The 50,301-nt window shown below is 40.3% G+C and carries 38 protein-coding genes, 1 tRNA gene, 1 other RNA gene and 1 pseudogene; 14 read left to right on the top strand and 27 right to left on the bottom strand.

Annotated features, from left to right (window positions below; genetic code table 11):
- The 3 genes and pseudogenes from D3222_RS17255 to rimJ all read right to left on the bottom strand — a co-directional run.
- Nucleotides 1–127: pseudogene (locus D3222_RS17255) on the bottom strand (IS630 family transposase); the annotation flags it as partial.
- A gap of 634 nt (nucleotides 128–761) precedes the next feature.
- Entirely contained in the window at nucleotides 762–1,196 is a 435-nt protein-coding gene (locus D3222_RS17260; RefSeq protein WP_118987256.1) for a DUF29 domain-containing protein, read from the bottom strand.
- Between the two features lie 432 nt (nucleotides 1,197–1,628).
- The gene (gene rimJ, locus D3222_RS17265) at nucleotides 1,629–2,213 is read right to left on the bottom strand and encodes a ribosomal protein S5-alanine N-acetyltransferase (RefSeq protein ID WP_118987257.1); all 585 of its coding nucleotides are present in this window, start codon (nucleotides 2,211–2,213) and stop codon (nucleotides 1,629–1,631) included.
- A gap of 312 nt (nucleotides 2,214–2,525) precedes the next feature.
- Between rimJ and mdtH the strand changes: the two genes are divergently transcribed.
- Together mdtH and D3222_RS17275 are read left to right on the top strand one after the other, a co-directional pair.
- Entirely contained in the window at nucleotides 2,526–3,731 is a 1,206-nt protein-coding gene (mdtH, locus tag D3222_RS17270) for a multidrug efflux MFS transporter MdtH (protein WP_118987258.1), read from the top strand.
- 37 nt (nucleotides 3,732–3,768) lie between these two features.
- On the top strand, nucleotides 3,769–4,332 hold the full coding sequence (locus D3222_RS17275) for a lipoprotein (protein WP_118987259.1): 564 nt from the start codon (nucleotides 3,769–3,771) through the stop codon (nucleotides 4,330–4,332).
- Nucleotides 4,333–4,397: 65 nt separating this feature from the next.
- Here the strand turns inward: D3222_RS17275 and D3222_RS17280 are convergent, their stop codons facing one another.
- Together D3222_RS17280 and ghrA are read right to left on the bottom strand one after the other, a co-directional pair.
- Nucleotides 4,398–4,937, bottom strand: a complete 540-nt coding sequence (locus tag D3222_RS17280; protein WP_118987260.1) for a TorD/DmsD family molecular chaperone — start codon at nucleotides 4,935–4,937, stop codon at nucleotides 4,398–4,400.
- A gap of 72 nt (nucleotides 4,938–5,009) precedes the next feature.
- The gene (gene ghrA / locus D3222_RS17285; protein WP_118987261.1) at nucleotides 5,010–5,951 is read right to left on the bottom strand and encodes a glyoxylate/hydroxypyruvate reductase GhrA; all 942 of its coding nucleotides are present in this window, start codon (nucleotides 5,949–5,951) and stop codon (nucleotides 5,010–5,012) included.
- 326 nt (nucleotides 5,952–6,277) lie between these two features.
- Here ghrA and D3222_RS17290 point away from each other — a divergent pair.
- From D3222_RS17290 to D3222_RS17310, 5 genes are all read left to right on the top strand, one after another.
- A tRNA-Ser gene (locus tag D3222_RS17290) sits at nucleotides 6,278–6,367 on the top strand.
- Between the two features lie 47 nt (nucleotides 6,368–6,414).
- A non-coding RNA gene (locus D3222_RS17295) (RtT sRNA) lies at nucleotides 6,415–6,538 on the top strand.
- A 248-nt stretch (nucleotides 6,539–6,786) separates the two neighbouring features.
- The gene (locus D3222_RS17300) at nucleotides 6,787–7,065 is read left to right on the top strand and encodes a type II toxin-antitoxin system RelE/ParE family toxin (RefSeq protein WP_049581801.1); all 279 of its coding nucleotides are present in this window, start codon (nucleotides 6,787–6,789) and stop codon (nucleotides 7,063–7,065) included.
- Entirely contained in the window at nucleotides 7,065–7,367 is a 303-nt protein-coding gene (locus tag D3222_RS17305) for a HigA family addiction module antitoxin (RefSeq protein ID WP_011146340.1), read from the top strand. The genes D3222_RS17300 and D3222_RS17305 overlap by 1 nt, the downstream gene beginning before the upstream one ends.
- A gap of 166 nt (nucleotides 7,368–7,533) precedes the next feature.
- Nucleotides 7,534–7,791 carry an AbrB/MazE/SpoVT family DNA-binding domain-containing protein gene (locus D3222_RS17310; protein WP_118987262.1) on the top strand — a complete coding sequence of 86 codons (258 nt, stop codon included), beginning with the start codon at nucleotides 7,534–7,536 and terminating at the stop codon, nucleotides 7,789–7,791.
- Nucleotides 7,792–8,261: 470 nt separating this feature from the next.
- Here the strand turns inward: D3222_RS17310 and D3222_RS17320 are convergent, their stop codons facing one another.
- The 8 genes from D3222_RS17320 to D3222_RS17360 all read right to left on the bottom strand — a co-directional run bounded on the left by D3222_RS17320 (nucleotide 8,262) and on the right by D3222_RS17360 (nucleotide 18,305).
- Nucleotides 8,262–8,843: a hypothetical protein gene (locus D3222_RS17320; protein ID WP_118987263.1), complete on the bottom strand. Its 582-nt coding sequence runs from the start codon at nucleotides 8,841–8,843 to the stop codon at nucleotides 8,262–8,264.
- Between the two features lie 161 nt (nucleotides 8,844–9,004).
- Nucleotides 9,005–10,189, bottom strand: a complete 1,185-nt coding sequence (gene luxE / locus D3222_RS17325) for a long-chain-fatty-acid--protein ligase LuxE (protein ID WP_232832560.1) — start codon at nucleotides 10,187–10,189, stop codon at nucleotides 9,005–9,007.
- A gap of 106 nt (nucleotides 10,190–10,295) precedes the next feature.
- On the bottom strand, nucleotides 10,296–11,279 hold the full coding sequence (gene luxB / locus D3222_RS17335) for a luciferase subunit beta (RefSeq protein WP_118987266.1): 984 nt from the start codon (nucleotides 11,277–11,279) through the stop codon (nucleotides 10,296–10,298).
- 14 nt (nucleotides 11,280–11,293) lie between these two features.
- Complete coding sequence (luxA, locus tag D3222_RS17340) at nucleotides 11,294–12,376, bottom strand: luciferase subunit alpha (protein WP_118987267.1); 1,083 nt, start codon at nucleotides 12,374–12,376, stop codon at nucleotides 11,294–11,296.
- 34 nt (nucleotides 12,377–12,410) lie between these two features.
- Entirely contained in the window at nucleotides 12,411–13,334 is a 924-nt protein-coding gene (locus D3222_RS17345; RefSeq protein ID WP_118987268.1) for an acyl transferase, read from the bottom strand.
- A gap of 12 nt (nucleotides 13,335–13,346) precedes the next feature.
- The gene (gene luxC, locus D3222_RS17350) at nucleotides 13,347–14,789 is read right to left on the bottom strand and encodes a long-chain-fatty-acyl-CoA reductase LuxC (RefSeq protein ID WP_118987269.1); all 1,443 of its coding nucleotides are present in this window, start codon (nucleotides 14,787–14,789) and stop codon (nucleotides 13,347–13,349) included.
- 951 nt (nucleotides 14,790–15,740) lie between these two features.
- Complete coding sequence (locus D3222_RS17355; RefSeq protein ID WP_198672849.1) at nucleotides 15,741–17,396, bottom strand: carbamoyltransferase family protein; 1,656 nt, start codon at nucleotides 17,394–17,396, stop codon at nucleotides 15,741–15,743.
- A 216-nt stretch (nucleotides 17,397–17,612) separates the two neighbouring features.
- Nucleotides 17,613–18,305: an SDR family NAD(P)-dependent oxidoreductase gene (locus D3222_RS17360; RefSeq protein ID WP_118987270.1), complete on the bottom strand. Its 693-nt coding sequence runs from the start codon at nucleotides 18,303–18,305 to the stop codon at nucleotides 17,613–17,615.
- Between the two features lie 1,021 nt (nucleotides 18,306–19,326).
- On the opposite strand from D3222_RS17360, the gene dauA reads away from it, so the two are divergent.
- Nucleotides 19,327–21,042 carry a C4-dicarboxylic acid transporter DauA gene (dauA, locus tag D3222_RS17365; protein ID WP_118987271.1) on the top strand — a complete coding sequence of 572 codons (1,716 nt, stop codon included), beginning with the start codon at nucleotides 19,327–19,329 and terminating at the stop codon, nucleotides 21,040–21,042.
- A 106-nt stretch (nucleotides 21,043–21,148) separates the two neighbouring features.
- Here dauA and kdsA read toward each other — a convergent pair whose 3' ends face one another.
- The 5 genes from kdsA to hemA all read right to left on the bottom strand — a co-directional run bounded on the left by kdsA (nucleotide 21,149) and on the right by hemA (nucleotide 26,117).
- Nucleotides 21,149–22,003, bottom strand: coding sequence for a 3-deoxy-8-phosphooctulonate synthase (kdsA, locus tag D3222_RS17370; RefSeq protein ID WP_118987272.1), 855 nt, complete (start codon nucleotides 22,001–22,003; stop codon nucleotides 21,149–21,151).
- 95 nt (nucleotides 22,004–22,098) lie between these two features.
- Nucleotides 22,099–22,908 carry an invasion regulator SirB1 gene (gene sirB1 / locus D3222_RS17375; protein WP_118987273.1) on the bottom strand — a complete coding sequence of 270 codons (810 nt, stop codon included), beginning with the start codon at nucleotides 22,906–22,908 and terminating at the stop codon, nucleotides 22,099–22,101.
- Nucleotides 22,892–23,740: a peptide chain release factor N(5)-glutamine methyltransferase gene (gene prmC / locus D3222_RS17380; RefSeq protein WP_118987274.1), complete on the bottom strand. Its 849-nt coding sequence runs from the start codon at nucleotides 23,738–23,740 to the stop codon at nucleotides 22,892–22,894. Before prmC ends, sirB1 begins: the two co-directional genes overlap by 17 nt.
- On the bottom strand, nucleotides 23,740–24,822 hold the full coding sequence (gene prfA, locus D3222_RS17385) for a peptide chain release factor 1 (protein WP_118987275.1): 1,083 nt from the start codon (nucleotides 24,820–24,822) through the stop codon (nucleotides 23,740–23,742). The genes prmC and prfA overlap by 1 nt, the downstream gene beginning before the upstream one ends.
- Nucleotides 24,823–24,854: 32 nt before the next feature.
- On the bottom strand, nucleotides 24,855–26,117 hold the full coding sequence (hemA, locus tag D3222_RS17390; RefSeq protein ID WP_118987276.1) for a glutamyl-tRNA reductase: 1,263 nt from the start codon (nucleotides 26,115–26,117) through the stop codon (nucleotides 24,855–24,857).
- Between the two features lie 251 nt (nucleotides 26,118–26,368).
- On the opposite strand from hemA, the gene lolB reads away from it, so the two are divergent.
- The 3 genes from lolB to prs all read left to right on the top strand — a co-directional run bounded on the left by lolB (nucleotide 26,369) and on the right by prs (nucleotide 28,878).
- Nucleotides 26,369–26,992, top strand: a complete 624-nt coding sequence (lolB, locus tag D3222_RS17395) for a lipoprotein insertase outer membrane protein LolB (protein ID WP_118987277.1) — start codon at nucleotides 26,369–26,371, stop codon at nucleotides 26,990–26,992.
- Nucleotides 26,992–27,867 (top strand): 4-(cytidine 5'-diphospho)-2-C-methyl-D-erythritol kinase, encoded by an 876-nt coding sequence (ispE, locus tag D3222_RS17400; RefSeq protein ID WP_118987278.1) that lies wholly within the window; start codon nucleotides 26,992–26,994, stop codon nucleotides 27,865–27,867. The genes lolB and ispE overlap by 1 nt, the downstream gene beginning before the upstream one ends.
- A gap of 63 nt (nucleotides 27,868–27,930) precedes the next feature.
- Nucleotides 27,931–28,878 carry a ribose-phosphate diphosphokinase gene (prs, locus tag D3222_RS17405; protein ID WP_011146321.1) on the top strand — a complete coding sequence of 316 codons (948 nt, stop codon included), beginning with the start codon at nucleotides 27,931–27,933 and terminating at the stop codon, nucleotides 28,876–28,878.
- Nucleotides 28,879–29,007: 129 nt separating this feature from the next.
- Here prs and ychH read toward each other — a convergent pair whose 3' ends face one another.
- The 9 genes from ychH to D3222_RS17460 all read right to left on the bottom strand — a co-directional run bounded on the left by ychH (nucleotide 29,008) and on the right by D3222_RS17460 (nucleotide 46,582).
- Nucleotides 29,008–29,283, bottom strand: coding sequence for a stress-induced protein YchH (ychH, locus tag D3222_RS17410; RefSeq protein WP_036778679.1), 276 nt, complete (start codon nucleotides 29,281–29,283; stop codon nucleotides 29,008–29,010).
- A gap of 575 nt (nucleotides 29,284–29,858) precedes the next feature.
- Nucleotides 29,859–30,818, bottom strand: a complete 960-nt coding sequence (locus D3222_RS17415) for an Ig-like domain-containing protein (RefSeq protein WP_118987280.1) — start codon at nucleotides 30,816–30,818, stop codon at nucleotides 29,859–29,861.
- A gap of 243 nt (nucleotides 30,819–31,061) precedes the next feature.
- Nucleotides 31,062–32,387: a hypothetical protein gene (locus D3222_RS17425; protein ID WP_118987282.1), complete on the bottom strand. Its 1,326-nt coding sequence runs from the start codon at nucleotides 32,385–32,387 to the stop codon at nucleotides 31,062–31,064.
- Entirely contained in the window at nucleotides 32,384–33,070 is a 687-nt protein-coding gene (locus D3222_RS17430) for a hypothetical protein (RefSeq protein ID WP_118987283.1), read from the bottom strand. Before D3222_RS17430 ends, D3222_RS17425 begins: the two co-directional genes overlap by 4 nt.
- A gap of 124 nt (nucleotides 33,071–33,194) precedes the next feature.
- Entirely contained in the window at nucleotides 33,195–34,715 is a 1,521-nt protein-coding gene (locus tag D3222_RS17435) for a hypothetical protein (protein WP_118987284.1), read from the bottom strand.
- Between the two features lie 436 nt (nucleotides 34,716–35,151).
- Complete coding sequence (locus D3222_RS17440) at nucleotides 35,152–36,654, bottom strand: hypothetical protein (protein ID WP_118987285.1); 1,503 nt, start codon at nucleotides 36,652–36,654, stop codon at nucleotides 35,152–35,154.
- A gap of 438 nt (nucleotides 36,655–37,092) precedes the next feature.
- The gene (locus tag D3222_RS17445; RefSeq protein ID WP_118987286.1) at nucleotides 37,093–38,595 is read right to left on the bottom strand and encodes a hypothetical protein; all 1,503 of its coding nucleotides are present in this window, start codon (nucleotides 38,593–38,595) and stop codon (nucleotides 37,093–37,095) included.
- A 759-nt stretch (nucleotides 38,596–39,354) separates the two neighbouring features.
- Nucleotides 39,355–44,409, bottom strand: coding sequence for an inverse autotransporter beta domain-containing protein (locus D3222_RS17455; RefSeq protein ID WP_118987288.1), 5,055 nt, complete (start codon nucleotides 44,407–44,409; stop codon nucleotides 39,355–39,357).
- A gap of 490 nt (nucleotides 44,410–44,899) precedes the next feature.
- Nucleotides 44,900–46,582: a phage tail protein gene (locus D3222_RS17460; protein ID WP_118987289.1), complete on the bottom strand. Its 1,683-nt coding sequence runs from the start codon at nucleotides 46,580–46,582 to the stop codon at nucleotides 44,900–44,902.
- A gap of 365 nt (nucleotides 46,583–46,947) precedes the next feature.
- Here D3222_RS17460 and pth point away from each other — a divergent pair, with 365 nt between their 5' ends.
- From pth to D3222_RS17475, 3 genes are all read left to right on the top strand, one after another.
- Nucleotides 46,948–47,538, top strand: a complete 591-nt coding sequence (gene pth / locus D3222_RS17465; protein WP_118987290.1) for an aminoacyl-tRNA hydrolase — start codon at nucleotides 46,948–46,950, stop codon at nucleotides 47,536–47,538.
- A 135-nt stretch (nucleotides 47,539–47,673) separates the two neighbouring features.
- Nucleotides 47,674–48,765, top strand: a complete 1,092-nt coding sequence (gene ychF, locus D3222_RS17470; protein ID WP_118987291.1) for a redox-regulated ATPase YchF — start codon at nucleotides 47,674–47,676, stop codon at nucleotides 48,763–48,765.
- Nucleotides 48,766–49,429: 664 nt separating this feature from the next.
- Nucleotides 49,430–50,236, top strand: coding sequence for a hypothetical protein (locus tag D3222_RS17475; protein ID WP_118987292.1), 807 nt, complete (start codon nucleotides 49,430–49,432; stop codon nucleotides 50,234–50,236).
- The last annotated feature ends 65 nt before the right edge of the window (nucleotides 50,237–50,301 follow it).

The following is a 50,301-nucleotide window of genomic DNA, read 5'->3' on the forward strand; positions in this document are numbered from 1 at the left end:
TCACAGAACTCCACCCTTCAGAAGCCAGAAGGATAGCTTTTATTCTGTCTCGTACTTGACCATCGCGAGTGGTGTCGTGAAGACGCTCAAGTTTGATTTTTTGTTCTGATGTAATAAATATTTTCATAGCGAGGATAATGATCTCCATTTCGGATAAAATCAAGCATCTTCAATGATTACGGGTATATATTGATAAAACAATAAAAAAACCTTTTTTAAGATAAATAATATTTCTTTATAATCAACAGATTATTATTCAACACAAAATTATGTACAGACTCAAATTATATAAGTATCTATTTTCACTCACTCTTTATTTATCTATTTTTTTCAATTCAATTGCTATTATCCAGGAAATATAAAATCGAAGTTGGCATTTATTAAATTACTAAATCAGAATAATACCTATTTTTATAGATTAAGGAAACTATTCAAATTATTTTCATGACAATTAGGAAATAATAATAAAATGTCCAATGAATTATTTAAAGGAATACGGATATATTTACTTACGAAGTAACGATATTGCACTTATTATGTGAATCTACCACTCATTATAATTCCAAAAATAATAAGCTCTTAACTGTTATTTACCATAAGAAAAAGCAAAATTTGGCGCTTGTCTTAACTGATAACGTTACAGATTCAGAATTCTCTCTAGTAGCACCTTGCAACTAACCTTACTACAAAAAGCTCGAATAGCCACTTTAAAAAGCGCACCAACCGAAGTCAATGCGCCGAATAAGTCAACTTATTGAAGTTTATTCAGGATAGAACTCTTGAGAAAAGATCTGATTTATATTCCAGATACATTCATCCGGGAACATATCCAGTCCTGTTTCATCGACAGCGGAAGAAACTGCATCAGCCCAAACTTTCGCAAACCAGTTTTCATCAGCAATTGTGCTTTTCAAGCTAGGTGTCTCTTTTATATGCAATGCCAGTGCTTTTCTCTGTTCCCTGATAGTTCGTTGCCAACTTGAACCACGACGCTCAGGTTGATATTGCCATTTTAAAAGATGGGACAACAAAACTGCCATGCGACTTGCTAGTTCACGTTTTTCACTCTTGCCCACGTCCTCAATTTCCTCGGCAATATTAACTATATCGATCTCAGAGAATTTACCTGCACGCAATAATGCTGCTTGCTCATTCGCCCAAGCGACCACATCAGTTTCGTAACGGGTATGACTCATGGTTGCCTCCGTTAATATAAAGCTGCCTGTACGGCAGTGAACTTCCATCAGACTTTTCTAAAATCACATCTTGATTTCTAAGCTGCCTGTACGGCAGTGAACTAACAGTTAAGTGTATTGTTAGTCAGCGTTCTTTTCTAAGCTGCCTGTACGGCAGTGAACTTGTATTCGACAATTTTCTAAGCTGCCTATACGGCAGTGAACTTTGTTACATATTAACTTTAACCTGCTGACAGTTAAAGCATATATTAATAAAACAATGAAAAAACCCTTTTTTCAAGATAAATAATATTTTATTAAAAATCAATAAATTAAAATCAGTCCTTAAAAAAGGGTCAAAAATAAGGTGTGGAGAAAGCAGATTTTTAACGGTGATTTAATTCATCATTACTAACTTGCTTTACTTTATTTGGTGACAGTACAGCGTAATAATCAACTTTTTCCACTCCATTTTTCATCTGTCAATGCGGTTAATACGTGATCCTGCCAGACTCCATTGATCATCAGGTATTTCTTGGCATAGCCTTCACGCTCAAAACCCAATCGTTCCAACAACTTCCCACTACGATAATTATCCGGCATATAATTAGCCATAATCCGATGCATCCCCTGTTGGCGTTGCATATAACGGATAGCGGGCTGTAAAGCTTCATACATCAACCCTTTTCCCTGCCACTTTTCACCAAGCGAATATCCCAAATAACAGGCATGAAAAGCACCATGCAGAATATTACTGAAATTAGCAACACCAATAACTTCACTCTCATTTGGATCAAGCAGCAGAAAATGAAAAGCCGCACTCTGTCTTTGCATTTCTATGATTAAATTCAATCGGTTTATCCAACCGGAAGGCTGGCAATGACTTTTATCTCTGGTCGGCTCCCAAGGTTTAAGAAACTCGTGATTTTCTGAATAGTACTCAGCCAAACGATAAGCATCCCTCTCGTACACCAAACGCACCACCATTCGTTCCGTGATCAAACGAACTTTCGGTAAAGTGGAACGATAACCAAACATTATTTCTCCCTAACTATATTAATTTATCCGTTAAGAATTTAAGCTATTTATCTGTAAAAAACAGCTTCCAGTCATTACTTTACGACAAAAAAATATTATCCATAATTCACTATCCTAATGTTCAAATTAAGTACAGAATATAAAGGAACTATACCTAATAGATTTCGAGTTGCAGCGAGGCGGCAAGTGAACGAATCCCCAGGAGCATAGATAACTATGTGACTGGGGTGAGTGAAAGCAGCCAACAAAGCAGCAGCTTGAAAGATGAAGGGTATATATTGTCCTCTCTTCTTACTACTCCAATGGTGAGCAATGTCACTGGTTTCACAAGCACGTAGCCTGGGTAAGTACTTCCTGTTATTCGATAACTTGCTGGTCGTTCTGGGTTTCTTCGTCGTATTTCCTTTAATATCAATACATTTTGTTGAGCAACTGGGTTGGGCCGCGCTGGTTGTCGGTTTTGCGCTTGGTTTACGTCAGTTTGTACAACAGGGTTTAGGCATTTTCGGTGGCGCAATTGCAGACCGTTTTGGCGCGAAGCCGATGATCGTCACCGGCATGCTATTACGCGCCCTTGGCTTTGCTTTAATCGCCTTAGCCACCGAACCGTGGATATTGTGGCTTGCCTGCATATTATCCGCACTGGGGGGGACCTTATTTGATCCTCCCCGGACCGCACTGGTCATCAAACTAACCCGACCGCACGAGCGTGGCCGTTTCTTCTCGCTGCTGTTGATGCAGGACAGCGCCGGTGCGGTTATCGGCGCACTGATTGGTAGCTGGCTGCTGCAATATGATTTCCAACTTGTCTGCTGGACAGGTGCCGGTGTTTTCGTTCTGGCCGCCATCTGGAATGCCTTATTCCTCCCTGCCTATCGGATTTCTACTACTCGCACTCCCATCTGGGAAGGGATGGAGCGCGTTATTAAAGATCGTCGCTTCTTCACCTATGTATTGACGTTGACCGGCTACTTCATGCTATCTGTCCAGGTGATGTTGATGTTCCCGATTATCGTCAATGAAATCGCCGGAACACCCGCTGCGGTAAAATGGATGTACGCAATTGAAGCAACCCTATCGCTCACTTTACTGTATCCAATCGCCCGTTGGAGCGAAAAACGATTCCGGCTAGAACAGCGTCTAATGGCTGGGCTTTTCCTGATGAGCCTGAGTATGTTCCCAGTCGGTTTGATTGGTGAAATAAATACTTTGTTTGGCCTTATCTGCCTGTTCTACCTCGGTACCATCACCGCTGAACCTGCCCGTGAGACATTAAGTGCTTCATTAGCTGATCCACGTGCGCGTGGTAGTTATATGGGATTCAGCCGCCTTGGTCTGGCATTGGGTGGCGCCTTGGGTTATACCGGCGGTGGCTGGTTATATGATACCGGCCATACGCTGAATATTCCGCAATTGCCCTGGTTTCTGCTTGGGATTATTGGCTTGATAACGCTGTATGCCCTACACCGTCAATTTAACCAACGTAAAATTGAATCTGCCATGCTGAGTGGCAATTAATGAGGTAAAATCTGCCCTCCAAAATAAAGGAGTCGATATGAGAAAATTTTTCTTGGGGGCAGTATTGCTGCTAGCGGGGTTAATCAGTGGCTGCGATCAGTTCAAAGATATCAGTATCAGCGAAGAGTTAATTAATGGTTATCTAGCAAAACACGTCCATTACCAGAAACAGATCGAATTACATGGTATTGCCAATGCGGATATTGAATTGACAGAACTATCCAGCCAAATTGGTCGAACAGAACCAAACAAAATAGCGTTAACTGGCCGTGCAAATGTAAATATTACCTCCCTGCTTGGCCCGGCGAAAGCCGACATGAAACTCACCCTGAAAGCACAACCTGTTTTTGATCAGGAAAAAGGCGCTATTTTTCTGAAAGAGTTGGCAATCGTCGATTACCAAATCACACCGGAAAAAATGGAAAAACCGATTAACACATTAGTCCCTTATCTGAATAAATCACTCAGCGCTTTCTTTGATATTCATCCTGTTTATGTAATAAAGGCAGATCACAGTAAAACTGAAGCCGCAGCTAAAACATTAGCAAAAAAGTTAGCAGTGAAACCTGGCAAATTAGTTATTATGCTAACCGATAAATAATTTTCATCAAGATATAGCAAAAAGGCAAATAATTCGAAATTATTTGCCTTTTTATCATTTAAAAATTAAGAATCCAGTTCTTCTCTTAACGCCTGTAACGCTTCACGGGTAATCATTGCTAATGTCCGGTAGAAACCGGTTATTGCATGGGCTTCCACTTTCCCCAAAAATTGCCCACACCACGGCAGCAAATATTCATCAAACAGCACAATTTGCCCCTGAACCTCATCTTCTGCTGCCTGATCTTCCAGCCATGAAGCACCTAATAGCAGAGAACCAAACTGATCGACTGGCCCATCTGACAATGGCATTCCTCGTTCAGTCAGAAATTGACGAATATCGTTTTCACTCTCCCCGGTATAGTCAGAACGGCGGCCTGGGACACTAGCATTATCTCCATAAAACAGTGTCATATAATCAGCTTGCATTGCGGATAGGTCGCAGTTTTGTTGCAAACGATCCAACAACACATCTTGCTCCAATGGCCATGATTGCTTCAATTTACCTTCTACAATCATCGTCAGAAGTGGTTTCAGAATCGGGTCTTGCGGTTGACGATTAAATAAAGTCCCTAAAATACGGCAGACTATTGAAAATTCATTCATCTCAGTTTCCAAATAAATAGCAATTTTGCCATTATTGTCTCCAATAGCAGCCCCTACTGTAAAGAGATGTTATTAATATCCTAGTTTTATATCCACAACGCTGGTTGGTAATTCCCCTTTTTCAATTCGTCGAATATTTTCACTAATCGTATCCATAGCAATATCAGGAATAGTAATAGCCGCAATATGTGGCGTCACCGTTATACGGGGGTGAGTCCAAAACGGGTGCATCTCTGGTAATGGTTCCTCAACAAACACATCCAATGAAGCCCCGGCGATATAACCTTTATCAATCGCCACCAACAGATCATGTTCTACTAAATGGGCACCTCGCGCGATATTAATCAGATATGACTTTGGTTTTAGCTGGCTAAACAGCGATAAATTCAGAATACCACGGGTTTTTGGTGTATCAGGCAGCAAATTGATCAAAACTTTACTCGCGGAAAGAAAATCGCCCAATTGATCTTCACCGTGAAAACTAACTACATTATTAACCTGTTTTGGCGTACGGCTCCAACAACGCACAATAAAGCCCGATTCAACTAACGTCTGTGCAACACTGCGCCCCAGAACACCGGCGCCCAACACGCCCACAACAAAATCTTTGCGATCATGAGGTTCGAGTTGTTTCCACATCCTCAGCCCTTGTTGCAGCTTATACTGATCCATGCGCCGCAAATAATGTAAAACCGTTGCTACTACATACTCCTGCATTTGCAGCCCCATACCAGCATCTTCAAGCCGCATTAACGGCACACCTGTGGGTAACATCCCTGGTTTTTGCTGTTCCTGCTTTAAAATCGCCTCTACTCCTGCTCCTAAAATAAAAATCCCCTTCAATCCAGAACGATGCGCCAACATCTCATAGGGGGGAGCCCAAACCATTGCATAATCCGCATGCCTATTATCGCCGCGTTTCCATTGGCGGATATTGATATTAGGCAATCGTTGCCGCATACCTTGAATCCACTGAGCAGCATCAAAAAAGGGGTGGTAAAAGATAATCTCCATGACTATTTATCCTCATCTTATTTTTTCATACAGGGTTATCTGATTGACAGTAGGTTGCAAGACCCTTTGTTGATCATCATTACGAAAATTTTGAGAATGTTAAGTAGTTAACGAATTCATTTTTTTCTTATCAAAGGACTTGTACATTTTCTATTTCAGCAGCATCAGGTGGATATCAATTCACCGAATTGACTCTTATTTGGCTAACCAATCAAAAAACCAAAGAAAAATATCAGAAGAGTGTTGACGCTTATAACGCTTTTCCCTATAGTAGCGCCCCGTTGCAGCGATGATATTAAACAAAGTTGCTGGAATGAAAAAAAGACGGTGAGGTGTCCGAGAGGCTGAAGGAGCACGCCTGGAAAGTGTGTATACGTGAAAACGTATCGAGGGTTCGAATCCCTCCCTCACCGCCAGAATTGAAAAGAAGCTCAGGTTAAATACCTGGGCTTTTTACTTGTATATATCCCCGATGCAGGGAGGGTCGAGAACCCTCGAACAGGGTTCGACAAAACGGCCTGCCGTTTTGGACCGCCAAAGGCGGCCCGCAGGGTGAGCGCAGCGAATCAATCCCTCCCTCACCGCCAGATTCGAAAGAAAGCTCAGGTTTACCACCTGGGCTTTTTTACTTGTATATACCCCCGATGCAGGGAGGGTCGAGAACCCTCGAACAGGGTTCGACAAAACGGCCTGCCGTTTTGGACCGCCAAAGGCGGCCCGCAGGGTGAGCGCAGCGAATCCCTCCCTCTCCGTCACACCTTAGTTCAAATAATGTTGCGTAACAAGGAACACTTTGCTATAAGATTTCTTGTAGCGCAACACGGAGCGATAAGGAATGATAAAGAGTTTCAAGCATAAAGGACTGCGCCAATTTTTTGAAAAAGGTGTTTCTGTTGGAATTAACCCTCAACATGCAAACAAACTCCGCCAACGACTCGCTGTTATTAACGAAGCTGAGGATATAGGGGAAATCAATCTTCCCGGATACAATCTACATCCTTTAACGGGAAACAGACAAGGACAGTGGGCAATTACCATTTCAGGAAATTGGCGTGTAACATTCGAATTTATCGATGGTGATGCGTACATCGTTAACTACGAGGATTATCACTAATGAAAATGTTTAACCCGCCTCACCCAGGCGAAATTATTGCTGACTCTTTGGAAGAACTAGGTTTAGGAATTCGTGATCTAGCACGAGCATTGAATGTTGCTCCATCTACAGCTCAACGTCTAGTGTCGTGTAAAGCAGCAGTCACACCAGAGATGGCAATAAAACTATCAAAAGTACTTGGTAGCTCTCCACGGTTGTGGCTAAAACTGCAAGAAACTTATAGCCTTGATAAAGCAGAAAAGACAGTTGATATTTCCAAACTGACTCCGTTATTTAAACCTGTCCATTTATCTCATACCTAAAAATCAACAACCTGAGTTCAGGTTTACTGAACTGCACCCCAAATGTTAGACACCAAGTCATACATAGGGGTGCAATTTTTTGGATGTTCATTAGAACTCAAATTAGCCTCTATTCACTATCATAGGGCTGGATGGATTAACCTCTAACTTATGGAGAGAATAAATCATGTCTCAGGCGACGATTAAAAAGTGGGGAAATAGCCCATTAGTAAGGCTGCCCATAGCTGTTATGAAAATGGCGCCTTTAAGTGCTGATGATACCGTCAATATTTCTGTAGAAGATGGAAAAATAGTTATTATTCCTGTCAAAGCAAAAGAATATAACCTTGACGCGTTATTAGCTGGCGTAAAAGATGAAAATATTCATGCGCATAATAATCTTAGATCTATGAAAAAGAAAAACTATCCTCTCACTCTCTTTTAATACCAATAAGCCAATTTGAATCAAGAATTATGCAACTCATTGGCTTAGCTCGCAACTCAATAATTTATTTATCATTAGCTATTCATTTTGAAGAGCGCAGGAGCCCAAAAAATGGTATCTACATGCCAATAGAAGTACCATTAAAGCAAAGTTTGTGATTGTTCCAAGAGCATTTATAATGCCAAGGTGAAACTGATTATAAATGGGGCATTAATGCCCCTAACCTGCTTCCTGTAAATTAGCATACCACAAAGTTATGTCTGCTCTTCGCCCAAAGCCAACTATCTGATTTGATCGTGTACTGCCAGAGCATATTGTCAGGTTAAGTCCAAGCTAATACATTTTATATTTATAAGAAAATTATCTTTACGCCAATATTTATCAAAATATTTTTCAAAACTCATACTTTCAACATATTTTATTAATTCTTGGTAGATATAAAAAACCACCCGAAGGTGGCTATTGTCGTCTCAAACATCTTCATCCAGTTTTTCACGATCTAATTCCAGTAATTCTTGGAATTCCTTTAATCCCTTTAATTCCTGGACGTTTTTTTCGAAATCTGGGAGCGTATAAACATCTGGACTCGTATAAATAAGTTGACTGGTTTCTATGCCTTCTTTACCACATATTACATGTATATCAACTAATACCGTATTATTATCATAACCTATAGACATAGTTCCATTGTATTTTAGCGCGTTACCAAATGCTTCTTGTGATGGATACGATGATTCATCTCCGTACTTTTTCGTTAACGATTTGCTTACTGGCTTCACGAGGCGGCCAATACTAATCTCTAATCTTTTAAATTCTCCATTTAAAAAAAATGCCATTGCTTCACGCTTTTTGTTAGCAAACGAAAAGTCAGAACATGAATAAAGTGATACTTCTTCTATTTGAGAATCTCCCTCAAATTTTTCAAAATCACATAATCTCTTCGAAAGAAACTCTTCTTCTGTCATGCCAAACTTTGCATCTTTATACCCATCAACTGCCATTGCACCAAAGCTAATCATTCCCAATGCAAGCATAACTGCCAATTTTTTCATATTATCTCCTTTTGCTTTGAGCCAATGAGAACAGTGTTAAACCAACCCCACAAACTTCTATCAAGCACCCAAATGTGGATGTTTTGGAGAATTTTGTAAAGTGTAGATGTCATTCAGATTTATATAACACAAGCATTCCACTTACAATTGGGCAAAGGACATTAACTACCAAATGCTTCGGTTAAACTTAAAGCACACCCTTTCTGTGCCCTCGTATTGACGCGACGTAAAATCTCAACGAGTACACCAGGATACTTACCATATTCTCTGCTAATTATCCCGACATCATCGGTAACAATAAATGCTGGATAACTGGTTGCTGACGCATCCATATAACTCATCAACCCCGGCGTTCCATCAGGTACAGGTTTCAACGTTTCAGGATCAAGTGCTCGCGCATACACCCACGGCGGAACATGTTTACGCTGCATTTCATCTTCAAAGAAACACGTGTTGAGTTCAACTTGATTAAATATATCTCGGATCTGACCAATATCACTGAGGTTGAAAGTGTCAAATAAAAGATGATTGAAGTCATCACGTTTCAGGGATTCTTTTTCGTGATTTTTCCAGCCGCCACCCGTTATGATATAAAGGCTTTTATCCCCATAAAATGAGATATTTTTATCTTTCATATAATGGCAGAGCAAATAAATAAAGTATGGCGAACCGATAAGACAAATATCTTTCCCTTGATTTTTTATTCGTTCAAGGCTATTCAATGTCTTAACAAAATCTATTCGTTCTTCTGTTACGGTAAATGTCGTGGGATATAACAATTCCACCAAGCTCATAACATATTTAAACCAAATGTTATGAGCATTAAATCTATCTGGTCCCAAGTTGACCAACTCCATTTGATGATCAAACCAGCTACCAACATATTTCATACCATAACTCACAGAGCCTAAGAGTCTCTCAATACTTAGTCTGTCACGCGCCACCTCACTTTTTAAACCATTCGTACCGCTACTGGTAAACCAACTTTCAATCTCGTTCTCCTGAGAAGTTAATAAGCGAGTAAACTTAAAAACTGATGTTGGGAATACAGGTATGTCATCAATTTCCGTAATATTGTCATCTACTTTGTGTGCCTGACAATAGTGACGGTATTCTTGACAATGTTTATAGTGATTACGAAATGCATCAAGCACAAGTTTCTTTCTGATTTTTTCCTGTTCATCGTAAGACCAAGCTAATGGATCGCTCGAAAAAATCAAATCATCAATTTCTGAACTTGCTGTGATTTCTTGTTTATCAACACATGAAGTCATACCTGTTTTACCCCTCAAAATAATATTAGAGAGTATGGCAGCACTGCCGTCATACTCTTTTATACCCTTCATCTTTCAAGCTGCTGCTTTGTTGGCTGCTTTCACTCACCCCAGTCACATCGTTATCTATGCTCCTGGGGATTCGTTCACTTGCCGCCGCGCTGCAACTCGAAATCTATTAGGTATATTCCATGTGGTACTTCTTAATATTATCATTAACAATATTAATTACATTTTTTTGGTGCATCAAGTCATTCATTGGTTCAAAGGATAGCAATACACTTTTTGCATCGCATTTTTCAATTGCCCGCTTAGCCGCAGTTATACATTCCGTATAATCTCCGACAGCATTTTCTGAAATTATCTGTTCAAGTTTATTTTCAAAATTTTCATTAGGGTGCATTTCAAGAACATAATCACTTATAAATGCACGCGTCTCTTGTTTGGCTTTCTTACTATCTTCGTTATAGTTAACTAATATCATTAACTGATGGTCTATCGCTGACAGATCAACGCCATATTTATCAGCAATGGCTTTATACCTTTCAGCATATTCATGTCTAACATCATTGGAGTCATCCCACTTAAAGATGAGAGGAATGCCTTTTTTAGCAGCCCATTCTACAATACGATGGCTTGTTGCCGTGACATATTTCCGAGGCCCACCTGGCGTATAAGCATGAGGGTTTACAGATATTTTGGGAAAACTATAAAAGTCGCTATCTGGATTACAATAGCCCGTTGTTAAAGCATCGTTAATGATTCCATAACACTCTTCAAATAGTTGCTGTTGATATTCAACAGGGCGATTAAAAAAATGCATTTCATCTTTTTTTTCGCAATCACTAAGCCCTAAAATAAATCTCCCTTCGCTTAACTGATCCAATAAGCAAGCTTCCTCCGCTATTCGGACAGGATGATGTGTTGTAATGATGTGATTCAATGAACCAACTTTAATTTTCTCCGTTAAACCGAGCAAAAAACTAGAAACAGTCAGGGGAGCACCGACAACACCATTACCTGAAAAATGATTTTCATATACCAAAATCTGTTCAAAATTCAATTTATCGACATACTCCGTTATTTCCCGCATGCGAACTATACTTTGTTCTTGAACAGTTTTTGAATTGATGAAGTTAAGGAAGAACAATCCAAATTTCATTTCTTTTTCCTTAGCTAATATAATAGCGAACGTTGTTTTTCTTTAAGAAATGGCATGACATCAGACTGGAAAAGCTTCATGGAAGCAATAATTTCATCTACTGTTCCATTAGCTTCAAATCCACAACAAATATTTGATATTCCTGTGGCGTCAATGTCTTTTTGAATTATGTTAATGCATTCCCGCGGGGTGCCGACGGGATTGATTTCGTAACTGTAATCAATACGGCGATTAGTATTTTTATGTCCTTTCAATACAAAGTCACGCCACTGCCCTTTATTGAAATCATAACCTCTTGTTTGGTCTGAATCATCGAAAATGGTCGTGGCATTCACATAAGAATCATACCAATGCCCTAGAAAATTCCGGCAAATTTCTTTCGCTTTATTTGAGTCATGATCTACAGATGTTATATATGATAAGCAATGGTCGATATTATGAATATCGTGACCATATTCTTGAGCCACCTCGTTATAGAGCTCAAGTTGTGCTTTCTTTTCGTTAGTATTGATAATCCAACTTAATATCATCGGTAAACCAAATTGAGCGGCCCACTCAGTGGTCGAGGCTGATTCAGCCACCACATAAACAGGTGCTCCACCTTTACTGTATGCTGTCGGGTTTACTTTTACCTTATGGAACTTGATATGTTCATTGTCAGCTTCCACATATCCCTCTGTCATTCCATTTTTTATCAACCCGTACCAACACTCCGTCAAAGCGCGACTGTTATTCATATCTGTGCCAAATACGCGAAAATCTTTGTTGTAAAGCCCCCGACAAATACCAAACCTAAATCGTCCTTTTGACATTTGATCCAATAAATTCACATCTTCAAGTTGGCGCACTGGATGAGCGGTGGGAAGAACAATAGCAGCAGTCCCTACATTCAATTTTTTGGTTGCACCAAGTAAATACGCAGCAGCGACATAAGGATTACCAAGCAAACCAAACTCCGTGAAATGATGCTCTAGTAACCATACAGTATCAAAACCACACTCCTCAGAGATACGACCTAATTTAACCAAACGTTTTATGACCTCGGTTTGGGAAAATTGAGGAGGTTGGTATGTAAGCAAAAAGTTTCCAAATTTCATAGAGAGTCCTTATGTTTCTATCTAAGTGATAGAGTTAAGACAACAAAATTGTTTGATTCTCAATCTCAATTTTCATTCGGCGTTCATTGACTGTCGCAATGGTTAGATGTTCAAATGATGGCTCAGTGATATTGATATCAATATCCAGACTACCATCATCCATCGCGATAGCGGCTTTCGTAACCGATTGATAAAAATTCCGTAGGACCACTAAGTTCTCACCCAAATCATGCGAGCTTCCTAGCAAAGAATATATCTTGCATCGATTACTACGAATACTTGATAACAATGTGATGACTTCATCTTGCTTTACCCAATTGTCGTTATTGGCGGTAAAAGCAATAAATGGAATATCAAGATGCGTCATGCTATTGATTGTAGAGGTTAAATCTTCCCAACCAAAATCAAGGCAATCTCTCGCAAAGACTTCAGCGCCCAATTCATGGCCTTCAAAATCTAAATTACTTGGCAATTCATCAATCGGTAAACTGAGATAATCAAATCCTAAAGCTCTTTCTAAGGTATATCTTAAATTAACAACACCGACCGCAGTGATTAAAAACGAAACATTAATTTCAGATAGACTTGCATAAACTATCCGTGCAGATAAGCTTGAAGCCAAAATACCACGGTTATTTATTTTTCGTGTATTTAACCAATCAACCACTGCTAATAAACTCTGTTTTCCTATAGACATTGTAAATTCATCAATTGTCCCTGAACTCAATCCAACATGGTGAAGAGAATCATAACGGATCACATGAAATCCATTCCGCGACAAATATTCCGCCAGACCAGCAAAATGATCCATCCTTCGGGCAAAGCCCGATGCAATAATGATAGTATTCTTTCTCTTTGGGCTGTTTTCTTCTGGCAGCGTTTCCCAAACATGAATTTTTTTATTTTCTTCAACACAAAGAACATGGTCGATGGTTTTATATCTGGATGCATTTTCCATACTTTTTACCTATTACGGGACAAATACAAGGAACTTATCTTCTTCCAGGAATCGAGTTTGTTCTATTTCAACCGCAACATCCTTAGCAGTATAGTTAGATGGCCTTTCATGAGCAATATATGTCACTAATCGTTGTAACGGTCTCATGCCGTCATGAGATCCACCAACGCGAAATATGTTATTCATTCCTGCTTCCACAATCCTTTCCGCACCTCTTAATGCTAATAAGTCTCGATATTTAAATGCTGACTCCCAAGGAAAAATAGATATGGTTTGCGTCTTATTTTTCTGAACATAAGGCAATATTTGCTCAATATTATCGACGTGATGAAGGTACACACATCGGCCAAGTGGTTGATTAAGTTCCACACCTGCATTTGACTCAATAATCATCCAGCTCTGATGAATATCAGCCTCTACTTTTAATCCAGCAAACAAGCTTTCTTTTTGGACCAAAGAATAGGCCGCCTTTTCATCAAAATCTTTTTTGGTGTTTGGTAATATATGCGCATATAGATTAAGTTTTTCTATCAACACTAGCTTAAATTCTTCATAATGGCTTCCCATGTAGTATATGTTTTGGGTGGAAAAACAAGCTCGCTGATCGTAAAAACAAATATCATGAGCCGCACCTGTAGCTGCTGACAGCAAATCAACTGGGTTATCAATAATGCAAAAACTCTTCTTAGGACCAAATTTAATCACGTCAACATAAGGTGGTGCATGTTCCACAGCCCAATTAATCGCATCTTCCCTTCCCCAAGCGACAATAACATCCGCATGTTGCATAATTTCTTTTGCGAGTGACGTATCCCCTTGATGTTGCCAATATACGACAGACAAAGAGCGCGTTATCGGATGATTAGGGTCCACATCGATAAAACTTAACGCTAATGCATTAGCTGTAAAAGGATCGGTTGATGATGTTCTTATAATGCACTGATTCTTGGTTAAAATTGCGCGTAGTATAGACATGATCCCAGATAATGGAACATTACCTGCCAACAGATGTACAGACTTACCTTTTGGGAAAGCCCTAATGTAACTTTCATCCTGAGGTAGCCATTCATCCATGATATGGCGAGAACCAAGTTCATTTTCCACAACATCATAAAGGCCACCTTTAGAACATAAAATCATAGATATCCAATTGGCCTCTAACTTGGCCATTTCTTCTGAATATCCCATATATTTTTTTAAGTCACGAATGTATGTCCTGCGTCTTGAATATTCTTCATTTTTCCATCTTTGCCCTACCGTATAGAGAAAATTGATAATGTTATGCAACCGTAATTTATTATTATCATTATAATCAATAATGTTTTTTACATGAGAGTCATTCAATATTGGTAGGTAAACACTATTATCACCAAAATTAATGGATTGCACTAAATCATCACTTTCGGGAAAGATTTCAACCTGGCCGTTAATAATGAATGAAATTTTTTTAGTCATATTTCCCCTCCATTTAATAAGGTAATTTCAACTTAAATTGTTGTTTAACCATCTTGCAAACTGGTCGTACCAACTCTTACTTCTTGTATTTTTATATTAAGATAATGTAAGTAACAAAATATCCATAAAATTCAGATTCTGACTACCGGATTCCTGAGCTGTAAATTTCGTTAGAATTATGATAATAATATGAATTTTCTGCTCAAGGCTGTTAATGTGAATGAGTGGATCGTCAATATAATTTCTGCTCTGGTTTTAATACCTGTTAAAATAGCAAAGTAAAATTTTCATATCAACAAGATTTGTTAATGAAAAGTTTAAATTAAAAGAATCACGATCTTATTATACGTGATAATACTTATGTAAATTATTAATTTGTTTATATTATTCAAGATACCTGAGCGCTATTTCATAAATACCGACAAAATACATGAATGGCAATGCCGCTTTTCACCGCTGGATTTCCAGAAGAAAGAGCTCAAGCTCAAAATACCTAGACTTTTTACTTGTATACACCTCCGATGCAGAGAGGGGTCAAATTTCGTGTCGTAAGCAAGGCCCGTCGGTTCAAAATCGGTGTCTGTTGTCTGGATAAGAAATTCGCCAGGATAAATTTGATAGGTTTTCTGCAAGGTGCCGTAGACCACAATCACCGCGTGATCAGTAGGGATACAGCGACTATTAGCGCCGGTCGAGGTTTCTGTCCCGGCGTTCCGGCGCTGATTCCGGTAGGCGTGTCCTTATTGTGTTCCTATGTCATCAAATATCATCTCCAGATATTCTCCTCTGACGACAAAGAAACACATTTGATCCAAAAATCAATTAACTGACTTTTTTATCAAGATGCCATCAGCATTATTCTTTCCATACGACAAATCCCTCAATATAAAGCTTGTCCAGTGAAGTTTTCAAAAACGTCTCTATCGCAATCTCAGGTGACATAATAAGCGGCTATCCCCTAACGTTAAATGAAGTATTTACCAGACAACCATAACCGGTTATCTGTTGTACCTCTTTTAGCAATCGCCAAAAAGTGGCGTTAATAGTACGTTCAACACGCTGAATACGCGCCGTTCCATCAGCATGGATAATACCTGACACCGGCTTCATCATTTCTGGTTTTACTTTGGCGGTGCAAAGCATATATCGAGTCGGCATTAAATTACGTGTCTCAAAAATAGTGTCGCAATCCTCATCCAAAATTGCTGGGGCAAATGGACGGAAAGCCTCTCGGAATTTCACTGTACTATTAATTCTATCCTTTATTCTTTCACCTGCTGGCAGAGCTAAAATCGAACGGTTACCAAGTGCCCTTGGGCCAAATTCCATTCGATCATGGAACCAAGCAATGATTTTATCTTCTGCGATATCTTTAGCCGCAGAAATAAAATAATTATCATTCAATCCCAAATAACGCCATTTCATTCCCGCATTACCGCCATGTCGGAATAATACATTACGGACTTCATCGGTGGAGAAACGAGGACCGAGGTAAGGATTAAAGTAAGGATCCGTGCCATTGTGGTATCCACCAGCCACAAAAAGCGCAGCGCCCAAAGCCGAACCATCATCCCCCGATGCCGGTTGAATAAAGACGTTTTCCACACCATCAAGCTGACAAAGGACTTGGTTTGCTTTGCAGTTTAAGAACGATCCTCCAGCAAGGCAAAGTGATGTTTCACCCGTTTTTCGCAACCAATAGGTCACTAACTGTTTCAGCAGCAGTGTAAATTTTTCCTGTAATCCGGCAGCAAAATCCTGATGAACATCTAGCAAAGTGTCATCCTCTCTTCTTGGCGTAAAACCAAACATATCGCTAAGTTGTACCATTGCACTGGGAAAACCATATTCCGCATTGTCAAATGCTTGCGGTAACCAGTTTATCTGTATCGTTCCGCTCTCTGCATCGAATTGCGCTAATTCATTAAAAATATCGCGGTATCGTTCAGGATTACCATACGCGGCAAGTCCCATGACTTTATATTCATCACGGTTAAATACAAAGCCAAGGAACCGGGTACAGATAGCATAAAATATTCCTAATGAAGAACTAATTGGCTGACTGTACAATTTCTGGAATTGCTGGTCTTTAGCAAGATAAACACTTAAGGATTCTGTCTCACCCATACCGTCTGAAATAATACACAATGCAGACGGGAAGCCACTGGGATAAAAAGCAGATGCCGCATGAGCCAAATGATGATCTACCCCTTGAAAACGTGATTCAATATTTTGCCATCCCTCAGCAGCTAATGCATTAATCACGGTTTTTCCACTAAAAACCTCCTCGAATAATTCTTCATTCGACATGAAAAATCGGCGATAATTATCATAATTAAAACCGTGGGCAATAACCTGTATATCATCTTGCGTAAGACCTGCTTCCGCTAAACAATAGTTAATAGCATTGGCAGGAAACCGCCCTGTTCCTTTCTCTCCCGTAAAGCGCTCTTCCGCCGCCGCCGCAACAATTTTTCCATCAATAATCAAACAGGCCGCACTATCGACTCCCTGGCAAATACGTTCGTCTAATTTACTCACCTCTGGATTATTCTCTCGCAGAAAACGTTGAGCATTAGGAAGGCCACTGATACCTAATATAACCATTTTCTTCACCTCCAAATTGTTATTTTTCTTTCATGAAAATTAAACTATACGCTTTATACTGATAGCCCATTTTGTATTAAGTGGAACCAAGTCATCTCGCCAAACAAAGTAATATCATTATTACCACCGAAACCAACTGCATTATTTTTATACCCGTTATCTTTCAAGTTACCTCTTTGTTGGCTGCAACTCGAAATCTATTTGGTATAGCTATTATTAACCACTTAATCCCCCATCAATGCAAAGAGATGTTCCTGTGATATAGGTTGATGTACTCAACGTCCCCACACAAAAACTGGCAATTTCATCAACCTCCGCCATTCGTTTTAATGCGGTGCTTCTAGCGAATTCCATCTTCTTTCCTGGAGAAATATGACGCAACATACCACCATCAACATATCCCGGCATTACCGTGTAGGCCCTGACATTAAAACGGCCGTAGTCATTAGAGATGTTTTTTACCAATGCATTCATGGCTGCTTTCGAACAAGAATAAGCAGTGGCGCCTGTCTCTCCACGTAAACTTGCTGTAGAAGAAATAAATTGCATCACGCCATTACGATTCTTCATAAAATGTGGCAACAAATATTTTGCTACTCTTGCCGCACCAAATAAGTTGACATTGAAAACATCATGCCAACCCTCAATATCCTGAGCATGCAATAAACCATCCAATGACATTGCTGGCGTATAGATAACCGCGTCAATACATTTCATCTTTTCAATCGCAATGTCAATGGCTTCTCTAACACTGTCATCCGACATAACATCTAAATAAATTTCCTCATTACGCGGTTTACGTGAAGTACCTAATACTTCATAACCACTTGCAACCGCATGCCGGCAAATTGCATTCCCAATTTCACTTGATGAACCAATAATAAGCATATTACTGTCATATTTATGCATTTAAATATTCCTACCTTATCTATACCCGTTATCTTTCAAGTTGCCTCTTTGTTGGCTGTACTCACTCACCCCGGTCACATAGTTATCTATGCTCCCAGGGATTCGCTCCCTTGCCGTCGCGATGCATTTTGAAATCTATAGGGTATAAAAGTTATTTTCCAACAGTAATCCCCACTTTAAATAAAGCATTCAGAATAAATATCATCTAAACAAGAAAACATTTTTAACTTATATATTATTAATTTATATATTATCAACGGATATACCCTTCATCTTTCAAGCTGCTGCTTTGTTGGCTGCTTTCACTCACCCCAGTCACATAGTTATCTATGCTCCTGGGGATTCATTCACTTGCCGCCTCGCTGCAACTCGAAATCTATTAGGTATATATTTTTAACTTACCTATTTTCAACTCATTTGTTCCATCTAGTTCTATGAGTCATCCTAAATGATAGGGTGAGTTATTATATATGTCAAATTATTAATCTAATATTTAAGCGATATCAAAGCATTGATTAAATTACATCCAAAAATTAAATAAAAAACATCATGCGGAAAAAAATTCAATACAGCTAATTTAATCCAGTCATAATCAATACATGTGGTGAATGCATAATTAATCATTTAACTTTCTAACAATAACAATTGAAAATTGTAATCAACTCTGTTAATTCATTATAAAAATAAAATATTATAATTCTATAATCAATAGAACAAATATATATCTACAAGTTTGAAAATATTAATTAGATTGTTTGCGGAGTTAATTTAATAATATTCACCAATAAGAATAGATACTTAATAGAATCGATTTCAGTATATTTTCCAATGATAAGAACGCTATTCTCCCTTTTACTTTTCACTTTCCTGCCGTTAAGCTATTAACATTAAGTTTGATCTATGGCGCTATCGTTTTGAACTAAAAGCACTATTCTTGTAATTAGGTCTTGTAGTTTAGTCTTGCAATTTGGCTATAACGACCTTATTACTTTTTCCCTCTATATTTTTGGTTTATGCACAGATGAAAACTCGTAGAATGAACGGCATACGGCCGTTTAGTGCTGTAATTGAGGCTTGTTGGAAAGAACCCTACTCTTTTGCTCGTTTAACTAAAGATATTATCGCGGGTATTACTATCGGTATTATCGCCATTCCGCTCGCTATGGCGCTAGCAATCGGGAGTGGTGTCGCGCCACAATATGGGCTTTATACCGCCGCTATCGCCGGGATGGTTATCGCGATAACCGGCGGCTCACGCTATAGTGTTTCCGGCCCTACCGCCGCTTTCGTTGTCATTCTTTATCCGGTCTCTCAACAATTTGGTCTGAGTGGTTTGCTCATTGCAACATTAATGTCAGGCATTATTTTGCTGGTGATGGGATTAGCCCGTATTGGTAAATTGATCGAATATATTCCTCTACCCGTAACACTCGGTTTTACTTCTGGAATCGCGATAACTATCGCAACTATGCAAATAAAAGATTTTTTTGGTCTGCAATTGGAACATATGCCAGAGAATTATATCAATAAGGTTGCTGCTCTGTTTCAAGCACTGCCAACACTGTGTTTGAGTGATACGCTGATTGGCTTGACGACACTTGCCGTTCTAATTTACTGGCCTAAGCTCGGGCTGAAATTACCAGGGCATCTTCCCGCTTTAATTGCAGGAACGGCTGTGATGGGGATCATGAACTTATTCGATCAACATGTTGCTACCATTGGTTCTGAATTTAGTTATATATTGAATGACGGTACACAAGGGCAAGGTATCCCACCCATCCTACCGCAATTTGTTTTACCGTGGCATTTACCTGATATGGATGCTCATCAGGTTGATATAAGTTGGTCAACGGTTTCAGCTCTATTACCCGCCGCCTTTTCAATGGCTATGTTAGGCGCCATTGAATCACTGCTTTGTGCCGTGGTTTTGGATGGTATGACCGGTAAAAAGCATCACTCAAACAGTGAATTGATTGGTCAAGGATTGGGAAATATTGCCGCACCATTCTTCGGTGGTATTACAGCTACCGCCGCAATCGCCCGCTCAGCCGCAAATATCAGGGCCGGCGCAACATCACCAGTTTCAGCCATTGTTCACTCTCTGCTCGTTTTATTAACTTTACTGGCATTGGCACCCATGCTCTCCTATCTTCCTCTCGCTGCCATGTCTGCCCTGTTGCTCATGGTCGCCTGGAATATGAGCGAAATACATAAAGTTATCGATCTGATACGCCGTGCACCAAGGGATGACATCATTGTGCTGGTGCTTTGTATGTCGCTCACCGTACTGTTTGATATGGTTATCGCCATTACGATTGGTATCGTATTAGCTTCACTGCTGTTTATGCGTCGCATAGCCAATATGACTCGCATCAGTCAATTGCCACAAACAAATGTCGCTCAAGCTCTGCTGGTTGTCCGTATCAATGGCCCGCTATTCTTTGCCGCCGCTGAACGCATTTTCACGGAATTAAAACAAGAAAGCGCCAGTTATCAGACCATCCTCATGCAATGGGATGCCGTTCCCGTGCTGGATGCCGGTGGGCTGCACGCTTTCCAACGTTTTATTGATGAAGTGGGTAAGGATAAATATATTGCTGTTTGTGATATTCCCTTTCAGCCTTTAAAAACATTGGCCAGAGCCAGAATCCCATTGGTTGAAAATCACCTTAGCTTCCATGCGACATTGCCACGAGCCATGGAAGAGTTAAATTTCAATGGCAAAATGGATAGCTAAAATTGCCAGACAAAAGCTTGCTCGCTCTGTTTCCAATAACTTTTTTCTCATAATTAATGGCGCTGTAAACCAGCGCCAAATCTCTTCATCATTCGATGTCATGACATCATTTACTGGTATCCAGTTGAGGGAAGTTTTTCACCACATCATCAATCGCTTTCAGCTGGCTCAAGAATGGCTCAAGTTTTGCCAACGGCAAGGCTGATGGGCCATCACACCTCGCATTCGCAGGATCAGGATGCGCTTCAAGGAACAGGCCAGCAATACCGACTGCCATTCCCGCACGCGCCAGTTCAGCAACCTGAGCACGACGACCACCAGACGCAGCACCAAATGGATCGCGGCATTGGAGTGAATGAGTGACATCAAAAATTACCGGATGTCCTCCTGTTGCCTGGGCCATAACATTGAAGCCCAACATATCCACCACCAAATTGTCATAACCAAAGTTGCTGCCACGGTCACACAAGATCACCTGATCGTTGCCGCCTTCCTTGAATTTTTCCACAATATTCCCCATCTGCCCTGGGCTGATAAACTGGGGTTTTTTAACGTTAATCACCGCGCCGGTACGCGCCATCGCCTCAACTAAATCAGTTTGACGCGCCAGAAATGCTGGCAGTTGGATGACATCAACCACTTCCGCCACCGGTTGCGCCTGTGCCGGTTCATGCACATCCGTGATAATTCTCACACCGAAAGTTTGTTTCAGCTCCTGAAAAATCTTCATCCCCTCTTCCAGACCGGGGCCACGGTAAGAGTGAATTGATGATCGGTTTGCTTTATCAAAGGAGGCTTTGAAAACATAAGGAATGCCCAATTTTTGTGTCACTGTCACATAGTGCTCACAAATACTCATGGCCAAATCCCGTGACTCAAGGACATTCATACCACCAAAGAGAACAAACGGGAGATCATTCGCGACCTTGATATCACCAATATGAACCACTTTCTGTTGCATACTTATACCTTCCGTTAGGGACCAATAAATTAATGCGATAAATCAGTGCAGTGCACTATTTAGTGCAAAACAGTATTTCAATGTAAAACAGTATTTCAATGCAAAACAAAGCATTGCTGTTTAATAGCGTATATCTGCATTCTGATCATTTCTGCCACCGGGTCCTCCGGGCAGTGCTCCACAAAATAATTTAAATCAGAAACCGCAACATGATTACAATCAAGTTCCGCATAAATCAGCCCTCTATCACGTATTTCATAGGGGTTATCGGGATCAAACATCAGCACGGCTTCACTCGTTTTCAGTGCCAGCTCCATTTGCCCTTCTTCCATTAACGCGACTTTTATTGTATCCAGTACCTTACGTACAATGCTGGCGTTATCAGCTGCTTGCAAATCATCGGCTGCTAATTTAGCTGTCTGGCTAATATTACCTTTAAGCCACACATCAAGCACATATTCACTTAACGCTTCGCCATTCAGTGGATTAATAAACTTCGCCGTGTTATCTGGATAATCAACACGCAAAATCAACTGTGTTGGAAAAACAACCGGCATAAATGACAGTTCTAAAGCCTGAGCAATATGGATAAGAATTACCCCCAAAACAGCAGAGGAACCTTGACGGGTTTGCAGTACTTTATCTAGCCATAATGTATCTGACAGACAATAAACACCACTGGCACCGCCGAATTTCCAGCTTTGATAAAAAAGCCTCAGTAATTTTTCCAACCGTTCTTCTATATTTAGCTGCGGAGATATTTCGCGTCTGGCTTCATCAATCAATGCTTGAAGCTGCATTTCCACTGAATGCCGAGGAAAATCAGAACGCAAGGTTCTGGAAATTAACAGGATACCGCTACTTAACGATGCATTATTAAATTCATAATCAGCTATGGCTTTCATCACTTTTCCACTGACCCAGTGTTATTCGCTCATTACCGCCATAATCCTGAAAAGTAGCCACCTGCCGATAACCACTTTCAGAAAACAGGCTTCTTACAACATTTCCCTGTTTCCAACCATGTTCCAATAACAACCATCCACCAGGTAACAAAAAATGGCGGGATAGATCAATAATGGTATTCAGATCAGCAATTCCCTGTTTTGCCGCAATTAATGCACTATCCGGCTCAAATCGAACATCGCCCTGAGATAGATGTGGATCATTTTCATCTATGTAAGGCGGATTACTGATAATCATACCAAACTGTTGATTATTCAACGAAGAGAACCAATTGCTTAACAAAAAATCCACATTTTGTATTTTGAGTTTTTCCGCATTGCCCAGTGCCAGCATGACCGCATCAGGATTGATATCAACCCCGGTAACCTGGCAATCAGGGCGCTCACTCGCGATTGCCAATGCAATTGCGCCGGTTCCCGTTCCCAAATCCAGAATGCGGCAAGGTGTCAGCGATAGCCGTTCAAGCGCTTTTTCTACCAGACATTCTGTGTCAGGACGCGGGATTAACGTAGCGGGAGAAACATTTAATGGCAACGACCAAAATTCACGCTCACCCGTGATGTAAGCAATAGGTTCACCTTTCACCCGGCGAGCGAGTAAAGCCTCAAGCTGGCTGAACTGCTCCGAAGCTAGCTGAGTTTCACCGAATGCCAGTATGTAAGTTCGGGAATGGTGAGTGACAAACCCCAACAAAATTTCCGCATCTCGTTTAGGACTGTCACTTGCCAATAACTGTATTGTGGCTTGTTTAAGCCAAGATTGATAATCCATCAATCCTGCTCTGACAAAGCTGATAATAGATCAGCCTGATACTCATTAACGATCGGCTGAACAAGCATATCCAATTTGCCTTCCATCACTTCATCAAGGCGGTATAACGTCAAGTTAATACGGTGATCCGTCACTCGCCCTTGTGGAAAATTGTAAGTGCGGTTGCGATCTGAACGGTCACCGGAGCCTAATAAGTTACGACGCTCGGAAGCCTCGGCTTCTCGACGCTTACGAACTTCAGCGGCGTGAATACGCGCTGCCAATACGGACATCGCTTTGGCTTTGTTTTTATGCTGAGAGCGCTCATCCTGACACTCAACCACAATACCGGTTGGAATATGCGTGATACGGATGGCGGAATCCGTGGTATTGACGTGCTGACCACCCGCACCAGACGAACGAAACGTATCAATACGCAAATCATTTGGGCTGATGTCGGGCAACTCGGCTTCCGGGACCTCCGGCAAAACCGCCACAGTACAAGCAGATGTGTGAATACGCCCTTGCGATTCGGTTTCCGGTACACGTTGAACTCGATGACCACCCGATTCAAATTTTAAATGACCATAAACCTGCTCACCGGAAACTTTAGCAATAATTTCCTTATAGCCACCATGCTCACCATCGTTAGCACTGATGACTTCAACTTTCCAACGACGGGATTCAGCATAACGGCTGTACATACGAAACAGATCCCCGGCGAAAATAGCCGCTTCATCACCACCGGTTCCCGCGCGGACTTCAAGAAAACAGTTACGCTCATCATCAGGATCTTTCGGCAACAGCAACAATTGTAGCTGCTGCTCTAATTCTTCATTGCGGACCTTGGCGTCCCTGATCTCTTCCTGTGCCATCTCCCGCATTTCAGGGTCATCAAGCATGATTTCGGCGGCTTTAAGATCATCCTGAACAGCACGCCAGACCTTAAAACAGCTCGTCACATCAGTCAGTTGAGCATATTCCCGCGACAAAGCACGAAAACGTTCTTGATCAGCAATCACATCGGCATCACCGAGATGAGCCAAAACTTCCTCGTGACGTTCTTGCAATGCTTCCAATTTAGCAACAATAGAAGGCTTCATTCTTGGTTTCAGACCCTATTTCCGAGATATGGTTAATTATGTTCCAGCCCCAGGCTGTCACGTAATAAATTAAGACGCTCCAGGTCACCATTGCTGGCTGCTTGCTGGAGTGATTTGGTAGGAGCATGTATCAGGCGGTTCATCAATTGATAAGTCAATTGATTGATTGCCTGTTCTACGTCAGCTCCCTGATTGATAGCAGTCAGTGCCCTAGCTGCCATCTCAGCCCGCACCTGTTCCGCCTGATTACGATACTCACGGATTGAATTTACCGCGCCCTGCGAACGCAACCAGTCCATGAAATAACGGCTTTCCTGCTGAACAATACATTCAGCCTGAACCGCCGCTGCTTTGCGCTGCGCAAGATTCTGCTGAATAATTGCCTGCAAATCATCAACACTGTAGAGATAGACATTATTGAGTTTTTCCACATCAGGCTCTATATCACGAGGAACCGCAATGTCAATGAGCAACATTGGTTGGTTACGGCGTGACTTTAATGCACGTTCAACCATTCCTTTACCAATAATAGGCAAAGGGCTGGCCGTCGAACTGATAACAATATCCGCTTCAGCTAAACGTATGTCAATTTCAGGCAAGGTGATCACTTCCGCCTGAACTTCATCAGCCAATACCTGTGCCTTCTCTTTCGTCCTGTTAGCAATCATCATATGGTGCACACGATGCTCTTTCAAATGACGAGCAGCTAGCTCAATGGTTTCTCCGGCACCTACCAGCAAAATATTCAGTTCAGAAAGTGATTCAAAAATCTGCCGCGCCAGGGTACAAGCGGCAAATGCAACAGAAACCGCATTCGAACCAATCTCCGTTTCCGTTCTGATACGCTTGGCAACAGAAAATGATTTCTGAAACAATCGCTCCAGTTCACTCGATAAAGAGTGGCTGTGCTGCGACTCGGCAAATGCTTTCTTCACTTGCCCAAGAATCTGAGGTTCTCCAAGTACCAACGAATCCAACCCACTCGCCACTCTCATCAAGTGGCTAACAGCTTCATTATCACAATGCCAGTAAATACTGGATTTTAGCTCTCTGGGATTGAGTTGATGGTATTCACACAACCAGCCAATTAACTGCTCATACAGATTATCTTGCTGTTCCACGCTGAGATAAAGCTCCGTACGATTACACGTTGACAACACAACCCCCCCTTTCACCAGGGGATGCTGGAGGAGGTTATCAAGCGCTTCACCAATCGTGCTCGGAGAAAAAGTCACCCGTTCACGCAAGGATACAGGAGCCGTTTTATGGTTAATACCAAGTGCTAACAAAGTCATATCAACTTCATTGAGTTATCAGCAGAGAGACCGTTCATCGTAAAAAACATCTTGTTTTGATGAAATCATCACCCTTAATAAGGACTCTTATAAGCTGTGCATTCTACTTGATACCTCAGATCAATAAAAGACAATCAGCAGTGTCCGATATCATTATTCAGAACATTTTTTTGAAATTTAACTGGATTAATACTTCATTCTTCATTATTAAGTGAAGTAAAAATTTTCACGTTATTAAACAGGGATTACCGATGAAGCCAATACAAAAATTATCACTATTCCGTCTATTGCCACTCTCTTGTGTACTATTGACCGCCTGTACATTAACGCAACCTGGCGGAACAGGTTCGGCGGATTCTCCCCAATGGCGAGCACGTACCCAACAGCTACAGCAATTAAATCAATATCAAACACGTGGATCTTTTGCCTATCTATCTAATGAGAAAAAAGTTTATGCCCGCTTTTTCTGGCAACAATATCATCCTGAACGCTACCGTTTATTACTGACTAACCCACTAGGCAGCACTGAATTAGAGCTGATCGTTCAACCAAACATAACGCAATTAACCGATAGCCAAGGTAAAAAATATTTTAGTGATAACCCCGAAGAGATAATTTATCAGTTCACCAATATGGATATTCCACTGGATAATCTGCGGCATTGGATCACGGGTCTTCCCGGTGATGCCAAAAACTTTAAACTGGATGCTAGCTATCTATTGAAAACCGTCAATTATCAACAAAATGGCGCGACGTGGCAGGTTAATTATCAATCCTACGAGACCTCGACAACCCCCGCTCTTCCCAACCGTCTGGAACTGATTCAGGGTGATCGCCGCATCAAACTGAAAATGGATAACTGGACCACAAAATAATGACATTAACTTGGCCCTCACCGGCAAAACTTAACCTATTTCTCTATATCACCGGTCGTCGCGCTGATGGTTACCACCAGTTACAAACGCTATTTCAATTTCTTAATTATGGTGATGAAATTACGATTACCCCTCGTCAGGATAATGAAATCCGTTTACTGACACCGGTAGAGGGTGTGGAACACGATAACAACCTGATTGTTCGCGCAGCACGCCTCTTGCAATCCTACAGCGACAAACACCATACGGGTATTGCTCATAAAGGTGCTGATATTCATATCAACAAACGTCTGCCAATGGGCGGCGGGTTAGGCGGAGGCTCATCCAATGCCGCTACCGTACTCATTGCTCTGAATTATCACTGGCAAACCGGTTTCACAGACGAAACACTGGCGGCCCTCGGCGTGAATCTTGGTGCTGATGTGCCTATCTTTGTCAAAGGGCATGCCGCATTCGCAGAAGGTATTGGTGAAATCCTGCACATAGCAGAGCCGGAAGAAAAGTGGTATCTGGTTGCGCATCCTGGTATTGAAATCTCAACTCTGCGCGTCTTCACAGATCCAGAATTAAAACGTAATACGCCAATTCGCCCTCTGGCCGCATTATTAAAGGCTCCGTACGTGAATGATTGTGAATCTCTTGTAAGAAAACGTTTCCGTAAGGTTGAACAGCTTCTTTCATGGCTGCTAGAATACGCGCCGTCACGCCTGACCGGAACCGGTGCATGTGTATTCGGTGAGTTTGAATCAGAAGCATCGGCCCGTAAGGTGTTAAATCAAGCCCCTGAGTGGTTGCAGGGTTTTGTTACGCGTGGCGTTAACAATTCACCTTTGCACAGTTTTCGCTCTGGGATACCCGTGTTATTGAACCAATGAATAAATATGTTATTTATCATTGGTCAACAATATCTCTCTGGACGCAAGCCTGAGGTTTTTCTCGTGCCCGATATGAAGCTTTTTGCTGGTAACGCTATCCCGGAACTAGCACAACGTGTTGCCAACCGCCTATACACTAATCTTGGAGATGCTGCTGTCGGCCGTTTCAGCGATGGTGAAGTCAGCGTGCAAGTTAACGAAAATGTGCGTGGTGGTGATATTTTCATCATCCAGTCCACTTGTGCACCGACTAACGACAACCTGATGGAATTAGTCGTTATGGTTGATGCACTGCGTCGTGCTTCCGCAGGACGTATTACCGCAGTAATCCCTTATTTCGGTTATGCCCGTCAGGACCGTCGAGTCCGTTCCGCCCGTGTGCCAATTACCGCCAAAGTGGTTGCAGACTTCCTGTCCAGTGTCGGTGTAGACCGCGTACTGACTGTTGATCTGCATGCTGAGCAGATCCAAGGTTTCTTTGATGTTCCAGTTGATAACGTATTTGGCAGCCCAATTTTGCTGGAAGATATGCTACAGAAAGAGTTAGAAAACCCTATCGTTGTTTCCCCGGATATTGGCGGGGTTGTCCGCGCACGTGCTATTGCTAAGCTGCTGAATGATACCGATATGGCAATCATCGATAAACGCCGCCCACGCGCTAACGTTTCTCAGGTGATGCATATTATCGGTGATGTCGCTGGCCGCGACTGCGTGCTGGTCGATGACATGATCGATACCGGCGGCACCTTATGCAAAGCGGCTGAAGCATTAAAAGAACGCGGAGCAAAACGTGTCTTTGCCTATGCCACTCACCCGATTTTCTCCGGCAATGCGGTGGACAACATTAAAAACTCGGTGATTGATGAAGTGGTTGTCTGTGACACTATCCCATTATCCGCTGAGATCAAGGCGCTCAATAAGGTTCGTACTCTCACTCTGTCCGGCATGTTAGCTGAAGCAATCCGGCGTATCAGTAATGAAGAATCAATTTCTGCAATGTTTGAGCACTAATAAATAAGTTGTACTCATATATCGCTATTTAAGAAAAAACCCGTTGTACAAAAGCTTCAACGGGTTTTCTGCTTATCTGGAATAATAATACTTCTCCATTAGCACAAACTATGACTAACCCTATTTTTGTTATGGATACCGATGATCACCACGACGATAACGTTCATCATAGTTTCTTAACCACCAGTAACGATCTGCCACGCCTTCCCGGCCTCCCACACCGGCACCAGCCAACCAAACAAGCGCGCCAATAAAAACTCCCAATAGCGCTGCTTCAGATAAAAACTCAGGCCAGCCAAAACCGAAGATGTGAGGCAATAATGTATAAGCCAGGCTACTCACTATGGTAAACATACCGACACCCATCAATACATTGCCGACTATGAAGGCACTTTGACGTTTCATTTGTTACCTCCAACACTCTTCGTGGATACACACTCTTCGTGAACACTAAGAACCGAAAAATTCAAAAGCTAACGTTAATTGACTCTATATAACTATATAGCCTATTTATAGTATAGCCCTATTTCACAAAAGGTCATTGCGGACGCGATCACAACTAAAGGAGATTTAATAACAATTCCTTAATCATTGTGAGAAATGACATGAAGAAATAATGAGTTAGGTAGCCTGAACTCCACTTAAAGAGAAGTTCAGGTTTTTAACTAAATATTGATGTATAACAATGACAGTTGTAAAATTCCATCCAATTTATACCCTTCATCTTTCAAGCTGCTGCTTTGTTGGCTGCTTTCACTCACCCCAGTCACATCGTTATCTATGCTCCTGGGGATTCATTCACTTGCCGCCGCGCTGCAACTCGAAATCTATTAGGTATATATATTTTTATTCAATGATCCCTACCGATATAATAAAAATCATCTTATTTTCAAACTGCATGATAACGGCTAAAAATAGTGAACTTCTCTAATTTTTCAATGAGTAATCATGCAATTAGTATCCCTAAAAATATCCAGCACCTAATATAGCCCTGGAGTTAATACTATCCACCTTTGACTATATATCCGTCCAATAATACAACTTATACCAACCGATGAAGATCTACTCACAGCAGGTATATGACGAGGAGAATACCCTTGAGAATAAGTAGAATAAATGCCAAAGCTAAAATATCCATTTTTATCGGTAGTCATATTTTTGTCTTTATCACTCAGGAACAGATAAGATCCCATAGATACTTTTATGGTTACATTAGGCTCACCTATGCCATTCTTATATAAATATCCAGCTATAATACCGCCCGAAAATGAAGATAACACATCCGGAAATTTTGTGATCTCTAACCGATATGGATTATCCGTGAAACGCATAATGGCAACCTCTGCAATATCTTCCGTTTGTGCTACTAGTCTCACCGCCCCAGCACTATTAGATTGTATTGAAACCGTTATTTTACCCTCTTTATCTGTTATACCCGAAGACGGAAATACCGTTGCCCAATCACCTACATTGAAGGTTATTTTTTGGTTTTTAATTCCGTTACCAAACTTATCATACGCAGTTGCAACTACTCTATTCTCATCGGTACTATTAGCCCATGCCTCATTCTTTTCTAAGTCAAGATTAAGAGTTGCCACAGGAATAGCAGTAAACTCGATCTGGAGAGGAGGGGATTTTATTTGAGTATCATCTTCCAAACAAGCATATACATTCCCTTGACACGGAGTTGAACCAATAGAGATTATTTCAACTGATATCTTACCCATTACTCCGGTACTTTTTATAATTTTACGATCATTATTCTCTTTAAATGCCATAGATTCATTATCTAACGTAAAAATTACATTCGTTTCATGCAATAAATAATTATCTTGAATTACTTTGATACCGATATGTATAGACTTATCCACAGTCTCGGTTCTTTCACTCGATACCCAATTTAATGTCTTAGAATTTTCTAGTACCTGTTCGTTATCCATTTCATTCTCCTAATTTATCACTATCATGTATATTTATATACCCTTCATCTTTCAAGCTGCTGCTTTGTTGGCTGCTTTCACTCACCCCAGTCACATAGTTATCTATGCTCCTGGGGATTCATTCACTTGCCGCCTCGCTGCAACTCGAAATCTATTAGGTATATATGTTATCATCGATTTAAAGTTAAAAAACAAAATGATTTCCACTTGATAACATTATGCTAATTAACAATATTCCTTACGTTAAATAGAAGGAAAATGTTTAAAATTAATAGCAAATTGAATCGACTGATCAATATCGGGTAAACTTATTATCACATTATTTTTTTCTGCTTTGGTATTAGTTATATGGAAAGTTGTACAACCATCCTTACTAATTGCAACCTGCAACGCTCTCTCGTTATCACCAAAACCTGAAATTATCGCTGAACCGTCAGTACGAACAAGTAATCTTTTGCCAGAATAGACAGTGCGGTCCACAATAACATAACCACTACACACACTCACGCCATCAGCAGGGACTTCAGAGGTAAATGCATAAGCTTTGATAATATCTCCGCCATCTCTCCACTCACTAAATATTGCCTGACCTACACCCGATATTACAGACCCGCCCTCCGCAGAAACAGTACAGCGAAAACTACCCGTTGTCTCAGATTGCAAATGGAAATAAGCCAACCCAAAACTATTGGGAGCAAACTGATATTTTGCACCATTCCCTTCAACAATATTACCCGACTCAACACTAGCCAATAATCTCTTTCCTGGCGGCCCATAAACCGCAACCAAATTTTTCGGGTTTATTCTGGGATATTCATTAGATAATATCGGCGCACCTTCACTAATTGACATGATGACAGATGACATATCCATTAATGACAAGATCACTGAACCTGGAGCAGAAAGAGTATTACCAACCTCATAATACCCTGTTCCCACTCCCTCTTGACCCAAACAAAGCACGTATTCCATCGGCACCACTAAAGAAACATAATCCTGCTTAATATCCTCATCACTGACTGTTATGGGTTGTGCATCCCAGGCCGCCCTCACAATGGGATCATAGTTAAAATTATGTCCTTGCCAGTGGAATATGACGCTATCGCCTTTCTGCATCTGCTGATAACTGATATGCACATTTAACCCACGATGTTGTATAAGAGGTGAATAGTGAATAACGCCAGATGTTGAATCTGGATAAATTGATGGTAATAATTTTATCGATGGAGAATTAATAACTTTAATCACAGTCGGTTCAGAGAAATTTTCATTCTCGAAATCATCAGCTGATGTATAAGTCACATTATAGCAACCATCAGGTATTTCAGAGAACGGCATAGCTATAGTAAAAAAAATAGTATTAACATTCTGAACATAATATGGTCGAGAAAGGATTCCTCCAACACTTACTACTATCACATCCCAGATTTTTAATTTCTTATGATAGGGTACTTTGATAATTAAATCTTGGTTCTGTTGAACAGAAACGTCAATCAGGCCATCGTTATCTGCTTGCGGCAACTCTGGCGACGATAAAGGAATAAATTTATTGTCGTTATTGACAATCATATTTCATCTCCCATTGGAATCGGTCTGAACGATAAAACAAAATTGACTTTATCCCCTGAATTTGAATCAGGTGCGGTTAGCCAAACATTAACTTTACCTACTGTGTTGCTAATCACATTCACTGTCGCACTGCCATCCTCCTTTAATGGAATATCTGCCCAGTCTTTATTATAACCATCGATAAGTGCATTATTATTAACTTTTATACGGATTTGATTAATATCATCATTATTTTCACGATCAATAAAAAGATATATCGAACAAGGCGTCTTCCCATCTGCCGGAGCGCCTGTAGTATAATTGTAGGCGGTAAATACTATAGCTTCATCAGACTGACGATAATTACCAAAAATAAGCGGAAAAGATACGACCTTATTGACATCCTCTTGTGGGTAAATCATCAAAAAAGCCGAAAATTCTTCGCTATTTTCAATATTTTTATGTTTAAACGGAGAACGAACATAAAAATGCCCTTTTCCAGTCTCATCTAACGTCAATGTGATCTGATCTACATCAACGTTATCGTCTACAATAAAAGCACCGATAGATGTCGTAGCATAGAATTTATACCCAGGTAGACCATATATAGTCACAATATTTTTGGGATTAAGATTAGGGTAATCGGTTAAATCACTTTTCGCCGCGTTTTCTGTGATAATCACACTTGATATGCCGTTATTCATATTGTCACCATTAACTCCATGATTTATTAATTGAAAATAAAATTATAACGCTTAATAAAATATTATAGTTAAGCAATAAATAAACCGCCAATTCACAAACAAGGAAAAGCTCAATCAGTTAAATTTACTGTCCAGGAAGAACCGTATCAATGAGTCCATACCAAATCTTAGAGTCCTTTGTGCTTTCACTGTACTTCATACCTACACTATAAGTGATATAAACCGAACCTGGCGTACCATCACTATACGAATCTACATTAGTAAAAGGTGCCTGACCAAGCGGAATAATAGCCTCCCCAGCCGCCACTTCGTCGGCAGTTACCGTATGAGGATCAAGAGAATAAAGTTCCGAAGATGGATTCTCACTTACAATGCCGTTAACGTAAATACATACCTTGATAACACTATTCACCGCTATTCCATGATTTTTACCCACAGTAATATGCGCATCCAATCCCCCTCCTAAAATAGTTGCAAGATTGATCCTGCCTTTCTGTCCAAGCTCCTCCTGATCTCCATGAGTGAAAATTCTGGGTACCGCTAATGTACGCTCAATTTCAAGTGGCACATTCAGTACTGCCTTTGTCAAATTAAAATAGCGGACAGACGACTTAGTTGTTTTCCCCGTTTTATCAATTACATAATAATATAACTGATTATCGCCAACACTTGGAATACTGGCATATGGAACTAAAATAAACGGCTTATCCAACTGGCACAATTCAGTAATTACCGCAGACTGGCTTTTTGTTTCCTTATCATCTTCTCTAATTATTAGGAAAATTTGATCCATTGGTTCAGCATCTTCATAGAATGGGATAATCACATTAAAACCCGTTCTCCTATTTCCTGGCGGTGGTGTTAATTTATCACCAATCAGTTCTGCAATATTTGGTGCCGGAAGCGTTGGGTGAATATTCTCTGTGATCATCAAAATGCTTGATGAAGCGTTTTTTAAAATATATGGCAGTTTTGTCAACATATTCACCAAGTAACTTCCCTCAGATTTCTTAGGGAAAACTTTTAAAGCAACAAAACCATGACTATCCGTATTAATATAATATTGACAATTATCTTTTTCACTAATAAAAGGTAATACTTCTTCCGTAATGCCTTCTCCATCATACCCAAAAATACGTACTGCTCTATCAGTTACCAGAGGAATTTGAAAATAAGGAAGCGGATCATTCGTTTTATTCAACGCATACATATTAATGAGCAGACTGCCATTAAATGATGAAGGTCTCTCATTATCTGCTGCCGGAGAGAAATCTTTTACCCACGAATCGCCAATAATTATAGGGGTAAATCCTTCGTATGAAAAACCATTTTCATCAATAGGATGAAACACAATCTCCAATTTAGCATCAGGGTCCGTAACCTTATCCATTGAGAATGTTATGGTGAAATCACTAGCGCTAGAATCAGCGGTAACAACAAATTTTGCAGTACAGATATTTTTCTCAACATCTCTTGAAATACGAGGAATCTCACCAAAATTACGATCTTGTGGGTAACTGCACACTATGTCAGTCGTTTCCGTTACTTTATGGGTATCATCACCTGAATAAGTCACAGTAATGACAACTGGGCATTCTTCTAAAATTATTATTCCTGAAACGATATCTGCTGTAAGTATCGACATATAAACCTCATATTAAAGTTAAACACCAATAAATAACAAACGTCTAATTTTCTTATCAAAATAATACGCTTCCACAATAATGCTGACTTCCTACTTCTCACATGAATAAATTATTTATTTACTTTAGCGGTTAATGTAATGAAAATAAATTCCTACTCGAAGCATAAGATTTATATCCAACTATACCCTATATAGTCATAATATCTCTGGGGTTAAGATGACGGTAATTGTTAAATCACTTTTCGCCATGTTTGTCACTATTCATAATGCCACCATTAATTCCATGACTCATTAGTTAGAAATAAAATGACAATAATTAATAAAATATTATAGCTCGCTAATAAAGAAATAGCCAGTTTACAAACTAAGAAACATATTCGGGAAAATGGAAAACGCTTAGGCATTTTCCAATAAATAAAAATTCAATCAGTTAAATTTATGGTCCAGGTGGAACCGTATCAATGAGTCCAAACCAAATCTTGGAATCCTTTATTCTTACACTGTAAGTGACATAAACTAATCCTGGTCCATCATCATACGAATCTACACCCGTAAAAGGTGCCTGACCAAGCAGAATAATCGCCTCTCCAGCCGCTACTTCGTCGGCAGTTACCGTATGAGGTTCAAGAGAATAAATTTTTGAAGATGGAATATCATTGATAACACCATTAACGTAAATACGTACATTGATAACACTATTCACATCTATTCCATTTTTTTTACCCACAGCAATACGCGCATCTAGCCCTCCCCCTAAAATTTTTACAAGATTGATCCTACCTCGCTGTCCAAGTTCGCTCTGATCTTTATGAGTGAAAATTCTAGGTGCTGCTAATGTACGCCTAATATTTGGTGGTTGACTCGGTACTGATCTCGTTAAATTAAAATAGAGAGCAGATGACATAGTTATATTTCCCGTTGTATCAGCGATATAATAATATAACTCATTATCGCCAATATTTGGAACACTGGCATATGGAACTGAAATAAACGGATTATTCAATTGATTCAGATCAGTAATAACAGCAGACGCACTTGGCGTTTCATCATCATCTTCTCTGATCATTAAGAAAATTCTATCTCTCGGTTTAACACTTTCATAAAACGGGATACTCACATGAAAACCTGTACTACTATTTCCTACTGATGGTGTTAATCTATCACCGTCCAACTCTTCAATATCTGGCATTACAAGGGTTGGATTAATGTCCTCTGTAATAAACAGAATATTTGATGAACATTTCTTTGAAAAATCTGGTAACTCTGCGGACATATCAACTACATAGTTACTATTCTCTTTCTGACTGGGGAAAACTCTTAAAGCAACAAAACCTTCATCATTCGTATTAATATAGTATTTATTACTATCGAATTTTCGAATAAAAGGCAATATTTCTTCCGTAATGTTTTCTCCATCATACCCAAAAATACGCACTGGCTTATTCGTTACCAGAGGAATTTGAAAATAGGGCAACGGCTCACTTGTTTTATTCAACGCATAGATATTAATAAGCAGGCTGCCATTAAATTCAGAAGGCTCCTCATTATCTGCTGCCGGAGATAAGTCTTTTATCAACGAATCACCAATAATGATAGGTTCAAATGCTGCATGCGAAAAACCATTTTTATCAATAGAATGAAATACTCTCTCCAATTTAGCATCGGGGTCCGTAGCCTTATCCGTTGAAAATGTTATGGTGAAATCACCGGCGCCAGAGGTAGCAGTAACAACAAATTTTGCAGTGCAGGTATTATTCTCGACATCTCTTGAAATACGAGGGGTCTTATCAAAACGGGTATTTTCTGGGGTATTGTGAACTATGTCAGTCGCTTCCGTTACTTTATGAATATCATCACCTGAATAAGTCATAGTAATGACAACTGGACATTCTTCTAAAACCGTTATTCCTGAAACGATATCTGCTGTAAGTGTCGACATATTAAACCTCATATTAAAGTTAAACACCAATCAGTAAAAAACACTTAATTTTCTATCAAAATAATGAGTTTATACAACGATGCTTACTCTCTATTACCTCCTTCCTGTTTTTTCTCATAAATAAATTATTTTAGCCATTACTGTAATAGTAATAAATCCATCATTCGCAGCATAAGCTTTATATCAAAATATACCCTATATAGTTACAGGTTAAGATTACGACAATTGTTAAATCACTTTTCGCCATGCCTGCCATTATTCATACTGTCACCATTAATTCCATGATTTATTGTTGAAGATAAAATGACAACACCTAATAAACATTATAGCTCGGTAATAAAGATATCGCCAGTTCACCAATAAGAAACATGTCCGGAAAAATGGAAAACGCTTATGCATTTTCCATAAAATAGGTAAAAGCTCAATCCGTTAAATTTATTATCTTGCTGGAACAGTATCAATGTATCCAAACCAAATCTTCGATTCCTTTTGGCCTACGCTGTAAGTGATATAAACTGAGCCTGTCGTACCATCACGATATGAATCTACATTAGTAAAAGGCCCTTGGCCAAGCAGAATAATAGCCCCTCCAGCCGCCACTTCTTCGGCAGTTACCGTATGAGGATCAACAGAATAAAGTTTCGAAGATGGATTATCATTGATAATACCATTAACGTAAATATGTACATTAATGACATCATTTACCTCTATTCCGTTGTTTTTACCCACAGCAATATAGGCATCCAATCCCCCTCCTAAGATACCGTTAAGATTAATTGTACCTGGCCAGCTAAATTCCGATTGCGTTCTATGATTCAAAATTACAGGTCTCGCTAATACACGCGGAACCTCTGGTGGTACATTTGGCACTGACCTCGTTAAATTAAAATAGAGAGCAGATGACATAGTGATATTTTCCGTTGTATCAGCGATATAATAGTATAACTCATTACCACCAATATTTGGAACGCTGGCATATGGAACTAAAATAAACGGATTATTTAACTGATGCAGATCAGTAATTATGGCAGACGCACTTGGCGTTTCGTAATTACCTTCTCTGATCATTAAGAAAATTCTATCTTTCGGTCTAACATCTTCATAAAATGGGATACTCACATGAAAACCTGTACTGCTATATCCTACTGATGGCATTAATTTATTACCATTCATTTCTTCAATATCTGGCGCCGCAAGAGTTGGAGCAATGTCTTCTGTAATAAACAGAATATTTGATGAAGATTTCTTTGAGAAATCCGGTAATTCTGCTGACATATCAACTACATAGTTACCATTCTCTTTCTGACTGGGGAAAACCCTTAAAGCAACAAAACCTTTATTATTCGTATTAATATAGTATTTATTACTATCGAATTTTCGAACAAAAGGCAATACTTCTGCCGTAATATTTTCTCCATCATACCCAAAAATACGCACTGGCTTATTCGTTACCAGAGGAATTTGAAAATAGGGTAACGGATCATTTGTTTTACTCAACGCATAGATATTAATAAGGAGGCTGCCATTAAATTCAGAAGGTTGCTTATTATCTACTGCCGGAGATAAGTCTTTTATCAACGAATCGCCAATAACTATAGGTTCAAACGCTGCATATGAAAAACCATTTTTATCAATAGAATGAAATGTAATTTCCAATTTAGCATCGGGGTCCGTAGCCTGATCCATTGAAAATGTTATGGTGAAATCACCGGCGCCGGAATTAGCAGTAACAACAAATTTCGCAGTACAGGTATTTTTCTCAACATCTCTTGAAATACGAGGGATCTTATCAAAACGGGTATTTTTCGGGTTATCGTACACTATGTCAGTCGAATCCGTTACTTTGTGAGTATCATCGCCTGAATAAGTCACCATGATAACAACCGGGCACTCTTCTAAAACCGTTATTCCTGAAATTATATCTGCTGTAAGTGTCGACATATTAAACCTCATATTAAAGTTAAACACCAACAAGTAACAACCACCTAATTTCTATCAAAATAATGTTATTCTACAATGATGCTGACTACCTATTATATCCTCCCTATTTCTCACATAAATAAACTATTTACTTTAGCTATTACTGTAATCGCAATGTATTTTCTATCCAAAAGGTATCATGAAATGGGATACAGTGCTTCCTCCTCATATTCAAGAAACTAAGTCAGAAACTACCAGCATATGAGTCCACATATGAAAAAACGCCTAACTAAGCTGAATAACACTGACTCCAACCTCCATATCTTCGTTGGTAAATGTATAAGGAGCAATAGTAATAATTACTTAATCTAACTCCTATCACACAATACCATCAGCGTAAACACTTACATTAATAATATCATCTACATTGATTTCAGTGAACAATTAAGTAATTGATTTTACCTAGCTGTCCAAGTTCTAAATAACCTTGGTGAGTAAAAATTCTAGCTACAGCTAATGTATGAGAAACCTCTGTGATCGCTCATTAGGGACTGAATCGGTTAAAATAACGAGAAGATAACATGGCTACGTTTTCACTATAAGTCACAGTAATGACAACTGGACTCTCTGCTAAAACCGTTATTCCTGAAACTATATCTGCTGTCAGTGTCAACATATTAAATCTCATATTAAAATTAAACGCCAATAAGTAACAAACACCTAATTTTCTATCAAGATAATGCGCTTCCACAATAATGCTTACTACCTACTATTCCCTCCCTACTTCTCACATAAAACCACATAAGTCGTTACGTCTGGCATTTTCCCATTCAACCAATGAATCTGAATCTTTTCATCATTTACTTGTAGCCCCCCCATTGTTGCTCCGTTAGCAGGGAACCTCCGGCCTAATAAACCCTTCTCAATAAGATTCAACTTCAAATCATTAACCAAATAATCAATTGAATCACCAAGATCACTCTCCTTTATCCTATTTCCTATTGTACAACGAGGTAAAGGTTGCCTCGTGTCAACACGATTCTCCGGCGAGGAAACGTAACCAACCCCCGGACCTGTCAAACTAGAATCATCAATAATTACAAAGTGATCAATTTTCACATCAGGAATAACATATTTTAAATACCGACCAGATATTGAGTGTGTAAACATCGCAGTTAATGTAGCCGTTCCTGTTTTTTTAACGCTAAAATCACCTTGTGTCACCCCAACATCAACTACGCTCTTATTACTTGAATCATATACTCCAGAATAACCATCTATATGTAATTTTCCAGGCAAATACTCGGGTTTAAACTTCATTCCTTTCCAGCCAAAGTTCATTCTTTCCTTTGGTACTGAATGCTCGAGCGGTTTTCTATCTTGAGCGTGATAATCCAATATAAAGAAGCTAGTAACATCCTGCTCATTAGCCTTAATTTCTACCGTTTTATTCTTAGAGCCAACAGATGAATCATTCACTTTGGCCGTTACCATAACAGCAACAAACCCGCCGCTTTTGCTATATACCTGATATTGCGCTTTCCCATCAGCATCTGTTTTACCATCACCCACTACCTGAGTAACCAGGTTTTTGTCAGTAATGGTAACTCCCTCACTATTTGTTGCCCTCCAAGCCACTGTAACACCACTTTTCGCCTGCCCGGAAAAATCTTTTACTGTGGCAGTAAAGGTGTAAGTATGCTCCGCGCCTTCTCCTTCTGTTACGTGATCTGGACTAACAGTCAGAGAAGCAAGCTCATCAGGGCTGATAAAACTGATTTTTTTATCCACCTTCACCGGCACCTGCTGAGTAGCCGTTTTAGCAGACACTTGTACATCAATCGCTACCACGGTACTGCTTAGCGTCGCGGTGACCTGTCCCTGTGCGTTACTCACCGAATTGCTTTGTTTCGTCAGGGTTAACCCGTCAACCGTTGGGTCTGTCTGCCAGTCGATATCGATCGGTTTATCCACTACCAGATTGCCATACGCATCTTCCACCGTCGCCGTGAAGGTATAAGTGTCAGTACCGTTATTGTAGAGTCCGCCGTCTTTGTCCACCGTGACATGGGTAACCTGATAGCTGGTGCTGAGCTCCGCAAAGCTGACCGCCCTGTTAGCGTTTACCGCCGCCGACTGACTGGCCGTTTTCGCCGATACCTGTACATCCGTCACCGCCGCCGTGCTGCTTAACGTCGCCGTGACCTGTCCCTGTGCATTGCTCACTGGGCTGCTTTGTTTCGTCAATTTCAACCCGGCCACCGGTTTATCCATCTGCCAGTCGATATCAACCAGTTTATCCGCCACCGGCTTGCCATACGCATCTTCCACCGTCGCCGTGAAGGTATAAGTGTCAGTGCCGTTATTGTAAAGTCCGCCGTCTTTGTCCACCGTGACATGGGTAACCTGATAGCTGGTGCTGAGCTCCGCAAAGCTGACCGCCCGGTTGGCTTTCACCGCCGCCGACTGACTGGCCGTTTTCGCCGACACCTGTACATCAGTCACCGCCGCCGTGCTGCTTAACGTCGCCGTGACCTGTCCCTGCGCATTGCTCACTGGGCTGCTTTGTTTCGTCAGGATTAATCCATCAACCGTTGGGTCTGTCTGCCAGTCGATATCGATCGGTTTATCCGCCACCGGCTTGCCATACGCATCTTCCACCGTCGCCGTGAAGGTATAAGTGTCAGTGCCGTTATTGTAGAGTCCGCCGTCTTTGTCCACCGTGACATGGGTAACCTGATAGCTGGTGCTGAGCTCCGCAAAGCTGACCGCCCTGTTAGCGTTTACCGCCGCCGACTGAGTGGCCGTTTTCGCCGACACCTGTACATCAGTCACCGCCGCCGTGCTGCTTAACGTCGCCGTGACCTGTCCCTGCGCGTTACTCACCGGACTGCTCTGTTTCGTCAGGGTTAATCCGGCCACCGTTTTATCCATCTGCCAGTCGATATCAACCAGTTTATCCGCCACCGGCTTGCCATACGCATCTTCCACCGTCGCCGTGAAGGTATAAGTGTCAGTGCCGTTATTGTAGAGTCCGCCGTCTTTGTCCACCGTGACATGGGTAACCTGATAGCTGGTACTGAGCTCCGCAAAGCTGACCGCCCTGTTAGCGTTTACCGCCGCCGACTGAGTGGCCGTTTTCGCCGATACCTGTACATCAGTCACCGCCGCCGTGCTGCTTAACGTCGCCGTGACCTGTCCCTGCGCATTGCTCACCGGACTGCTCTGTTTCGTCAGGGTTAATCCGGCCACCGTTTTATCCATCTGCCAGTCAATATCGATCGGTTTATCCGCCACCGGCTTGCCATACGCATCTTCCACCGTCGCCGTGAAGGTATAAGTGTCAGTGCCGTTATTGTAGAGTCCGCCGTCTTTGTCCACCGTGACATGGGTAACCTGATAGCTGGTGCTGAGCTCCGCAAAGCTGACCGCCCGGTTGGCTTTCACCGCCGCCGACTGAGTGGCCGTTTTCGCCGATACCTGTACATCAGTCACCGCCGCCGTGCTGCTTAACGTCGCCGTGACCTGTCCCTGCGCATTGCTCACCGGACTGCTCTGTTTCGTCAGTTTTAACCCGGCCTCCGTTGGCTCTGTCTGCCACTCAATGTCGATCGGTTTACCCGCTACCGGTTTGCCATATGCATCCACCACTGTCGCCGTGAAGGTATAACTGTCGGCGCCGTTGTTGTAGCGCTTCTTGTCTTTATCCACATCCACCGTTACGCCGGTAACACGATAACTGGTACTAAGCTCCACAAAGCTGACTTTTCTATCCGCATTTACCGCCGTTTGCTGGCTGGCTGTTTTCGCCGATACCTGCACATTCTCCACCGCCGCTGTACTGGTTAAGGTCGCGGTCACCTGCCCCTGCGCGTTACTCACCGGATTGCTCTGTTTCGTCAGTTTTAACCCGGCCTCCGTTGGCTCTGTCTGCCACTCAATGTCGATCGGTTTATCCGCTACCGGCTTGCCATACGCATCTTCCACCGTCGCCGTGAAGGTATAAGTGTCAGTGCCGTTATTGTAGAGTCCGCCGTCTTTGTCCACCGTCACGCGGCTGACTCGATAGCTGCTGCTGGATTCAGTAAAGCTGACTTTTTTATTCGTAGTAACACGTTCGCCATTAATACTGACGCTGACTTGTATATCGGATAATGGTGTTGTACTTGTTAATGTTGCGGTCTGTTGCCCATTTTTATCTGTTGCCTCTGAATCAGGTTTTAATTTCAATCCAGGGTCTTTTTGATTCGTATCCCAAATCAATTTAGCATTTTCTATCGGCGTTTTTTTATCAACGCCAAGCAGAGTAGCTGTATAAACATATTTCGCATTTCCATCAGCAATTAAAGGATCTGTTGTATTAACACTCAAAGAAATATTACGTTGTAATACATGAGTTTGTATCTGCACCTTCTGCTGATTATCTTTACTTGTACCTGTTATGGTGTAGTCATTTTTTCCATCAGGCTGATATTCTGGTAACTGAATCGTATAACCATGAGTGCTTTCTATATTTATAACTCCGCCATTCTTCTGGAATAATTCAGGCATATCCCAAATAATATTTTTGAATGGCGTGTCTGATTGAATTTGTATTGGTTTAACTTCACCACCGTAACCACTAATTTCTAATACAGGGACCACTAATCTAAGATGTTGCTGTTTTTTCAGGTAATTCAAAATAATATTATTATTTCTTTCAACTAAGTCGTAACGACTTCCTGCCAAACTTCGTAGTGAAGAAACATTTTCCGGTGAAAGTTGTTCTGATAATGGAATACCAAATCGGTAATTCACATTGAATGAAAATATACCATCACTTTTTCCCGCTTTCCCCAATTTATAGTCAATTCCTGCTGTGATCAGTGGAATTGGCGTATAATTTACCCCAATAGTTGCTGCATATGGATCTTTTTGTCTATTGTTAGTTCCGAATAATGCAACATTATCACCAAAATATTGTTCATATTTTATTTTGGCGCCGAGTGACGGCATCGAAGGTAAATACATGTCGGCAATAAGGTCATAACCATTTGCAGGGCGCTCGTAATAATTGATTAAATCACGGGAGTTATGCCAATTACTCAGGCGAAAATATGCATTAGCAGACATTTTTAGGTAGTTAGTCCACAGTTCACCACCCAGACCGAATCGGCTATTATTACCAGTTAAATCATTATCGTAAAAAGTGTTCGCCCCATACATCCAGTCATTTATGAATAAACGGGTTCCAATGCCTAAATTCACGGTGTCACGGCTATCTTTATGACGGTATCCATATTGAGTATAAACAAGCCAATGATCTTTATCATCATAGAAAGGAACCAGTAAGTCTACAGAACTTTCATCCAGGTGCCCACGATGATCAACATTTAGATTAATTTTGGCTGTACCAAACTGTGATAACCATTTCTGAGTATTATTTGTTATCTGACTATTTAATTTGTTGACAATATAATCTTGGGCTAATTTTTTTGGATCTGAATTTAATAACCCCAGGAGTTCTGTGCCACGAGATAGGATTAAAGGAGGCGTATTTTGATTATCATCTTTATGACTATTTTCATATAACTGGGGTATTTTGGGTTTTTCACCGCTATCGTTTTTTTCTACCGAACTTCTCTTTGATAAAAAATCACCACACCGCCTCTGGCCTGATCGCTTTTTCTCTTTATAAGTAACGTTATCGTGTAATTTCTTGCTAGCCTTTCTGGTTATCTGTTTTTTGCTATCAATATCATGCTTGATAACTGCTTCTGGATATTCCTGGCAATTTTCAACACCAACCAGAAACTTCCCTGGTTCAGATAAAGCAGGATAACTTTTTAGTAGCATAAACGCTGCAAATAGAAAACAGACGATTAGCACACACTTATTTATCTTACAATTTATTACATTACGAAAAGTACGATTTATGCTCATTAGTAATACCATAAAGTTATTGCCGTTATACCCTTCATCTTTCAAGCTGCTGCTTTGTTAGCTGCTTTCACTCACCCCAGTCACATAGTTATCTATGCTCCTGGGGATTCGTTCACTTGCCGCCTCGCTGCAACTCGAAATCTATTAGGTATATATTGGGTTTATAGCTACTAAGCACAATAAATTACTTTCCATGACTTTGTATAATGAAAATAAATTATCAGTCGATAACCATTAGTAATCACTCAGCAAAACAAAAATCGTCGTAAATCCTTTCCTAACTCAGTATTAAGTATTTACATAATTTTCATCAAAATATAAACAGCAAACCCGTTGTACAAGTATTCCAACGGGTTTGCTGTTTATTTATGATTACTGAGTTCTCACTCAGTTATTATGGTTATTATAGTTTTTCCGGCAGTTGAACTCGAATATTAATCACTCGTCCATCGGGGATATCACATAGCTCACCATCACTATAATGAATGACTTCCCCATCACTATTAACACTCTTGACGCGCTTATTTTGAGCAAATATCGGCGCATCTTTATTTTGACGATGATAGCATTCGATGGTTATATCGCCGCTAAATGGATCTACTGATTCACAAACCCAAATCAAATTTAACCCGTTGCTATCCGCCGGGACGATAGTACCACCATGAATTCCCCATGCCCCATCTTTAGCAAAACCGTTGCAACCGCTGATGCGATATTTCCCTGTCTCTATCTGTTCGACGGTCATACCCTCCGCTTCACGAGTTAGCTCATAAGTTCCGTCTGGATGAATACTCACTATGGGGCTGGATACTTTGAGATTGCCGTTAGTATCGGCAATGCAGTTATCATTAAAAACTGCAATAGGATTACCGTTATATTTCAGCTTCTCGCCAACTGTCAGCCTGCCATATTTTTTTTCGTTGCAAATATCAAAATCCGATGACCCGTCACCAGGAACCCCAATGTAGGCGGTTCTTTTTCCTCCCTCAACAAACTGGAAATATGCGTGTCTATCCGTGTCATATATTATATTAAAAACGCCTCCGGCCCCCTTTAAATTTGCCGATCCAGCATCAATCCGCCCCTCAGGAGAAACAGAAAAAACCCGGTTGTTATTAATATATGCAGCCAACTCACCACCGATTGTTAATTTGCCCGATTTTTTTTCGTTACAAATATCAAAATCCGGTGACCCGTCACTTGGAAATCCAACGTAAGCCGTTCTTTTTGCTCCTTCAATAAACTGACAATATGCATGTCTACCCGTATCATGAGTTATATTAAAAACTCCGGCATTCCCTTTTATATTCGCTGACGCGGCTTCAATTTGCCCTGCGGGAGAAACAGAAAAAACCCGTTTGCCATTAATATCTATCGTATATCCGTAGGTATCGACGCTACCGCCACGCACAATACCTGTTTTAATATAATTGTCATACCAATTGTAAAGCGTAAACCCGACTATCTCACTTGTCGGTTTGGCTCCCTGCAAAGAAACTAACATAGTCGCATTACGTTCAGTGGGCAGTGTTTCAACCTGTTTAAACCTAAAATACTGTGGATAATTTCCACCATTGGCCGATACCGCATTTTTCGCCAATTCCACTGTTTCCGATAAGCCGAGGTTTTTCACAAACGTGTTTTTATCAGGAATGTCTGCGCCATTTTGATTTTTTGCCAACCGATTATTAGCATTATCATTTACATCAGAAACAAGTTTCTGCGTTACCGCGAGGGTATTACTATTACCTATTTTATCTGTAAGCTGAGTAACACCTTTTTGTGTTAATGAAGCACTTGGTACTTCTATTGCAATTTTTTGTTCCAGCGCTCTATTTAATTGGACAATAAGTTTAGCTATATCCCCATCATCCAGAACATCATCGCTAGAATATGTCGCGATAAAATTAGCCACAACAGATGTTATTGTCGACGATTGACGTAATACCTTATTGAGCAAATGAGTAGTAATATTCTCGGGTGGAAACCCTGTTTTTAAACTCCGGCTTTCTTCATATCCTTCTTGACTCACTACATTGGCATTACTACTAATAGAAAAAGCTTTAAAATCATTTTTTTTACTCATATATCCTCCTCAAACTAAAAAAACATTATTTTATAATCAACATATTGAATTATCGTAAAAATCGTTCCACATAATTTATTTCAATTATAGCTTATCTCGGAAAAACAATAATAAAACTTTATTATGACTTAAGTAGTTAACTATTTTTGTACCACTGACAATAATAAAAGATTCAATATTTTCAAACCAGACAGATATCAAAACTATTTGTGCTTAATATCTGTAAATAACTTTTCTCCTTCCAATTTCCTCGCAAAAATTCTCGTAACAATATTTCCTGACTTTCAAACTGAACTTTGTACTTGTAGCCCCCGACAGGTAAACTATTCTTCTTTTTGTTTTATTGCCAAAAGTGAAGAAAAATAGTGAGTAACATAAAATTAATCGTCGGTCTGGCTAATCCCGGTGCTGAATATGCCCAAACCAGACACAACGCCGGAGCCTGGTATGTTGATCTACTCGCTCGGAGCCACAATCAATCACTGAAAGAAGAGAGTAAATTTTTCGGTTACACCGCCCGGATTAATATGTACGGTCATGATATTCGTCTGTTAGTCCCAACGACATTTATGAATCTCAGTGGTAAATCTGTCGCTGCCCTCGCCTCTTTTTACCGTATCCAGCCGGATGAGATTCTGGTGGCCCATGATGAACTCGATTTACCGCCAGGGGTGGCAAAAATGAAGTTGGGTGGCAGTCATGGCGGTCATAATGGCTTGAAAGATATTCAGAACAAATTTGGCAATAACCCTAATTTTCACCGCTTACGCATTGGTATCGGCCATCCCGGCGACAAAAATAAAGTTGTGGGCTTTGTGCTAGGCAAACCACCAGCCAGTGAACAAAAGCTGATTGATGATGCAATTGATGAAGCACTGCGTTGTACTGATATCCTGATGAAACAAAATATGGATAAAGCGATCAACCGCTTACATAGCTTCAAAGCCAACGCTTGATGACATGAAGTCGATAAATCTTGTCTGTAAGATCGTGATAGCCCGCCATTCCGTGTATAATGGCGCCAATTTTTTTTGACTCATCGAACAGGCTAACACAGCCTTTTGATTTATAAGTAAATTAAGGTGAAAATCATGGGATTCAAATGCGGTATCGTTGGCCTGCCTAACGTCGGAAAATCAACATTATTCAATGCGCTGACTAAAGCAGGTATCGAAGCAGCAAACTTCCCGTTCTGCACCATTGAACCCAATACTGGTGTAGTCCCTATGCCAGATCCACGGCTTGAACAACTGGCTGAAATTGTGAAACCGCAACGTATTTTGCCTACCACAATGGAATTCGTCGATATTGCGGGTCTGGTGAAAGGGGCATCAAAAGGTGAAGGCTTGGGCAACCAGTTTTTGACTAACATTCGTGAAACAGAAGCTATCGGCCATGTTGTGCGCTGCTTTGTCAATGACAATATCATTCACGTTTCCGGCCAAGTTGACCCTGCTGCTGATATTGAGATCATCAATATCGAACTCGCCCTTTCCGACTTGGACACCTGCGAACGAGCCATTCATCGTGTCCAGAAAAAAGCCAAAGGTGGCGATAAAGATGCCAAAGCAGAACTGGCAGTACTGGAAAAATGTCTGCCTCATCTGGAACAAGCGGGTATGTTGCGGGCGTTGGATCTCAGTACCGAAGAGAAAGCGGCTATCCGCTATTTGAGTTTCCTGACGCTGAAACCCACCATGTACATCGCTAACGTCAACGAAGAGGGTTTAGAAAACAACCCACATCTGGATGCGGTTCGCGCGATCGCGGAAAAAGAGGGTTCCGTGGTGGTACCGGTTTGTGCGGCGGTAGAAGCGGATATCGCCGAGCTGGAAGATGATGAACGCGCAGAGTTTATGGCTGAACTTGGGCTGGAAGAACCCGGCTTAAATCGCGTTATTCGCGCGGGCTATCAGTTACTGAATTTGCAAACTTACTTCACTGCCGGCGTAAAAGAGGTCCGGGCATGGACCATCCCTGTTGGCGCAACCGCACCACAAGCTGCCGGTAAGATCCATACTGATTTCGAAAAAGGTTTTATCCGCGCACAAACTATCTCTTTTGAAGATTTCATCACTTACAAAGGTGAACAAGGAGCAAAAGAGGCCGGCAAGATGCGTTCAGAAGGTAAAGACTATGTCGTTAAAGATGGCGATGTGATGAACTTTTTGTTTAATGTCTAAATCGTTTCTGTTGTTTTAAGGCATCTCAGGATGTTTCATTGAGTCTGAGAAATCCATTAAAATCCACGTAATTACGTGGATTTTTTATTTTATGAATAACATATTTAACTACCGTGAAAATCATTCACCATAATTTACTTCAGTCATAGTCTAGCTTAGAAAAATAATAATTGAACATTCTTACAACTTAAATTGACAACTATTTTTATAATTGATAGAAAAAACAAAACCACCCAATAAAGATATTTCAACCAAGAAGTTAATATAATTGATCGTAATTTTCATTTGTAATAATTAATTTTCAATAAATATCAACCAAAACAAATCGACAAATAATTAATAATAAAATGTATCATTAGGAAATAAAAAAAATAAATTACCAGATAATATAATGTAAGACTACTCTATTAAAATAACAGAAAGCACAAATTTTTCCATAATTGACTTTACATACTACATTTTTATACTATAATTAAAAGATTAGATATATATTTTCACCTATTAATTAAGATATTCTCGGTTTTCAGGAACATATGTTTATTACATAAATAAAATCCTATATTATTAATATAAAATAAATTATAATTTCTTAATCTGTAATTCATATTTAGTAAAAAAATAAAAATCAATCACTTAGCTAATAAATCCATAAAGGAAAACAGCCATGAAAGATATATTAACAAATTCTGATCATAAAATTAAAGATGTTCAAGAGTGGATAGAATATATTAAACACAGAAGAGAAAAATATTCTAATACGCAGCAACATTCAGATAACATTTTTACTCATTTCTTAGAAACGGAGAATCTTTCTGATATACAAAGTCCAGCCAGTATAGCAGCAACAAATGGATACACAATATTCGCCAAGAAATCTGCCACATCAAATAAATACCCAGTCAGCGTCACTGAAGGTCTACAAACTATCATCAATTTATGTCGAGTAGCATCAGGCTATGACCCATTGGAACCAGAAGGTAATGGCAATGCGCAGAAATTCATTGCATTCACAACAGAAATAGCGAAAGTTCCCTTTCTCTCTTTACTACGGAAAGACACAAGTACGATTGCTCAACAAAGTCATGATACCAATGTCTTGATCGATTCTTTTGTCGAGTCCTTTAGAGGACTATCTCCCCAGGATAAAATCACCATTAAAACTTATTTGAAAGCGTTGATTAATACCGCCTTATCATATGCCGATCAAAAAGAAAAAAAATCTAACCTGGTACAATATGCTCTGGCTAAAACCCCAAATGGGGTATCACTCTTACTCTATTCTTCTGTGCTGACAATAAAGGAAGTAGATAATAAGGGTACTATAAAATTCACTTCTCATTATAATCTTTGCCAAGCAGAGTATAATCTCAGCCAGAAAATGTGGGAAATAGTAAAATCTGCATTCGAGAAAGAAGATAAGATAACTATAGAATATTTAATTGATTGTATGACAACTAAAATGAAGGCATAAATTAAAAAATTTCTATAAGTAGATTAATTGATTTATATCAATAATATTATTACCAATATGTAATG

It is taken from the genome of Photorhabdus sp. CRCIA-P01 (assembly GCF_003545805.1).
Lineage (GTDB): Bacteria > Pseudomonadota > Gammaproteobacteria > Enterobacterales > Enterobacteriaceae > Photorhabdus > Photorhabdus antumapuensis.

Coding starts and splice junctions, on each gene's coding strand:
- luxB (WP_118987266.1), bottom strand. CDS start 11,279: ATGAAATTTGGATTGTTCTTCCTTAACTTCATCAATTCAAAAACTGTT.
- D3222_RS17475 (WP_118987292.1), top strand. CDS start 49,430: ATGAAAGATATATTAACAAATTCTGATCATAAAATTAAAGATGTTCAA.
- D3222_RS17260 (WP_118987256.1), bottom strand. CDS start 1,196: ATGAGTCATACCCGTTACGAAACTGATGTGGTCGCTTGGGCGAATGAG.
- kdsA (WP_118987272.1), bottom strand. CDS start 22,003: ATGCAACAGAAAGTGGTTCATATTGGTGATATCAAGGTCGCGAATGAT.
- ispE (WP_118987278.1), top strand. CDS start 26,992: ATGACATTAACTTGGCCCTCACCGGCAAAACTTAACCTATTTCTCTAT.
- prmC (WP_118987274.1), bottom strand. CDS start 23,740: ATGGATTATCAATCTTGGCTTAAACAAGCCACAATACAGTTATTGGCA.
- D3222_RS17415 (WP_118987280.1), bottom strand. CDS start 30,818: ATGGATAACGAACAGGTACTAGAAAATTCTAAGACATTAAATTGGGTA.
- D3222_RS17360 (WP_118987270.1), bottom strand. CDS start 18,305: ATGCATAAATATGACAGTAATATGCTTATTATTGGTTCATCAAGTGAA.
- mdtH (WP_118987258.1), top strand. CDS start 2,526: ATGTCACTGGTTTCACAAGCACGTAGCCTGGGTAAGTACTTCCTGTTA.
- D3222_RS17280 (WP_118987260.1), bottom strand. CDS start 4,937: ATGAATGAATTTTCAATAGTCTGCCGTATTTTAGGGACTTTATTTAAT.
- D3222_RS17355 (WP_198672849.1), bottom strand. CDS start 17,396: ATGGTTATATTAGGTATCAGTGGCCTTCCTAATGCTCAACGTTTTCTG.
- ychF (WP_118987291.1), top strand. CDS start 47,674: ATGGGATTCAAATGCGGTATCGTTGGCCTGCCTAACGTCGGAAAATCA.
- hemA (WP_118987276.1), bottom strand. CDS start 26,117: ATGACTTTGTTAGCACTTGGTATTAACCATAAAACGGCTCCTGTATCC.
- D3222_RS17460 (WP_118987289.1), bottom strand. CDS start 46,582: ATGAGTAAAAAAAATGATTTTAAAGCTTTTTCTATTAGTAGTAATGCC.
- D3222_RS17275 (WP_118987259.1), top strand. CDS start 3,769: ATGAGAAAATTTTTCTTGGGGGCAGTATTGCTGCTAGCGGGGTTAATC.
- D3222_RS17435 (WP_118987284.1), bottom strand. CDS start 34,715: ATGTCGATACTTACAGCAGATATCGTTTCAGGAATAATAATTTTAGAA.
- ychH (WP_036778679.1), bottom strand. CDS start 29,283: ATGAAACGTCAAAGTGCCTTCATAGTCGGCAATGTATTGATGGGTGTC.
- D3222_RS17305 (WP_011146340.1), top strand. CDS start 7,065: ATGAAAATGTTTAACCCGCCTCACCCAGGCGAAATTATTGCTGACTCT.
- D3222_RS17425 (WP_118987282.1), bottom strand. CDS start 32,387: ATGATTGTCAATAACGACAATAAATTTATTCCTTTATCGTCGCCAGAG.
- D3222_RS17455 (WP_118987288.1), bottom strand. CDS start 44,409: ATGCTACTAAAAAGTTATCCTGCTTTATCTGAACCAGGGAAGTTTCTG.
- D3222_RS17345 (WP_118987268.1), bottom strand. CDS start 13,334: ATGGAAAATGCATCCAGATATAAAACCATCGACCATGTTCTTTGTGTT.
- D3222_RS17440 (WP_118987285.1), bottom strand. CDS start 36,654: ATGTCGACACTTACAGCAGATATCGTTTCAGGAATAACGGTTTTAGAA.
- D3222_RS17430 (WP_118987283.1), bottom strand. CDS start 33,070: ATGAATAACGGCATATCAAGTGTGATTATCACAGAAAACGCGGCGAAA.
- D3222_RS17445 (WP_118987286.1), bottom strand. CDS start 38,595: ATGTCGACACTTACAGCAGATATAATTTCAGGAATAACGGTTTTAGAA.
- D3222_RS17320 (WP_118987263.1), bottom strand. CDS start 8,843: ATGAAAAAATTGGCAGTTATGCTTGCATTGGGAATGATTAGCTTTGGT.
- lolB (WP_118987277.1), top strand. CDS start 26,369: ATGAAGCCAATACAAAAATTATCACTATTCCGTCTATTGCCACTCTCT.
- luxC (WP_118987269.1), bottom strand. CDS start 14,789: ATGACTAAAAAAATTTCATTCATTATTAACGGCCAGGTTGAAATCTTT.
- rimJ (WP_118987257.1), bottom strand. CDS start 2,213: ATGTTTGGTTATCGTTCCACTTTACCGAAAGTTCGTTTGATCACGGAA.
- D3222_RS17300 (WP_049581801.1), top strand. CDS start 6,787: ATGATAAAGAGTTTCAAGCATAAAGGACTGCGCCAATTTTTTGAAAAA.
- dauA (WP_118987271.1), top strand. CDS start 19,327: ATGAAAACTCGTAGAATGAACGGCATACGGCCGTTTAGTGCTGTAATT.
- luxA (WP_118987267.1), bottom strand. CDS start 12,376: ATGAAATTTGGAAACTTTTTGCTTACATACCAACCTCCTCAATTTTCC.
- D3222_RS17310 (WP_118987262.1), top strand. CDS start 7,534: ATGTCTCAGGCGACGATTAAAAAGTGGGGAAATAGCCCATTAGTAAGG.
- prfA (WP_118987275.1), bottom strand. CDS start 24,822: ATGAAGCCTTCTATTGTTGCTAAATTGGAAGCATTGCAAGAACGTCAC.
- ghrA (WP_118987261.1), bottom strand. CDS start 5,951: ATGGAGATTATCTTTTACCACCCCTTTTTTGATGCTGCTCAGTGGATT.
- sirB1 (WP_118987273.1), bottom strand. CDS start 22,908: ATGAAAGCCATAGCTGATTATGAATTTAATAATGCATCGTTAAGTAGC.
- luxE (WP_232832560.1), bottom strand. CDS start 10,189: ATGAAGGGTATAAAAGAGTATGACGGCAGTGCTGCCATACTCTCTAAT.